Genomic DNA, 54,759 nt, shown 5'->3' with positions numbered 1-54,759 from the left:
CCGCCGCCTGATAGGGCCTTGGATCGGGCTTGCGTACTGGCAGGGTATCGCCGCCGATCAGGCTGGCAAAACGGTCGCGGATGCCCAATTCGCGCAACAGCGCCTCGGCCAGCCGTTCGGGCTTGTTGGTGCAGACGGCAAGGCGATGGTTCTGCCCGGCCAGTGCCTCTAACGCCGCATCGACGCCGGGATAAAGCCGCGTGTGGCGGGCGATATTGGCGGCGTAGTGGTCCAGCAGCAGGGGATAGTCCTGATCCTCGGCGCCGGGCGGCAGAAGTGTATCGGCGGGAATGCGGGCATAGCCGGCCCGCAGCATGGCGCGGCCGCCGTGGAAGGCGATCAGCTGATCGGCAGCCACATCCAGAAGATCGCCCAGGCCACGCGCCTGGAAGCAGGCGTTGGCCGCCGCGATCAGGTCGGCCGAGGTATCGGCCAGCGTGCCATCCAGATCAAAGACCACTGTTCCCGCCATGATCCTGTAACCTTCCGTAAAGATGTTTGAACGCAGAAGGCCTTTCGCCCTTTGCGGCGCTTGGTTAAAACGCTGCGCAAAGAAAGACAAACAGGCAGACCCCTCATGTCGCAAAAACCCGTGGCGCTGATCGTCCTGGCCGCTGGCCAGGGCAGCCGGATGCAATCGGACCTGCCCAAGGTTCTGCACCGCCTGGGCGGTGTTCCCCTGGTCGGCCATGCGCTTGCCGCCGGCCGCAGCCTGGACCCCGCCCGGATCGTCGTCGTCGCCGGGCACGGGGCCGGGGCCGTCGGCAAGGCCGTGAAGAAGCTTGAACCCGAGGCGCAGATCGCGCTTCAGGAACAACAGCTTGGCACTGGCCATGCGGTTCAGCAGGCGATGCCGCTGCTGGAGGGTTTTGCGGGCAAGGTCATCGTGCTTTACGGCGACACGCCCTTTATCAGCCCAGAAACGCTGGAGAAGCTGGCCGGGCATTCGTCGGATGTGGTCGTGCTGGGCTTCGAGGCCGCCGATCCGGGCCGTTATGGCCGACTGGTTGTCACAGGCGAGGGCCTTCAGCGAATCGTCGAGTTCAAGGATGCGGACGAGGCCACGCGGCAGATCGCTCTGGTCAATTCCGGGGTCATGGCGCTGGATGCCGATCTGCTGCACCAGCTGATCGGGCAGCTGTCGAACGAGAATGCCGCCGGCGAATATTACCTGACCGATCTGGTGCAGCTGGCCCGTCAGGCCGGTCGCCGCGCCGATGTGGTGACCTGCGACGAATCCGAGACGCTTGGCATCAACACCCGTGCCGAGCTGGCCGCCGCCGAAGCCGCCTTTCAGGCCCGTGCCCGCGCCGATGCGCTGGAAAACGGCGTCACCCTGTCGGATCCCGCGACCGTCTGGTTCGCGCTGGACACCGCCATTGGCCGCGACGCGGTGATTGGCCAGAATGTCGTCTTTGGTCCCGGTGTCACCATCGAAAGCGGGGCCGAAATCCTGCCCTTCTGCCATCTGGAAGGGTGCCATGTCGCGTCTGGCGCCACGGTCGGCCCCTTTGCCCGCCTGCGCCCCGGCGCCGAGTTGGGCGGCGATGTCCATGTCGGCAATTTCGTCGAAATCAAGAACAGTGTCCTTGATGAAGGCGTCAAGGTTGGCCATCTGACTTATCTGGGCGACGCCCATATCGGCGAGTTCACCAATATCGGCGCGGGCACGATCACCTGCAACTATGACGGTGTCATGAAACATCGAACTGAAATCGGCGCGAATGCCTTTATCGGCAGCGACACCATGCTGGTCGCACCGGTGCGCGTGGGCGCCGGTGCGATGACCGGGTCAGGCAGCGTCATCACCCAGGACGTGCCGGACGAGGCGCTGGCCGTGGCTCGTGCGCGGCAGTCGAACAAACCGGGCCTCGCGACGCGGCTGATGGCCGCGCTGCGCGCCAAGAAGGAGGCACGCTGAGATGTGCGGCATCATCGGGATCCTTGGCCATCACGAAGTCGGCCCGCAGCTGGTCGAAGCGCTGAAGCGGCTGGAATATCGCGGCTATGACAGCGCCGGGATCGCAACGGTCGATGCCTCGGGTCGGCTGGACCGGCGGCGTGCGGTGGGCAAGCTGATCAACCTGTCCGACCGGCTGGTGCACGAACCCCTGCCCGGCCATTCCGGCATTGGTCATACCCGTTGGGCCACCCATGGCGCGGCGACCGAAACCAATGCCCATCCGCATAAATACGGCCCCGTCGCCGTCGTTCATAACGGCATTATCGAAAACTTCCGCGAATTGCGCGAGGAACTGATCGCCGCCGACATCCGCCCCGAATCCGAAACCGATACCGAAACCGTCGCCCTGCTGACCGCGAAATACATGGCCGAGGGCCTGCCCCCGGTCGAGGCCGCCCGCGCGACCCTGGCCCGGCTGCACGGCGCGTTTGCGTTGGCTTTCCTGTTCGAGGGCGAGGGCGATCTGATGGTTGCGGCCCGCAAGGGCAGTCCGCTGGCCATTGGCCATGGCGATGGCGAGATGTTCGTGGGCTCGGACGCGGTGGCACTGTCGCCCTTTACCGACCGCATTACCTATCTTGAGGAAGGCGACCACGCCATCGTCACCCGCGAAGGCGTCGAGATTTTCGACGCCGAAGGCCGCCGTGCCAATCGGGACATGAGCCGCATCGACGTGGGTGCCACGGTCATCGACAAGGGCGGCTATCGTCATTTCATGGCCAAGGAAATCGCCGAACAGCCCGCCGTCTTGGGCGATGTGCTGAACCACTATATCAAGAACGGCCGGATCGTGCTGCCCGAGGCACTGGATTTTCGCGGCGTCGACCGGCTGACGATCAGCGCCTGCGGCACCGCCTATCTGGCGGGCTATGTCGCGAAATACTGGTTTGAACGTCTCGCCGGCCTGCCCTGTGATCTGGATGTGGCATCCGAGTTCCGTTATCGCGAGCCGCCCCTGTCCGAGAAAAGCTGGGGCATCTTCATCAGTCAATCGGGCGAGACCGCCGATACGCTGGCCGCGCTGCATTACGCGCAGGGCCGCGTTGCCAAGACGGTGGGCGTGGTGAACGTCGGCACTTCGGCCATTGCGCGGGACACGGATATTGCCCTGCCGACGCTGGCCGGAATCGAGGTATGCGTGGCGTCAAGCAAGGCCTTTACCTGCCAATTGGCGGTGCTGGCGGTGCTGGCGATCAAGGCCGCGCAGGATCGCGGCCGCATCTCGGACGCCGAGGCGGCCCAGCATATCGAGGATCTGCGCGCAATCCCCGGCCTGCTGAACCAGACGCTTGCCATCAGCGACGATTGCCGGGGCCTGGCCGATTGGCTGGCCGAGGCGCAGGACGTGCTGTATCTGGGCCGCGGGCCGCTGTTCCCCGTGGCATTGGAGGGCGCGCTGAAGCTGAAGGAACTCAGCTATATCCATGCCGAGGGCTATGCCTCGGGCGAGCTGAAGCACGGCCCGATCGCCCTGATAGACCGCAATGTGCCAGTCGTTGTGGTGGCCCCGCGTGACGCGCTGTTCGAAAAGACCGTGTCGAACATGCAAGAGGTCATGGCCCGCCACGGGCAGGTGATTCTGATTTCCGACGACCAGGGCATAGCCGAAGCAGGCGACGGCATCCGCGCCGGGGTGACCATGCCCGTCGGCGGTGGCATGTTCCAGCCCATCCTTTATGCGGTGCCGATGCAGTATCTGGCCTATCACACCGCCGTCGCCAAAGGCACGGATGTGGATCAGCCGCGCAACCTGGCGAAATCTGTGACGGTGGAATAGCGGCCGGCGAACCGGGCGGCGACCACGGCCGAAAAATCTTCTGCCACGGCGCAGAATTCAAAAAAGAAATCCCTGTCTGGCCGCAACCGCAAGGACGAAGTCCGAGTTCTTATTGCCAAAACCGGAATGTTAGGCAATTCTTCCCCGACGTCCTGCCCGGTGGCTTGCACCGCAGGATGCTGTTCGCGCTGCACGTCTCGGGCGCACAGATCTGGGGAGAGAAAAACATGTCACAGGTGCCACCAAAAAGCCTGACCGAAACGCAGGATACGGATACCCCAAGCGCGGGGCGGCGCAGCTTTCTGAAAACGACGGGCCTGACGACATTGGGTGCAATGCTGGGCATGTCGGTGCCGTTCGAACGCAACCTGACCGCAGGTTTCATACCGGCCGCGCTGGCGCAGGATACGGGGCTGGACCTGATGACGGGCAAGCAGGGGCTGGTCGTTCTGGGCGATCGCCCGCTGAATGCCGAGACGCCGCCGCATCTGCTGGATGACGACATCACCCCCTATGACCGGCTGTTCGTCCGCATGAACGGCCTTGTCCCGCAATCGGCGCTGGACCAGAACGCCGAAGGCTGGACGCTGACCGTCGATGGCGAGGTCGACACGCCATTGCAGCTGTCGCTGGACGATTTGCAATCGCGGTTCGAGACCGTCACCCGGCAATTGGTAATCGAATGTGGCGGCAATGGGCGGGCCTTTTTCCAGCCGGGCACCTCGGGCAATCAGTGGACCTTTGGCGCGGTCGGCTGCCCGGAATGGACCGGCGTGCGGCTGGCCGATGTGCTGAATGCGGCGGGCGTCAAAAGCAGCGCGGTCTATACCGGGCATTACGGCAATGACGTCAATCTGGACGGCGACGAGACGAAAGAGGTGATATCTCGCGGGGTGCCGATCGAAAAGGCGCTGCAAGAGGATGCGATCATCGCCTGGCAGATGAACGGCGCGCCGTTAGAGCCCTTGCACGGCTTTCCGCTGCGCCTGATCGTGCCGGGCTTTCCGGCCTCGGCGTCGCAGAAATACCTGAACCGTATCTGGGTTCGCGACAAGGAACATGACGGCGCCAAGATGACCGGCGCTTCTTATCGCATTCCGGCCTATCCGGTCGCCCCCGGAACCGAGGTGCCCGACGAGGACATGGTCGTGCTGATGGACATGCCGGTCAAATCCATCATCACCTTCCCTGAAACCGGCAGCGAGGTGACGGTGGGCGAGGAAACCGAGGTGCGCGGCCATGCCTGGTGCGGCAAGGGCGATGTTGCCTCGGTGCAATATTCGCTGGATTTCGGCCAGACCTGGCAAGACGCGCAACTGGACCCGCCGCCGAACCGTTTTGCCTGGCAACGCTGGCGCGCCAGGCTGACGCTGCCGCAGCACGGCTATTACGAAGTCTGGGCACGGGCGGTCGATCAGGACGGGATCGGCCAGCCTCCTCTTTCTCCGGTGTGGAATCCGCGTGGATATGGAAACAACATCCAGCACCGCATCGCGCTGGTTGCCGTGGGCTAGGCGGTGATCACCATGCGCAACACCGCAATCAGATATGCGACCGTTCTGGCCCTGATCATGGCCGGCACGGGCCCCGCAATCGCCCAGGACCGGCTGGACCCGATGACCGCGCTGGCCGGGCGGCCTGCCGGATCGAACCCGTTGGACCCGATGACAGCAATCCGCGCCAGCAAGGACGCGGCGGATACAGCCGAGGGCAATCCAGAATTCGGCGGCCTGCCCGATGGCGCCGGCGCCGAAGAAACCTTTTACCAGTGCACCGCCTGCCATTCGACCGAGATCATCAAGCAGCAGCGGATAACCGACCTTCGTTGGGACGAGCTTTGGTCATGGATGGTCGAGGAACAGGGCATGTTCGAACCCGATGACGAGACCAGACAGATCATCCTGACCTATCTTAAGACCAATCTCTCGTCCGAAAGATAGGGCCGTGGCACGGGCCACGGTGGCCCGGCGGTCGGGTGGCGCGCTCAGTCTGCGCGTTCCTGCCGCCGGAACGTCACATAATGGGGCACGCGCGCCTCGCGCAGGGCCTTTTGTTCATATCTGGTGCTGATCCAGTCATCCCACGGCTCGGCCGTCTCGCTGAGCAGATCAAAGCCGGCGGGCGGCACCTCTTCCAGCGTTTGCCGGACGTAATCGGGGATGTCGGTGGCGACGCGGAAGATGCCGCCCGGCCGCATCGCGCGGGCCAGCGGGATCAGATGTTCCGGCGTCACGAAACGGCGGCGATGATGGCGCGCCTTGGGCCAGGGATCGGGATACATCAGAAAGGCCCGCTCGATGCTGCGCGCGGGCAGCACATCCAGCAGGTCGCGGGCGTCGCCGGGATGGACGCTGACATTTTCCACACCCGCCGCGCGGATCTTGCCCAGCAGCATGGCGACGCCGTTGATGAAGGGCTCGCAGCCGATAATGCCGATTTCCGGGTAACGTGCGGCCATGTGGACCATATGTTCGCCACCGCCAAAGCCGACCTCCAGCCAGATCGGGCGGTCGTCACCGAAGATCGCCGCCGGGTCGATGGGGCTGCGGTCGGGATTGTCCTGCACGGTAATGCCGCGCGGGCGCAGGTCCCCCAGATCCTCGGACAGATAGCCCTTCTGGCTTTGGCGCAGGGTCTTGCCGTGACGGCGGCCATAGAAATTCCGGCGCGGCGGATTCGGGTCAAAGGCGGATTTGGATGTGTCGCTCATGGCCGGGGGGTTTGCCGTCAAGCGAAGGCGCGGTCAAGCCCGGCGACGCAGCCGCAGAACGATCAGCGCCAGCGCCACAAGATAGCCCATCACCCCATAGCTGGCCGCCGCAAGGCCGATCGGGAAATGCCCCCCGGCCAACGCCATCGGCATCGCGGTCACCGGGATCAGCGTGGACAGCGTCACGGCCTGCGCTGAACCGGGCGGCAGGCGCAGCAACTGCGCGCCGGCAATGGTCATCGCCAGCGCCACCACCAGCATGATCGCCACCGCCAGGATGGTCACCGGCGCGTCCCCGTCCCAGCCCAGCACAAACGTGGCCAGCATCATCGCCCCCGTCACGACCGAGGCAATCGTCGCCGGCATTCGCCCGAACTGCGCGGCCCATTGCCGCAGCATCATGCCGATGCTGAAGGGTAGACCCGCCAGCAACAGAACCAGCAGAACGGCAGCCTCGAATGGCGCCTGCATGACCAGCGGGGCCAGCAGCACCGGCGCGATAATAAGCGAGATCACCGTCCCCACGGCCGCCAGCCGGGCAAACACCGCGGCCGAGCCGCCGGACACCGCAGCAAGCGCCAGTCCCGCCACTGCCGGCGGTGCGGTAAAGGCCATGACCAGGCCACTGCCTGTCAAGGGTGCGATCTCCAGGCCCCGCATCAATGCGCGCCCCAGTATCAACGCCATCGCCGGCAACAGCACGATGCGCAAAGCCAGAAAGAACAGCATGTCGCGCCGGGCACCGGCCCAGTCACCGATGTCACGCGGTTGCAGGGCCATGCCCTGCGCCAGCATCACGATCACCAGGCCAAGGCAGAACAGCGGCTGTATCATCGCGCTGCCCGCCCCCGGCGCGCCACGCTCAGTCGGCCATCAGACGGCTGATGATCACCGTCACTTCGGGTTTCTTGCCGATTTCTTCCATGGCGACCTGACGGGTGATCTTGCGGATCGCCTCGTCCATCTTGCCATCGTCTGACACGGTGCGGTTATCCGCGCCTTCCAGAAACTCGGCCAGTTCGCCTTCGATATGGCTGGACAAATCCTCGCCCGTGCGGGTGCGGTCGGGCAGTCCCATCAGCTCGACCCAGGCATCGGGCAGAACGTTGTCCTCCTCGTCCACGATCACGCTGACCAGCGCATGACCGTTCAGCGCCATGCGGATCCGGTCGCGGACAATGCCATCCATCGCGCCGATCAACACCGTTCCGTCCAGATACAGACGCCCGGTTTCCACCTGATCGACCACTTTCGGCATATCGCCGGTCAGATCCAGCATGGTGCCGTTGACCGCAATGGTCGAGGCGATGCCCTTGGACTGCGCCAGCTTCATATGTTCCCGCAGATGCATATGCTCGCCATGCATCGGGACGACGATCTGCGGCTTCAGCAGGTCATGCACCGCCTCGATATCCGGGCGGTTGGCATGACCCGAGACGTGATAGGTGCCGTCGCTGTCATCATAGACATCAACACCCAGCTCGCTGAGCGCATTCATGATGCGGATGACGCTGCTTTCATTGCCGGGGATGGTCTTGGAACTGAACAGGAAGCTGTCGCCTTCGCTGAGCGACAGGCCCAGATAACGCCCGCGCGACAGTTGCGCCGATGCAGCGCGGCGTTCACCCTGGCTGCCGGTGACGATCAGCATCACCTTGTTCCGCGGCAGGTTAGCAGCCTCTTCCGGGCCGATGGTGTCGGGGAAATCGGTCAGGATACCGGTTTCCATGCCCACACCCACCATGCGCCGCATGGCCCGGCCCAGCAGACAGACCTTGCGGCCCGACGCCACGCCGGCCTCGGCCAACGTCTTGAGCCGGGCGATGTTGCTGGCAAAAGTGGTTGCCACCACCATGCCCTTCTGCGCCATCACCCAATCCAGGATCGGATTGGCCAGCAGCGCCTCGGACCGGCCGGGATGGGTCGAAAAGATATTGGTGGAATCGCAGGTCAGAACCTTGATCCCCTGCGCTTCGCCCGCGATGTTGTGCCACAGCACCGGGTCAAATGCCTCGCCCACCACGGGGGTGCCGTCCAGCTTGAAATCGCCGGTATGCACGACGCGGCCTGCCGGCGTGTCGATGATCAGCGCGGCGCTTTCAGGGATCGAGTGGCTGACCGGCACATATTGCACGGTAAAGGGGCCAAGCCGTGTCACCTCGGGGCGGGCACCGACGATGCGCACGTTTTCAGGTGACTGGCCGTTTTCCTCCAGCTTCAGCCGGGCCAATGCCCCAGTGAATTGCCGCGCATAGATCGGCACGCCCAGCCTTTCCCACAGCAGACCGACGGCGCCCACGTGATCTTCGTGCCCATGGGTGATGAAGATCCCTTCCAGCCGGTCCTTGTTCTGCACCAGCCAGCGCATGTCGGGCATGATCAGGTCGATTCCCGGCGATGTATCCATATCGCCAAAGGTCACACCCATATCGACCAGAATCAGCCGTTCCTTGCCCGGCGCACCATAGCCATAGACATAGGCGTTCATGCCAATTTCGCCCGCGCCGCCGAGCGGCAGATAAATCAGGCGTTCAGACATTCCCCGCCTCCTTGTTGTAATCATAGATAAGTCGCAAGCCGTGGACGGTCAGATCGTCCTCGATCGCATCGAAGAGATCAAACCCCTGATCGAACAGCGGCGCAAGCCCACCGGTTCCGATCACCTTCATCGGCCTGTCGCGCTCGGCGCGAATGCGCCTGATCAGCCCTTCGATCAGACCGATATAGCCCCAATAGATCCCCGACTGAATACACGCCACCGTATTCGTGCCAATCACATGATCGGGCATGGTGACATCGACATGCGGCAGTGCCGCCGCCGCCATGTGCAGCGCCTCCAGCGACAGGTTCACGCCCGGCGCAATCACACCGCCGATATAGGCCCCATCGGCATCGACCACGTCGAAATTCGTGGCCGTGCCGAAATCCACCACGACCGAATTGCCGCCATGGCGGTCAAAGGCGGCCACGGTATTGGCCAACCGGTCGGGGCCGACCTTGGTGCCCGGATCGACACGCGGCGGCGCCGGCAACAGCGTTTCTGGCCGGCCCACGACCAGCGGCCGAGTGTTGAAATAGCGGTTGCACAGAACACGCAGGTTGAACAGCACCCGAGGCGCGGTCGTGCTGATGACGCAGGCGTTGATATCCAGATCGAAATGGCGCAGCCCGATCATCGTCTGCAACCAGACGAAATACTCATCCGCCGTGCGCCGGTGATCGGTGCTGATGCGCCAATGCGACAGAAATTCCTTGCCGTCCCAGATGGAAAAGACGCTGTTCGTATTGCCTGTGTCGATGCATAGCAGCACGGCTCAGCCCTCCTGGAAATAGACATCGGCCGCGGGAATGACCTTGCGCCCCTCGGCCGTTTGCAGGATCAGCGCGCCGGTCTCGTCGATGCCGTCAAAGCGGCCGGTCAGGCTGTCGCTGCCGGTCCGGGCGGTGATCGTCTCGCCCAGCCTTGCGGCGCGGGCCAGCCAGGCGGTGCGGATCGGGTCGAAACCGTAATCGCGCAGCCGCGCCTGCCATTCCGCGAATGCCGGGGCAAGCAGGTCCAGAAATTCATCCTGAGTGACCACATGCCCGGTTTCGGCCAGCAGACTGACCGGCGCCATCGCATCGGGTTCCAGCGAGGCAGGGTCAGGCGCCACCGCCAGGTTCACGCCCATGCCGATGGCCAGCACGTCGACGCCGCCGCCGCTGCCCAGGCTTTCCAGCAGGATGCCCGCCACCTTGCCGCCATTCAGCAAGACGTCATTGGGCCATTTGATCGCTATGCGGGCATAGGGGCCGGCAACTGCCGTCAATGCCTGATCCAGCGCCAGCGCTGCGACAAAGGACAGCCGCGCCGCCTGTGCCGCCCCGCCCTGCGGGCGCAGGACCAGCGTGGCGGCGAAATTTCCCTCGCCACCCGACCAGCCTCGCCCGCGGCGCCCGCGTCCGGCGGTCTGATGGCGCGCCATGATCCAGGCCGGCCCGCTTAGCGAAGGGGCCAGCCGGTGCGCCTCGGCATTGGTGCTGTCGACGCGGTCGAGAACATGCCGCGCGACCCCCTCGGGCCAGGTGTCGGCCGCGGGTCTACTCAACGGGGGCCGGCTGTGCTGCGGTGGCGGTGGCGCCGGTGTCGGCGCTGGCCAGCAGACTGCTGGCCGCATCGGCGGCGGCACTGTCCAAACCGAACATGGTCGCAGCGCCCAGCAGGACGACGCCCGCTGACACGACCAGCGCGGTCATCCCCACCATGCCCATATTGCTTTCGACACCATCGGTCTCGGCGCCGAAATACATGTAATAGACGATACGCAGGTAATAGAACGCCCCGATGACCGAGGCGATCACGCCCGCAACCGCCAGCCAGCCCATACCCGCCTGCACGGCAGCGGCCAGCACGCCCAGCTTGGCAAAGAAGCCCAGCAGCGGCGGCACACCGGCCAGGCTGAACATCAGCACCAGCATGGCCAGCGCCTTCAGCGGTTCGGCACTGGCAAAGCGGTTCAGGCTGGCCAGGTCGGTGACCGGGCGGCCGTCGCGTTCCATCGACAGGATGAAGGCAAAGGTGCCCACGTTCATGACGGCATAGATGGCCATGTATTGCAGCATCGCGGCCACGCCCTGCTCGGTTCCGGCAGCAAGTCCAACCAGCGCGAACCCCATATGCGCGATCGAGGAATAGGCCATTAGCCGCTTGATATTGGTCTGCCCGATACCGGCGATGGACCCGAGGAACATCGACATGATCGCAAGCGCCGCGATGATCTGGCCCCAATCCCCCGGAACGGTGCCGAAGGCGTCAAACATCAGCCGCGCGATCAGTGCCATGGCCGCGACCTTGGGTGCGGTGGCGAAGAAGGCCGTGACCGGCGTGGGCGAGCCCTCATAGACATCGGGCGTCCACATGTGGAAGGGCACGGCACTGACCTTGAAGGCCAGGCCCACCAGCAGAAAGACCAGCCCGAACAGAAGCCCAAGCGACAGGCTGCCCGCCTGCACGGTGGTGATGATACCGGCAAAGCTGGTGGTGCCGGCAAAGCCATAGACCAGCGAGGCGCCGTAAAGCAGCATCCCCGATGACAGCGCGCCGAGGACGAAATATTTCAGCCCCGCCTCGGAGGATTTCACGCTTTCGCGGCGCATCGCGGCGACGACGTAAAGCGACAGCGATTGCAGTTCCAGACCCATATACAGCGTCAGCAGGTCGTTTGCCGAAACCATGATGCACATGCCAGTCACGGCCAGCACGATCAGGATCGGAAATTCGAACCGCATCAGCCCGTGACGGGTCATGTAATCGGCGCTGGTCGCCATGACGGCAGCGGCGGCCAGCAGCAGCGTCACCTTGGCAAAACGGGCAAAGCCATCGTCGATGAACATCGCATGGAAGGCATCCTGCTGCGGCCGGTCGGCAAAGCCGATATACAGCCCTACCAGCAGCAGCACCGCGACGCTGACCCACAGGATCGTGCGGCCGATGGCATCCTTGCCGAACCACACGCCGGCCAGCAGCGCCCCCATGGCATAGATCGCCAGAAGAAACTCGGGCAGGATGGTCGAGAAATCGAGCGCGGTCATCTGGCTCTCCTCAATGGCCGGCCGTCGCGGCGGTGGCATCGGCCACGGCGCCACGCGGGGCAAGGTCGTTCTTGGCGGGCACGCTTTGATGCACGTCATCCAGCAGGGCGGCAACCGACGGGCCGGTGATGTCGATCACCAGGCGCGGATAGACACCCAGGATCAGCGTGGCCGCGATCAGCGGGGCAAAGATCCATTTCTCGCGCGGGGTCATGTCGGTGATGGTCTTCAGACTTTCCTTGATCAGGGCGCCAAAGGTCACCCGGCGATACAGCCACAGCGCATAGCAGGCCGACAGGATCACCCCGGTGGCCGCGATGGTCGCGACCCAGGTATTGGCCCGGAAGGCCCCCAGCAGGGTCAGGAACTCACCCACGAAACCCGACGAACCCGGCATGCCGACATTGGCCAGGGTGAAGAACATGAAGATCAGCGCATAAGCAGGCATCCGGTTCACCAAACCGCCATAGGCGTCGATTTCCCGCGTGTGCATCCGGTCATAGATGACGCCGACGCACAAAAACAGCGCGCCCGAGATGAAGCCATGCGACAGCATCTGGAAGATCGCACCGTTCAGCCCCGCCTGATTGGCGGCGAAGATGCCCATGGTCACATAGCCCATATGCGCGACCGATGAATAGGCGATCAGCTTCTTCATGTCGGTCTGCGCCAGCGCCACCAGAGAGGTATAGACAATGGCGATCGCCGACATCCAGAACACGACCGGCTGGAAGATATCCGAGGCAACCGGGAACATCGGCAGGCTGAAGCGCAGGAAGCCATAGCCGCCCATCTTCAACAGCACCGCCGCCAGCACGACCGAACCTGCGGTCGGGGCCTGAACGTGCGCATCGGGCAACCAGGTATGGACCGGCCACATCGGCATCTTGACCGCGAAGCTGGCAAAGAAGGCCAGGAACAGCAGGGTCTGCGTGCCGCCTATGATGGTCCAGCCCAGGAAGTGCAGCGGGTCGGATGCAAAGTCGAATTGCAGCAGCGCCACGATATCGGTGGTGCCCGCTGCGCGATACATCACGATCATCGCGACCAGCATCAGCACCGAGCCGAGGAAGGTATAAAGGAAGAACTTGAAGGCCGCATAGATGCGGTTCGCGCCCCCCCAGATACCGATGATCAGGAACATCGGGATCAGACCGGCCTCGAAGAAAAGGTAGAACAGGATCAGATCCAGCGCCGTAAACACGCCGATCATCAGCCCTTCCAGGACCAGGAAGGCGATCATGTATTCCTTGACGCGGGTTTTCACATCCCAGGTCGACAGGATCGTCAGCGGCATCAGGAAGGTGGTCAGCATCACGAACAGGATCGAGATCCCGTCGACGCCCATCTTGTAGCGCAGCCCCATGACCCAGGGGTGGTCCTCGACGAACTGAAAGCCGGTATCGGAAGGATCAAACCCGAACAGCACGAACAGGCTGATCAGGAAGGTCGCCGTGGTTGCGATCAGCGCCAGCCATTTGGCGTTCTTCTGCGCAGCCGGATCGTCGCCGCGCAGGAACATCGCAAGGATGGCGGCCGCGACGATCGGCAGGAAGGTGATGATGGAAAGAAGGTTCGTCATATCAGTGCGCGCCCCGCATCATCACCCAGATCAGCAAGCCCACGACGCCCAACACCATCGCAAAGGCATAGTGGAACAGATAGCCCGACTGCACACGCCCGGCAAAACGGGTCAGCCGCGGGATCAGACCCATCGCCACCCCGTTGATGGTGCCGTCGATAATCCTGCCATCCCCGCCGGTCCACAGCACATTGCCCAGCCAGATTGCGGGACGCACGAAGATCACGTCATACAGCTCGTCGAAATACCATTTGTTCAGCAGGAACTGGTACAGCCCACGCTGTTGCGCCGCCAATCGACCCGGCAGATCCGGGCGACGGATATAGAAGATCCAGGCCAGCAACAGACCGCCCAGCATGGCGATGAACGGGCTGACCTTGACCCATTTGGGCGAATGGTGCGCCTCGTCCATCACGTGATTCCACGGCGCCATATAGATCGCACCCCCCATGGCCTCGGGCGTTTGTTCGGCCGTGACGATCAGCGCACCGCCATGGTCGCCCTCGCCCTCGGCCGTTTCGGCCGCGGCGGGCGCGGCCTCTCCCTCGCCTGCCTCGGCACTTGTCTCGCCTTCGGCGCTGGCCTCGCCTTCGGCGCTGGCATCGACCTGATGGACACCAAAGAACTGGTTCACCCGGTCATGACTGCCAAAGAAGGGCTGATACCAGATCATCCCGGCAAAGATCGCGCCGACGGCCAGAACGCCCAAGGGAATGGTCATCACACGAGGCGATTCATGGGCATGTTCATGCGCATGATGATCACCGCGCGGCTTGCCCCAGAAGGTCATGAACATCAGCCGCCAGCTGTAGAAGCTGGTCATGGCCGCAGCAATCACCAGCATCCAGAAGGCATAGGTATTGCCGGCATAGGCGCTTTCAATCACCGCATCCTTGGACAGGAAGCCGGCAAAGCCGATGGTGGTCAGCGGAATGCCGACCCCGGTGATGGCCAGCGTGCCAATCAGCATCGCCCAGAAGGTCAGCGGGATCTTTTTCCGCAGCCCGCCATAATTCCGCATGTCCTGTTCATGGTGCATCGCATGAATCACCGAACCGGCACCAAGGAACAGCATGGCCTTGAAGAAAGCATGCGTGAACAGATGGAACATGGCGACCGAGTAAACCCCGGTGCCCGCCGCCACGAACATATAGCCCAGCTGCGAACAGGTCGAATAGGCGATGACGCGCTTGATGTCGTTCTGCACCAGACCCACGGTTGCGGCGAAGAATGCGGTGGTCGCGCCGATGACGGTGACGAACAGCTTTGCCTCGGGCGCGAATTCGAACAGCGGCGACATGCGGCAGACGAGGAACACCCCGGCGGTCACCATGGTCGCGGCATGGATCAGCGCGGAAACCGGCGTCGGGCCTTCCATCGCGTCGGGCAACCAGGTGTGCAGGAACAACTGCGCCGACTTGCCCATCGCGCCGATGAACAAAAGCACCGCCAGCAGGTTCGCCGCGTTCCAGTCGCGCCACAGGAAATGCATCTGGGTCTGCGCCAGTTCGGGAACGGCGGCAAAGATCTTGTCGAACTGGATCGAGCCGGTCAGCCAGAAGATGCCGAAGATGCCCAGCAGAAAGCCGAAGTCACCCACGCGGTTGACGATAAAGGCCTTCATCGCGGCGGCATTGGCCGAAGGCTTGCGGTAGTAGAAGCCGATCAGCAGATAGGATGCGACGCCCACGCCTTCCCAGCCAAAGAACATCTGCAACAGGTTGTCCGCGGTCACCAGCATCAGCATGGCGAAGGTGAAGAACGACAGATAGGCGAAGAAACGCGCCTTGTAGTGTTCTTCATGCGTCCAGTTGTCGTCATGGGCCATGTAGCCCATCGAATACATATGAACCAGGGCCGAGACCGTGTTGACCACGATCAGCATGATCGCCGTCAGCCGGTCGACGCGGATGGCCCATTGACTGGTGAAATCGCCCGAGACGACCCAATCCAGAACCGGCACGACATAGGTGGTGCCGTCAAAGGTCAGGAAAACGATCCAGCTGAGAAATGCGCAGAGGAACAGAATGCCGGTGGTCAGATATTGCGCCGCCGTCTCGCCGATGACGCGCCAGCCGAAGCCCGCGATGATCGCGCCGATAAGCGGCGCAAAGAGGATGATGCTAACCATGTCCGCTTACCCCTTCATCACGTTGACGTCTTCGACCTCGATGGTGCCGCGGTTGCGGAAGAACACCACCAGGATCGCCAGGCCGATGGCGGCCTCGGCGGCGGCCACGGTCAGGATGAACATGGTAAACACCTGCCCCGCCAGATCCCCCAGATGCGACGAGAACGCGACAAAGTTCACGTTCACCGCCAGCAGCATCAACTCGATCGACATCAGGATGACGATGACGTTCTTTCGGTTCACGAAGATCCCGAAGATGCCGGTGACGAACAAAATCGCCCCCACGACCAGGTAATGTGTCAAACTTATCATCGTCTTTGTCCCTCCGGGCTATTGCCGGTTTCGTCGCTCTGCCCCGGCTTACCCCGCCGGGAGGGGTGTTCAGTTGCCGCCCGTCTGCGGCAGATCACAGCCGCAGGCAAGGTTGAAGCGCCTGCCATCGACGGTGATGAAAGGGGTGCCGACCCGGCCCGATTGCGGCATCCAGCCGACTGATTGCGCCTTGGCCAGCAGCGCATCCGGCGCATAGTCCGGCGCGAAGGCGCCTTCTTCATTGTCGATGAAATAGGCCGCAGGTCCGGGCGTCATCGTGGGCACATAACTGGCCTGATCGGCCGGCGCCGGTGGATGAGGGTCGAACATGCCCATCTGGTTGAATTCACCGCCCATCCAGACGCCCTCCTTACTGGCGCAATCGTAATAGACGACGATCTGCTCGCCGCCGCAGCCGGTGCCGGTGTTGATGGTCTGACGCACGACCTCGGGGCTGATCTTCTTGGCGATACCGGAAAAGACATCGCCCTTGGGGCTGAAATGGCTGACGCTGCACTGTTCGCCGCGCTCAACGCCCGAGCTTTCGCGTGCGATGGCGGAACACGCCTCGGCGCCGGTGCCAGCCAATGCCAGCACCGCCCCCGAGATCCCGCATGTTCCAACCAGTCGCATCATCGCCATCCGTTCCCGACTTACAGCCCCTGCCCCGGTTTCACGTCGCGCAGTTCCATCGTCTTGGCCGGGTCGCGCCACATCTGTTCCAGCACATCCTGGCGCTTGATGTCGCGGCGGTGGCGCAGGGTCAGCACGATGGCGCCGATCATGGCGACCAGCAGGATCAGCCCCGACAGCTGGAATGGCAGCAAATAGCGATCGTAGAGGATGGCACCGATGGAGTTGGTGTTCAGCGCCCCCTCGACGATGGGCGCGGTGCGCAGCGTCTCGGCCTGGTCGGCGGATTGCCAGGCGCCGAAGCCGATGGCCAGCTGCGCCAGCAGCACCAGCGCGATCAGGCCGCCAAGCGGCAGATAGCGGGCAAATTCGCCGCGCAATTCCGCGAAATCCACGTCCAGCATCATCACGACGAACAGGAACAGAACCGCCACCGCGCCGACATAGACGATGATCAGCAGCATGGCGACAAATTCCGCGCCTTGCAGCACGAACAGGCCGGATGCCGACAGGAAGGCCAGGATCAGCCACAGCACCGAATGCACCGGGTTCCGGGCGGTCACGACCATCAGCCCCGCGATGCAGGCGCTGATGGCGAACAGGTAGAATGCGAATGTCATCATAGCGTGTCGTCCTCGCCGCCCTTGTCGCTGTCCTGGAAAACGCTCTGGGCCAGTTCCAGCGCCTTCTGCATGGCCGGGATGCCGCCGAACATCCCCATCTGATAGATCACCTCGGCGATCTCGCGCCGGGTGGCGCCCGCTTCCAGCGCGTGACGGATGGTCATGCGCAGTTGCGGCTCGGCATGGGCGCCCTGCACGGTCATCGCCGCGATGGTGACCAGAAGCCGCGTGCGCGCATCCAGCCCGTCGCGGTTGAAGGTCTTGCCGAACCACATTTCCAGCATGTCCTGCGGCATCGTCGGGATCAGCTTTTCAAAGGCCTTGGTATCGACCTTTTCCAGCGCCGGATTAAAGGCGCGCGCCATTTCCTGCCCTTGTTCGAGCATCTGCTGAAACAGTTTCTGGAACGCGTCGTTCATTCAATCCCCCCGTCATATGCCGGCATGCGCGTCACCGATACGGCGCGTCGATGGCAAGGTTGCGGGCAATCTCGGCTTCCCAACGGGCGCCGTTATCCAGAAGCTTGGCCTTGTCGTAAAACAGTTCCTCGCGCGTTTCGGTGGCGAACTCGAAATTCGGCCCCTCGACAATGGCATCGACCGGGCAGGCCTCTTGGCAGAAGCCGCAATAGATGCACTTGGTCATGTCGATGTCATACCGCGTGGTCCGGCGCGAGCCATCGTCGCGCGGCTCGGCGTCGATGGTGATGGCCTGGGCCGGGCAGATCGCCTCGCACAGCTTGCAGGCGATGCAGCGTTCTTCGCCATTCGGATAGCGGCGCAGCGCGTGTTCGCCACGGAAACGCGGCGACAGCGGGCCCTTTTCATGGGGATAGTTCAGCGTGGCCTTGGGCGCGAAGAAATATTTCATCCCCAGTCCAAAGCCTTTGATGAAATCCCACATCAGGAAGTATTTGGTCGCGCGGGCGACGTCAAAAGCCATCAGAAGCGCTCCTTTCCTTTGGGGGCGGCGAAGCGGTCGAAGGCGGCGACGATCTGGCGCACAAAGGCGCTGTCCTTGGCGTGTTCGCCCTGATCCAGATTATTGGCCAGGAAATGCGCCAGTTCGACCTTGTCGACCTCGGCTGCGGTGGCCAGCATTTCAGCGATCTTGTTGGAATAAGCCATGTTTTATACTCCCGCCCAGCGGGCCCAGGCCCCGCCCAGAACTTCAAATTTCGCAAGGAAAGCCACGATCACCACCCAGGCCAGCGACAATGGCAGGAACACTTTCCAGCCAATCCGCATCAGCTGGTCATAGCGATAGCGCGGCACGATCGCCTTCACCATGGCGAACATGAAGAAGAAGAACCACATCTTCAGCACCATCCAGATCGCCCCGTCGGGCAGGCCCGGAATGGGCGACAGCCAGCCACCGAAGAACAGAATGCTGGTCAGCGCGCACATCAGGAACATGGCGATATATTCGCCGGCCATGAACAGCAGATAGGGCGTCGACGAATATTCGACCATGAAGCCCGCAACCAGTTCGGATTCCGCTTCCGGCAGATCAAAGGGCGGGCGGTTGGTTTCGGCCAGCGCCGAGACGAAGAACAACACCACCATCGGCAGATGCGGCAGCCAGTACCAGTTCAGCAGGCCCCAATCGCCGCGCTGTGCCTCGACAATGGCCGACATGTTCATCGAACCGGTCGAGATGATCACCCCGATGATGATCAGCCCCATGCTGACCTCGTAGGAAATCATCTGCGCGGCCGAGCGCAGCGAGCCGAGGAACGGATATTTCGAGTTAGAGGCCCAGCCGCCCATGATCACGCCGTAAACTTCCAGCGACGAGACGGCAAAGATGAACAGAATGCCGACATTGATGTTCGACACCACCCAGCCATCCGCGAAGGGGATGGCGACAAAGGCAGTCAGCGCCAGCGTCATCGACAGGAAGGGCGCCAGGAAATAGACGAATTTGTCGGCGCCCGCCGGCACGACGATTTCCTTCAGCACATATTTCAGCGCGTCGGCAAAGGTCTGCAACAGACCCCAGGGGCCAACCACGTTCGGCCCGCGCCGCATCTGCACCGCGGCCCAGATCTTGCGGTCGCCATAGACCATGAAGATCAGCGACAGCATCACGAAGGCGATGACCGCCAGCCCCTGCGCCAGCATGATCAGCGCGAAGCCGAGGGAGGATGCCCAGAACTCTGCCATGATCGCCTGTCCCTTTCCTTATGCCGCGGGAATGCCGCGGTCCCTGCATTCGCGCAGGGTATCATTGGTTTCCATCACCCGCAGCCCCAGTGGCCGTTGGTCCGACAGCATATATGCGGCCCCGATCAACAGCTTGCCGCCACGACGGTCCTGAACGGTGCGGATGTGACGCGCGTAAGGCGTGCCCTTGTCTTTGGCCCAAGCGGCCAGTGCGCAGGTCGCATACGAAAAGGCGATATCCGCGTCCACCCCCTCGCGCAGATTGGCCGAAACTTCAACCAGATCGCTGTGCCGATCAGCCGAGATCGCCGCGACCGTGACGCCCAGAAAATCACCGGGGTCGATTGTCACCGCAGCCTGCTGTTCGGGCAGGGCAGGCCCGGTCTGGGCCGCGAATTCCTGCATCGCCAGTTCCTGTGCGGTCGGTCCCTTGCGTCGCACGCCCTTGGCCACGACCCCGTTCCAGATCGGATCCCTGCCATTGCGCAGCGCCGCCATCTGCGCCTCGGTCGCGCGGAACACGTCACGCCCGGCGGCCGAATCCAGCTGCATCGTGCTGACACTGCCATCGGGTTCCAGAATCAGGATCTCGCCCGATTTGGTCGAGATCCGCGCCAGAGTCATCGGCGATTCGCCCTGCTTGCGCGAGGGATCGGCGACCACGACGCTCATTTGATCGGGCTTCGGCCGGGGCCGTTCGGCCAGCCCTTCGCCATTGCCGCCGCAACCCGCCAGCAGCGCGATCAGCGCGGCGGGGATCAGGACAGGCTGGCGAAGGGCTGGCGTCATGGGTTTACTCTGCTGCCATCGGTTGCGCGCGGCGGGCTGCCGCCATGGCCGACAATTCGCCCATCAGGGGCGAACTGCGGGCGATCGGGTTGGTCAGGTAGAAATCGGTCACTGCCGGGCTGAAGTCGCCCTTGCCCATGGCCTTGACCGCAAGCGACTGCCAGTCATTCGCCGGCACGGTATCCAGCGCGGCCAGATGCGGCACCGCCTCGATCAGCGCGCGGCGCAGCGCCGCAAGACTGTCCCAAGGCAGCTTTGCGCCCAGTTCCGCCGACAAGGCCCGCAGGATCGCCCAGTTTTCCTTGGCCTCGCCCGGCGCGAAATTCGCGCGCAGGGCCAGCTGAGGCCGGCCCTCGGTATTCACGAACAGCCCGGTTTCCTCGGTATAGCAGGCGCCCGGCAGGATGATGTCGGCGCGATGCGCGCCCCGGTCGCCATGGCTGCCCTGATAGATGACAAAGGGACCAGCGGCCACGTCCACCTCGTCAGCACCGAGGTTATAGACCACATCTGCGCCTTCCAGCGCGGCATCCATGCCGCCATGGGTCGCCGCCCCCACATCCATCGCACCGACGCGACCGGCGGCCGTGTGCAGGATCAGCAGCTTGGAATTGCTGTTCTCTGCCAGCTTCATCGCATGGGCCAGAACGGCCTCGCCGTCGGCACCGCGAATGGCGCCCTGCCCGACGATGACCAGCGTGGGCTTGTCCTTGGTTTCCTGGCTGATGTCGCGGCTGGACAGGCTTTCCAGCGCGGCGCGATCGGTGCCCGCATGGGCATAGTCATAGGTCAGGTCCGCGGCCTCGCCCACCAGCCCGATCTGCGCGCCCCGCGCCCAGGCGGCGCGGATGCGGCTGTTCAGAACCGGCGCTTCGTCGCGCGGGTTGGTGCCGATCAGCTGGATCATCTGGGCGCTGTCGATATCGGCGATGCTGGCCGTTCCGACATAGCCCGAGCGGTTGCCGATCGGCAGCTTCGCCCCATCCGTGCGGCATTCGACACGGCCTTCCAGCCCGTCGACGATCAGCGATTTCAGGCTGAAGGCGGCCTCGACCGGGACCAGATCACCGATCAGACCGGCGACACGCTTGCCCTTCATCGCGGCGGCGGCGGCGGCAAGGGCCTCGGGCCAGGTTGCGGCGCGCAGCTTGCCGTTTTCGCGGATATAGGGCTTGTCCAGCCGCTGTCGACGCAAACCGTCCCAGACAAAACGGGTCTTGTCCGAAATCCATTCCTCGTTCACGCCGTCATTGTTGCGCGGCAGGATGCGCATGACCTCGCGGCCCTTGGTATCGACGCGGATATTGCTGCCAAGCGCGTCCATCACGTCGATGGTCTCGGTCTTGGACAACTCCCACGGGCGGGCGGTAAAGGCATAGGGTTTGCTGACCAGCGCACCGACCGGGCAGAGGTCGATGATATTGCCCTGCATATTGGTGTGCAGCGTCTCGTTCAGATAGCTGGTGATCTCGCTGTCTTCGCCCCGGCCGGTCTGGCCCATCTGGGTGATGCCCGCCACCTCGGTGGTGAAACGCACGCAGCGGGTGCAGGAAATGCAGCGCGTCATATGGGTTTCGACCAGCGGCCCGAGATTCAGATCGTCGCTGGCGCGCTTGGGTTCGCGATAGCGGCTGAAATCGACGCCGTAAGCCATCGCCTGATCCTGCAAATCGCATTCCCCGCCCTGATCGCAGATCGGGCAATCAAGCGGGTGGTTGATCAGCAGGAACTCCATCACCCCTTCGCGGGCCTTCTTGACCATGGGGCTGTTGGTGCGCACTTCCGAGGGCTGACCCTCGGGTCCGGGGCGCAGATCCTTGACCTGCATTGCGCAAGAGGCGGCAGGCTTGGGCGGGCCGCCCACCACTTCGACCAGACACATGCGGCAATTGCCGGCGATGGACAGCCGTTCGTGATAGCAGAACCGCGGAATTTCGATGCCCGCCTGTTCGCAGGCCTGAATCAGGGTCAGATTGGGATCGACCTCGATTTCCTTGCCGTCGATGATGATTTTCCGCAGTTCGGCCATCATTTCACCTTTATTTTGCGCTCAGCAGCGATCCGCTGACCGTGTTTTTTGCTATTTCGTCCCGCCCGACTCGGCAGAAGCTTTCGGCGTCACCCGCCTTTGCGCCCTGCTGTGCCAGATAAGTTTCGGCGATGCCATAGACACGCTTCTTCACCGCGTCATTGTCCAGATACGCATCGACCGCCGCGTCGCTGTTTCCCTGGTCGCGGGCATAGCGCTGCAAGGCGCGGGCCTGCGAATAGGCGGCGACGATGCGCAGGTCGATGCTGGGGCATTCGCGCCGGATGCGGTCGGCCACGCGGGCGGCAACCAGCCGGTCGTTCAGATACCGGTCCTGTTCCATCGGCGCCTGCGCGGCGGCCGGCATGGCAGTTGCAAGCGAGGCCGCGATCAGGGCGGCGCTGAATATTCTGGTCGGTTTCATTGGCGTCTGCTCCGTTCTGTTATGGGCCATGCCCATAACACAAGCGAACCCCGATCGCCCCACACCAAGGGGTGAACCTGCCGTGAGCGCCCGTTTCGCCACAGCGGCGATATGCCCGATGCGCCCGGTCATGCGCCGCAATTCCCGAATTTCCACGAGGGCGTGCCACCAAACTGCGTGAAATACCCCTCGCCCTCGGCACCCATTCCACCCTTGTCGCCGCAATAGGCGGCATAGGCCGCCCGCGCGCTGGCCTCGTCCTTGGCAGTGGTCTGCTTACCGTCAGCGCGGGTGATCACCAGCAAGGTCAGCGGCCCGCCCGCAATGCCCTGAATCGTTTCGCCCTGAGTGATCCGCATTTCGGCATCGCCCGCGTCAATCACCGTGCCGCCGGTCGGGCCGCCCCCCGTTGTCGGCTCACAAGCGGCAAGCGCCGAAAGGGCCAGCACAGCACCAGCTTTCAGGTGACCGTTTCTCATGCCACGGCCCCGCTGCATCCGCGCGTGCGATAAAGCCGCGCCTGTTCCAGCCAGGACCAGCCAAAGGCATGATCGCTGTCGCCATGTTCGCGCAGATGGTCCAACCGGGCCAGCGCCTCGTCCAGCGACGGTTGATGCCCGGCGGGCACCCACCACATCACGAAATGCATCTGGCCCAACAACTCGAACCAGTCGGCCCGGCGTTCATAGAATTGCCGGTGAACCGTCTGCCAGACGAATGTTTCCAGGCTTTCCACGTCCTCCCAGACGGTCAGATTCGAGACATATTGCGGATCGCCGCCGATCTTGGCCTCGGTATTGCCGGTTCCCGGCTCGCCCGAGCCCTCCATCATCCAGACAAAGCCCGGCATGCGCTTGCCCATGCCGTTGATGCGGTCCAGCGCGGCCATGAACTCGGCCACGCGCGGATCGTCTGTCGGGGCCAGCAGGCGCCCGACGTTCAGTTCCGCGAGGTGGTGGCCCGGTTTCATCTTTGCCCTGAATAAACACGCAGCAAGTCAGATACGAGAACACCCCGGATCGTCATGCCTTCGACATTTGCATTCTCAATCTGAACGCCGCTCAGATTCACATTGTTGAACCGCGCATTCGACATATCGACATCATCAAGGACAGTATCGGACAGCCGGACATCGACGAATGAGGAACCCGAAAGGTCCGCATTCATGGCCTCGATCCTGTCTTTCTGATCCCGGAAAATGGTCATTCCGCCGCCATCGCCCCCATGCGCCCGGTTTTCCTGGCCTTCAGCCGATCCTCGATCTCGCCCCGGAAGTTGCGGATCAACCCCTGAATGGGCCATGCCGCCGCATCGCCCAAGGCGCAGATCGTGTGGCCCTCGACCTGCTTGGTCACGTCCAGCAGCATGTCGATTTCCTCGACCTCGGCCTCGCCGCGCACAAGGCGATCCATGACCCGCATCATCCAGCCGGTGCCCTCGCGGCAGGGCGTGCACTGGCCGCAGCTTTCATGCTTGAAGAAGGCCGACAGCCGCCAGATCGCCTTGATGATGTCGGTCTGCTGATCCATCACGATCATGCAGGCGGTGCCGAAGCTGGATTTCAGCTCTCGCATGCCGTCGTAATCCATGATGGCGTTTTCGCATTGCTCGGCGGTCAGCACCGGGCAGGATGCACCGCCGGGGATCACCGCCTTGAGGTTCTTCCAGCCGCCGCGCACGCCGCCGCCATGCTTCTCGATCAACTCTTTCATCGGGATCGACATCGCCTCTTCGACGACGCAGGGGGCGTTGATATGGCCGGTCAGGCCGAACAGCTTGACGCCCGCATTGTTCGGGCGGCCAAAGCTGGCGAACCATTCCGGGCCACGGCGCAGGATCGTGGGCACGACGGCAATGGATTCGACGTTGTTCACCGTCGTCGGGCAGCCGTAAAGGCCCGCCCCCGCCGGGAAAGGCGGCTTCATCCGGGGCATGCCCTTCTTGCCTTCCAGGCTTTCCAGCAGCGCCGTTTCCTCGCCGCAGATATAGGCGCCGGCACCGTGATGCAGATACAGATCGAAATCCCAGCCCGAGCCCGCCGCGTTCCGGCCCAGCAGCCCCGCGTCATAGCATTCGTCGATGGCCGATTGCAGGGCCTCTTTCTCGCGGATGAACTCGCCCCGGATATAGATATAGCAGGCATGCGCCCCCATCGCGAACGAGGCGATCAGCGCGCCCTCGATCAGCGTATGCGGATCGTGACGCATGATCTCGCGGTCCTTGCAGGTCGCGGGTTCGGATTCATCGGCATTGATGACCAGATAGGACGGGCGGCCATCGCTTTCCTTGGGCATGAAGGACCACTTCAACCCGGTCGGGAAGCCGGCGCCACCGCGCCCCCGCAGCCCCGAGGCCTTGACCTGCTCGACAATCTTGTCGCGGCCGCGTCCGATGATCTCGGATGTGCCGTCCCAGCAGCCGCGCTTTTTCGCGCCGGCAAGGCTGCGATCGCCCATGCCGTAAAGGTTGGTAAAGATCCGGTCCTGGTCTTTCAACATGCTTTTCTTGTCCTTGTCATGGCGCCGTGCCTGATCTCGTCAGCCATTCCTGCGCCGCCAGATACGCCAGGTCACAAGCAGCGACCAGACGAAAGCGCCGATCGCCGCAAGATCGACCAGAAACACCCAGCGGGGCGCCCAGCCATACGTCTTTCCAAGCCATTGCAGAACGATCCAGCCGACCATGGCCGCGGCGATCACCACGGCTGCCAGCCGCATCTGGGCAGCGTCGCCTTGTTCATCCCTCTGGGCCATCAATACACGTCACCCTTCTCGACGCGCTGCGAAAATTCGGTTTCCCCGCCCGAGGCCAGCGTCCGCGCCTGCCCGATCCAATCGTCACTGCGGATCCGCCCGCCCATGCTGCCGATCAGATCGGCGAAGCGGTCCACCTCGGCATCGGTCCAGGCGGCAATCTGGGCAAACCGGGTGACGCCATTGTCATGCAGCAGCGCCTCTAGCTTGGGGCCGACGCCCTTGATCTGCTTCAGATCGTCGGCCTCGATTGTCGCTGGCGTTTCGGCGGCCCCAGCCTTTTTCGCGGCCTTCTTTTCCACCTTTTTCGCGGCTTTCCCGTCACCCGCGTCAGCCTCTGCCTTGGCTTTCTCCGTGGCCTTCTTGCCCGAAACCTCGCTTGCGGTAGAGGCCAGGCTTAGCGTGGAATGCCGCTTGCCGCGCTTGGTCTTGACCACCTCTTCGCTGGCCTGAGCTGCATCCAATGCTGCCTTTTCGGCCTTTTCCGTCCGCTTGCGGCTGTCGCGGGCCGCCTTGGCGGCGTTGCGAGCGGTGTCAGAGGCGGCCGCAGGCTGCGCGACCGGCGCGGGTTCGGGCATCTGTGCCGGCGCCGGTTCAGCGGCGGCAACCGGATCGGCTGACGCCATCAGCGGCGCGGCAGCGGCTGGCACGGCGGCCGGCATGGCGCCTGGCTGCTGCGAAGGGGTCGCACGGGGCAGCGCGTGGTCGCGTTCATCCTCGGCCGAGCCGGTGCCGCTGCACAGGGCCCAGGTCAGAAACAGCCCCATCAGCACGGCTGCGATCAAACCCAGGAACAATCCGCCCATGAACGAGGTCTGCCCGATGCCCGAAGCGAAAATCCACACCAGCAGGCCGATCGCACCACCGGCGATCCAGCAATTCCTTGCGCAGTTTGTTCTGGGCATTGTCACACTCCTCCTGCCGGGCGGGTTTTGGCCACCGAAACATCACCTTCAGTCGTAAATACCATCCTTTTCCGCGCGACGCGAAAACTCGGTCTCGCCACCCGCGGCCAGAAGCCGGGCCTGCGACACCCATTCGTCGCGGCTGGCGCGACCGTGGAAGCCTTCAAGATTGCTGTCGACCCAGGCCAGTTCATCCGCCGTCCAGGCGGCGATCTGGTCGAAATGCCAGAAGCCGAGGCTGTTCAGCAGCGCCTCCAGCTTGGGGCCAACGCCCTTGATCAGCTTCAGGTCGTCGGCCTTGCCGTCACGCGCGGCGTCCAGACCCTGCGGGCGGGTGCCCTCGGTCTGCTGCGCGGGGGCGGCGGGCTGCGGCTCGGCTTTGGGCGCTTCGGCCTTGGTGGCGGGCTTTTCCGCCTTGGACGCGGTCGGCGCGCTTTGCTGATTGGCGCCTTTCCACTTGGTCAGGATCGGAACCTCGGTGCCGTCGATGCGCTTGATCGTGTCACCGATGCGCAACGCCGCCGCGACCGATGCATTGTGATCGGATTCGCCCTTGCGATCCGCCAGGCTGGTCAGTGCCACGACAGGCTCGGACGAGAAACGCCCGGTCTGCGAACCAGGCGCCGGCACCGCGCCGCCGGAAAAGCCGTCGATCAGCGCCGACAGTTTCTCGGCCGTCAGATCCTCGTAAAAATCCTTGCCGATCTGGACCATTGGCGCATTGGCACAGGCGCCCAGGCATTCGACCTCTTCCCAACTGAAGCGGCCGTCAGCCGACAGGCCATGTGCCTCGGGCGAGATTTTCTCGCGGCAGACGCGGATCAGATCCTCGGCCCCGCAGATCATGCAGGTGGTGGTGCCGCAAATCTGGATATGCGCAACGCTGCCAACGGGTTGCAACTGGAACATGAAGTAGAATGTCGCGACTTCCAGTGCCCGGATATAGGGCATGCCCAGCAGGTTGGCACAATATTCGATGGCCGGGCGCGACAGCCAGCCTTCCTGTTCCTGCGCGCGCCACAAGACCGGGATGATCGCCGATTGCTGGCGACCTTCGGGATATTTCGTCATCTGCCCCTGCGCCCATTCCAGATTGGCCGGGGTAAATTCGAAGCTGGCGGGTTGGTCTTTTGAAAGGCGGCGAAGCATGAAAACCTCAGTTCATCGCAATGAGCGACAGAAGCGCGCAGAGCAGGGCTGCGCCTCCAACGATCAGGTGAAGCCAGAACGGATGGCCCGCCCGGCGGTAAATGAAGGCGTCGCCAAAGCCGATGACGGACACGGCCAGCAGAACGCCGAACAGCACGCGCGGCGCGCCAATCCAGGCGGTGATCAGTGCCAGAATGGTCATCCCGGCATAGCGCACCAGCATGGCCTGCGGCAGCATCTCGGGGCGGTGTTGGATCAGCGCCAGCCCGCTCTGCTTGTTCAGTGCCAGAAGCAGGGTGATCCCGGCCATGATCACGACCAGGCCCCAGGCGACGTAATGCAGAAAAGCGTCGATCATGTGCGCCCCTCCCCGTCAGGCAGCCAGCAACAGAAAGGATGAGACCAATGGCGCCAGTGCCGTGATCAGCAGTCCGGAAATCATCGCCAGCGGATAGGCGATCAACACATTCGGCACACGACGCCCGATGAAAACAGCCAGATTAAGGGCCAGCATCGCGATCAGCAGAGAGACCAGTGCGGGCGCAATGCCAGCCTGGCCTGTCTGATTGATCAGGGCGTCGAGTTCGGTCACCGGTCGACCTCGCCGAACACGATGTCCATGGTGCCGATCAGGGCGCAGACATCCGCCAGCATATGCCCCTTGGACATGTAATCCATCGCCTGCAAATGCAGGAATCCCGGCGCGCGAATCTTGCTGCGATAGGGTTTGTTCGTCCCGTCGCTGACCAGATAGACGCCGAATTCGCCCTTGGGGGCCTCGACCGCGGCATAAACCTCGCCCGCGGGGACCTTGAAGCCCTCGGTATACAGTTTGAAGTGGTGGATCAGGCTTTCCATGCTGGTTTTCATCTCGGTCCGCTTGGGCGGGGCCAGCTTGCCGCGCGCCAGCACGTCGCCCTGCCCTGCCGGTTCGCGCAGCTTGGCTACGGCCTGCTTCATGATGCTGACCGACTGACGCATTTCCTCCATGCGGATCAGATAGCGGTCATAGCAGTCGCCCGCCTTGCCGACCGGCACCTGGAACGCAAATTCGTCATAGCATTCATAGGGCTGACTGCGCCGCAGATCCCAGGCCAGGCCTGACCCGCGCGCCATGACGCCCGAAAAGCCCCAGTCCAGCACGTCCTGTTCGCTGACGATCCCGATATCGACCATGCGCTGCTTGAAGATCCGGTTTTCCGTCAGCAGCACGTCCAGATCGTCCACGACCTTCAGAAAGGGGTCGCACCAGGCCTCGATATCGTCGATCAGTTCGGGCGGCAGATCCTGATGCACGCCACCGGGTCGGAAGTAGGCCGAGTGCAGACGCGCCCCGCAGGCGCGTTCATAGAACACCATCAGCTTTTCCCGTTCCTCGAACGCCCAAAGCGGCGGGGTCAGCGCACCCACATCCAGCGCGCCGGTGGTGATGTTCAGCAGGTGGTTCAGAATCCGGCCGATTTCGGAATACAGCACCCGGATCAGACTGGCGCGGCGCGGGATTTCGGTGCCGGTCAGCCGTTCAATCGCCAGACACCAGGCATGTTCCTGGTTCATCGGCGCCACATAATCGAGGCGGTCGAAATAGGGCAGGTTTTGCAGGTAAGTCCGCGATTCCATCAGCTTTTCGGTGCCGCGATGCAGCAGTCCGATATGCGGGTCGGCGCGCTCGACGATCTCGCCGTCCAGTTCCAGCACCATGCGCAGCACGCCGTGGGCGGCGGGGTGCTGGGGGCCGAAATTGATGTTGAAGTTGCGGATGCGCTGTTCGCCGGTCAGCTTGTCCTGGCTGCCATCGTCATAGCTGTTTCTGCGGATATCGCCGTCCATCATTTCGCGGCCCCCTTCTCGTCGCCGGGCAGCACATATTTCGCACCCTCCCAGGGCGACAGGAAATCATACTGCCGGTATTCCTGAACCAGCTTCACGGGTTCATAGACCACGCGCTTCTCGACCTCGTCGTAACGCACCTCGACATAGCCGGTGGTCGGGAAATCCTTGCGCAGCGGGTGTCCGCGAAACCCGTAATCGGTCAGCAGGCGGCGAAGGTCGGGATGGCCCGTGAACATGATGCCGAGCATGTCAAAGACTTCGCGTTCGAACCAGTTCGCCGCCGGGAAGATGCCGATCAGCGACGGCACCAGATCATCCTCGCGGATGGCGGCCTTCAGGCGGATGCGCTGGTTGCGATACATCGAAAGGAAATGCCAGACCATATCGAACCGCGCGGGCCGCGCAGGGTGGTCCACCGCAGTGATGTCAACCAGCGTGGAAAAGCGGCAATTGGCATCGCTGCGCAGAAAATCCACCAGATCGACCAAACCCGACAGCGAGATGGTCACAGTCAACTCGCCAAAGGCGAGTTCGGTATCGACCACGTCATTGGGGCGACGCAGGGTCAGATGCTCGGCCAGTTCGCTGAGGGTATCGAGATCGGGATAGGCCATAGGACTCACCTCACCAGCGTGCCGGTGCGCCGGATGCGGCGCTGAAGTTGCAGGATGCCGTAAAGCAGCGCCTCGGCCGTGGGCGGGCAGCCGGGAACATAGATGTCCACCGGCACGACGCGGTCACAACCGCGCACCACGGAATAGCTGTAATGGTAATAGCCGCCGCCATTGGCGCAGCTGCCCATGCTGATCACATAGCGCGGCTCGGGCATCTGGTCATAGACCTTGCGCAGCGCCGGGGCCATCTTGTTGGTCAGAGTGCCGGCGACGATCATCAGGTCCGACTGGCGCGGGGATGCACGCGGCGCGGTGCCGAAACGCTCGACATCATAGCGCGGCATGGACATCTGGATCATCTCGACCGCGCAGCAGGCCAGGCCAAAGGTCATCCAGTGCAAGCTGCCGTTGCGCGCCCAGTTGATGATGTCCTCGGTCGAGGTCAGCAGAAAGCCCTTGTCCTGCAATTCGCGGTTCAGTTCCGCCGTGGCGACCTCGCGGTCGGGGCCTGCGGTATTGGTTCCGACCATCACGCCCATTCCAGCGCCCCCTTCTTCCATTCATAGGCAAAGCCCACTGTCAGCACGCCCAGGAACACCATCATCGACCAGAAGGCCACATCCGACAGCCCGCCAAAGGCCACGGCCCAGGGGAACAGGAAGGCGACTTCCAGATCGAAGATGATGAACAGGATCGACACCAGATAGAATCGCACGTCGAATTTCATCCGGGCGTCATCAAAGGCGTTGAACCCGCACTCATAAGCGCTGACCTTTTCGGGGTCGGGGTTACGCACGGCGATCACGGCGGCGGCGAGGATCAGGATGATGGCAAGCGCCCCCGCCATACCCAGAAAGACGAGGATCGGCAGATATTCCTGCAACAGATAGTCCACGGATTTGTCCCCTTGTCGGTCGCGGGGACGGTGGCTGCCCGCGACGGGTTGGCTTAGCCCGGTTTAGCCCCGGTGGCAGGCAGGGTCAACGGCCCGGAAAAGCCGAAACGGGCCAATCAGGGACGCAATCCCGGCCAAATTTCCACTATGGGGGAATGGGATGGGGCATTCATCGTGCTGGCATCCTGCTGATGCCCGCACCTTACCGCGCCGCCGGGCTGCTTGCGGACCGTGGCATGCCCTGACGCCCGGCCGCTGCGATGGCCAGCCCGACCAGCAGCAGGCTTGCCGCGCTGGCCAGGGTGCGGAACTGATTCCACAGTTGCCAACGGGACGAATAGTCCCGCCAGATCATCCGCGCCTGTTCGGTATCGTCGGGGATCTGAACCACGGCCAAAGCCTCGTTCATCGGGACGTTCACCAGGAATGTCGGCGCAAACGCCCCGCCCAGATAGACCAGCGAAGCCAGCAGAAACAGCACAGCCGCCCGCTGCGCCCCCGCCATCCGTGCCACGGCAGCCGTGGCCAGCAGGATCAGGGGCGTGCCAAAGAACGCCGGCGCAAAGACCAGGTTGCGCACCGAGGCGTTCATCGCCTGCATCGCCTCGATCGCCATTTGCGGACGCCCCGCATCCAGACCCCACATGGTCGAGCAGACCCAGGCATAGAAAAACCCGAAGATCGCACCCGCCGCCAGCAGCGACGCCCCGGTCAGGAATCGAAACAACATCGCCCCCTCCAAATACGTAATGACGATTACTGTTTTATAATCGGTAATTATCGTTACAGTTTTGGTCAAGCGAGGAGGGGCAGCATGCGCGAAGAACGACGCCTGATCCGGCAGGAACAGATCGAGCAGGCGGCCTATGCGCTGCTTGAGGAAAAGGGCTTTGCCGGCACCACGATGCAAGGGATTGCGCTGCGGGCGCGGGCCTCGAACCAGACGCTTTATGCGTGGTATGGCGACAAGCCGGGGCTGTTTCGCACCCTTGTCGCCCGCAATGCCGATCAGTTGCGCGACCTGCTGCAGGCGCGGATCGCCGCGAACGGGGATCCGGTCGAGACGCTGGAACAATTCGGCCCGCTGCTGATCGAGGTGCTGACCCACCCGCGCGCGGTGGCGCTGAACCGGGCAGCGGCGGCCGATCCCAGTGGCGCATTGGGCCGCCTTATCGGAGAGGCGGGGCGCGGCAGCATCGGCCCACTGATCCAGCAGGTGCTGCTGGCGGCGCGTGACAATGGCGATTTGCATTTCTGCGACCCGCAAGCGGCGCTGGTTCTGTATGTGGACCTGTTGATCGGCGATCTTCAGATCCGGCGGGTGATCGGCCTGATAGCCGCACCCGACGCCAGCGCCCGCCATACCCGCGCGGCGCGGGCCCTGACATTGCTTCGCCAGTTGCTGGGCGGGTCAGCCCCGGCAGCCTGACCGGATCATTCCGCGGTGATGTCCGTGCGCTGGCCGGCGGCAACCGTCGGCCGCGTGGCTTTCCTGGGGCGACGGCAGCGGGGGCTTTGCCCCGTCCGGCGCGGGCGCCGGACTCCCCAGGATATTTGGATGAAGAAGAAAGGGCGGGGTGCGCCCTATTCCAGTTCGATCAGCAGATCCTTGGCGTCGATCTGCTGGCCCGGCGCGACATGCAGGGCCTTGATCGTGCCGTCACGCTCGGCGGAAAGGCCGGTTTCCATCTTCATCGCCTCGATCGTCAGAAGCAGATCGCCCTGTTTGACCGTCTGGCCCGCCGTCACTGCGACCGAGGCCACGACCCCAGGCATCGGCGCGCCGATATGGGCGGGATTGGCGCTGTCGGCCTTGGGTCGGGCGATGGTCTCGGCCTTGACCAGGCGGTTCGGCACCCGGATGTTGCGCGGCTGGCCATTGAGTTCGAAAAAGACCTTCACCTCGCCCTTTTCATCCGTCTCGCCAATGGCTTGCAGGCGGATCTCAAGGATCTTGCCGGGGTCGATCTCGGCGGTGATTTCCTCGCCCGGCTCCATCCCATAGAAGAAGGTGCGCGTGGGCAGGGTGCGGACCGGGCCATACATGCGGTGGCGGCCCATGTAATCCATGAAGACCTTGGGATACATCAGATAGCCGTTCAGGTCCTCGTCATCGACGGGCTTGCCCTCAAGCTCGTCCTGGACGCGGGCGCGGGTCTGTTCCAGATCGACGGGGGGCAGATGCGCGCCGGGGCGGTCGGTGAACCCGGCCTCGCCCTTCAAGACCTTGCGCTGCAACGCCTCGGGCCAGCCGCCGGGGGGTTGGCCCAGATTGCCGCGCATCATGTCGACGACGCTGTCGGGGAAGGCCACGTCCTTGGCCGGGTCCAGCACATCGGCCTGCGTCAGGTTCTGCGCCACCATCATCAGCGCCATGTCGCCCACGACCTTGGAGGACGGCGTGACCTTCACGATGTCGCCGAACATCTGGTTCACATCGGCATAGGTCTGGGCGACCTCGTGCCAGCGTTCTTCCAGCCCCATCGAGCGCGCCTGCGCCTTGAGATTGGTGAACTGGCCGCCGGGCATTTCGTGCAGATAGACCTCGGAGGCGGGCGCTTGCAGGCCGCTTTCAAAGGCGGTGTAGTTTTCGCGGACACGTTCCCAGTAATTGCTGATCTCGCGGATCGCGCCGATATCGAGGCCGGTATCGCGTTCGGTCCGCGCCAGCGCCTCGACCACGGAACCCAAAGTCGGCTGGCTGGTATTGCCCGACAGCGCATCCATCGCGCAATCAACCGCATCGACGCCCGCATCGGCGGCGGCAAGGATGGTCGCGCCGCCCATGCCGCTGGTGTCATGGGTGTGGAAATGGATCGGCAGCCCGACCTCTTCCTTCAGGGTGCGGATCAGTTTCGCGGCGGCGGTGGGTTTCAAGAGGCCCGCCATGTCCTTCAGGCCCAGCACATGCGCGCCGGCGTCACGCAGCGCCGTGGCGGTGTCTACATAGTATTTCAGGTCGTATTTCGCCCGGTTCGGGTCAAGGATATCGCCGGTATAGCAAACCGTGCCTTCGCAGATCTTGCCGCTTTCGACCACGGCATCCATGGCCACGCGCATGTTCTCGACCCAGTTCAGGCTGTCGAAGACGCGGAACACGTCGATGCCGGTCGCGGCGGCCTGATGCACGAAGGATTGCACCACATTGTCGGGGTAGTTGGTATATCCCACCCCGTTCGAGGCGCGCAGCAGCATCTGCGTCATCAGGTTCGGCATGGCCTTGCGAATGTCGCGCAGCCGCTGCCAGGGGCATTCCTGCAAAAAGCGGTAAGCCACGTCGAACGTCGCCCCGCCCCAGCATTCGACGCTGAACAGCTGCGGCAGGTTCGCGGCATAGCTGGGCGCCACCCGGATCATGTCGATGGACCGCATCCGCGTCGCCAGCAGAGACTGGTGCCCATCGCGCATGGCGGTATCGGTGATCAGCAGGCGCTTTTCAGCGGCCATCCAGTCGGCCACGGCCTGCGCGCCCTTTTCTTCCAGCAACTGCCGTGTGCCCGGCGCGGGGTCGGCCTTGGGCTTGGGCGGCACCGGCACGCGCACCTGCGCGGGGGGCGCGGCGCGGCCAGCCGTCTCGGGGTGACCGTTGACGGTGATATCGGCGATATAGATCAGGATCTTGGTCGCCCGGTCGCGGCGCTTGCGGAAGGTGAACAGGTCCGGCGTCGTGTCGATGAACTTGGTCGTATAGGTGTCATCAAGGAAAGTCGGGTGCTTCAGCAGGTTGATGACAAACTCGATATTCGTGGCCACCCCGCGCACGCGAAACTCGCGCAGCGCCCGGTCCATCCGTGCAATCGCCTTTTCCGGCGTCTGCGCATGCGCCGTCACCTTGACCAGCAGCGAATCGTAATAGCGCGTGATCACGCCGCCCGCATAGGCCGTGCCGCCATCCAGACGGATGCCGTTGCCGGTGGCGCTGCGATAGGCGGTGATGCGGCCGTAATCGGGGATGAAATTGTTCAGCGGGTCCTCTGTCGTGACCCGGCATTGCAGCGCATGGCCCATCAGCCGCACATCGGACTGGCTGGCAACGCCGGTGGCCTCGGCCAGGGTTGCACCCTCGGCGATCATGATCTGGGATTGCACGATGTCGATGCCGGTGACTTCTTCGGTCACGGTATGCTCGACCTGGACGCGGGGGTTCACCTCGATGAAATAGAACTGCTGGCTGTCCATATCCATCAGGAATTCGACCGTGCCCGCGTTCTGATAGCCGACCGCGCGGCCGATCTTCAGCGCCAGCTCGCAGACCTCGGCGCGCTGTTCATCGGTCAGATAGGGCGCGGGGGCGCGTTCCACGACCTTCTGGTTGCGCCGCTGCACCGTACAGTCACGTTCGTAAAGATGATAAAGACCGCCATGCGTGTCGCCCAGAAGCTGCACCTCGACATGGCGGGCGCGCAGGATCATCTTTTCCAGATAGCCCTCGCCATTGCCGAATGCCGCCTCGGCCTCGCGCCGGCCCTCGCGGACTTTTTCGATCAGCTCGTCGGGGCCGTTGATCGGGCGCATGCCGCGACCGCCACCGCCCCAACTGGCTTTCAGCATCAGCGGATAGCCGATTTCGGCGGCCTCGGCCTTGATGGCGTCGAAATCATCGCCCAGCACCTCGGTCGCAGGGATGACCGGGACGCCTGCGGCAATGGCCACCCGGCGGGCGCTGGCCTTGTCGCCAAGGGCCCGCATGGTCTCGGCCTTGGGGCCGATGAAGGTGATCCCCGCCTTCGCGCAGGCATCAACGAAATCGGGGTTTTCCGACAGCAGCCCATAGCCCGGATGGATCGCATCGGCGCCGCTTTCGCGGGCCACGCGGATGATCTCGGGGATGGACAGATAGGCGGCGACCGGGCCCAGGCCCTCGCCAATGCGGTAAGCCTCATCCGCCTTGAAGCGGTGCAGGCCCAGCTTGTCTTCCTCGGCAAAGACGGCGACGGTTTTTTTGCCCAGCTCGTTGGCGGCGCGCATGACGCGGATTGCGATTTCACCACGATTGGCGACGAGAATCTTGTTGAACATCGGCCGGATCCCCCATCAGACGCGCGCATCCTAGCGATGCTGCAACGCAGCGCAAGCTTCTGTCTGGAAAAATGTCATCGCCGACATATCCGCGAAACAGCGCCTGTGCGATTGGCAAGATTGCGTCGCAGCCTGCGCAAGGCAGGCCGCCATCGCGCCTGCGCAGCCATTGGCGCGGCGAAAACGACGAGAAGATGCTATGCTCGGCGCATCACCTTCAAAAAGGACCAGCGGAAATGCATGCCTGCTGTATCGGGCTGTACCTGTCCTTTCTGGGAACGGCAGCGGCCGGGCAGGACTGGATCGAAAAATCGCCAAACCAATCGGACCGCGCATTCCATCAGGCACAAGATGGCGAAAAGACCTTGATGCTGGGCTGCTTTACCGGCGGGCGCGATCTCAGCTTTACGCTGATCGGCGGCAAGACGCCCTTGCATGCCAGTCTGCACGGTCAGCCTGCGCTGCTGGTCTGGATCACCCTCGCCGACGGCCGCACGGGCCGCTATCCGGTCGACACGGAATATTTGGGCGGCGGGCTGCTGCTGGGCGAGGAAGGCAAGCAGTTCTTTGCGCAGGGGGTCAGCCTGACGGTCAGGTCCACCGATGCGGGTGCCTTTTTCCAGACTGGCTTGCGAGGCTCGGCAAGGGCGATGCAGGATTTTCTGACCACCAGTGCGATCTGAAAGCTGCGCCCGGACGACGGTCCGAGCAGCAACAGACAAAGATCAGGCCCAGATCCGTCGCTGCCGAAAAGGCGGCGGCGTGGTATCGGCAACTGCCGCAGCAGTGGCGCGCAGCCACGGCCTGTCCCCGATGCGGCCCGATGCGGCCAGACGTTAATCGCCACGCCTGCCAGTCAATCCGTCAGCGGATGTCCAGCTTGACCACATCCTTGACATAACGCGCCCCGCGCATGTCTCCGGGCGAAACCATCTGCAATCCACCCGCAATCGGGGCACCGTCGATTTCCAGCCCGATCAGGATCTGACGATTGCCGAAATCGGGTGCGATCTCGCCAATGGAATAGGCGACCTCGTGATCGTCGCTGGCCGTGACCAGCACCACATGCCGCAACGCCGATTTCACATCATCATCCAGCGCCGTTTCGGCCGCGATCACATCCCACAGCAGCACCCCCCGATAGGTGGCCGATTGCTGACCCTTGCTGCTGGTATATGTCGCCTCGACCTGTTGCATCGGCATGGTTGCCAGCGCCTCGGGCGTCAGCGCCACAGACAACCCGTCCGGGCCGGTCAGAACGGCTTCGGCCTGGGCGACAAATGGCACCGACAGCAAGGCGAACAATGCAAGGTTGCGCTGAATGGTCATCGGAATACCTCGAATCGTTATATTCAAACAAACATAACGAACCGCCCAATTCGCACAACCGCAATTTTGTTCCTTGTTCGTTCTTGCATTCGAGTTGCTTTTCCGGCAGTGCTGACTATCTGATGCACTTGGTCGACCGGGGCATGTTCATGGAACAGAAGTTCATCGAGGTTCGCGGCGCGCGCGAGCACAATCTGAAAAGTGTGGATATGGATATTCCGCGCGACTCTCTGGTGGTGATCACCGGGCTGTCGGGCAGCGGCAAGTCCAGCCTTGCCTTCGATACCATCTATGCCGAGGGGCAGCGGCGCTATGTCGAAAGCCTTTCGGCCTATGCGCGGCAGTTTCTGGACATGATGGGCAAGCCGGATGTGGACCATATCAGCGGTCTTTCCCCGGCGATTTCCATCGAGCAGAAGACGACCAGCAAGAACCCCCGCTCGACCGTCGGAACGGTCACGGAAATCTATGATTATCTGCGGCTTCTCTTTGCCCGCGCCGGCACGCCCTACAGCCCTGTAACCGGCTTGCCGATCGAGGCGCAGCAGGTGCAGGACATGGTCGACCGGATCATGGCGATGGAGGAAGGCACCCGCGCCTATCTGCTGGCCCCCATCGTTCGCGACCGCAAGGGCGAGTACAAGAAAGAGTTTCTGGAACTGCGCAAGCAGGGCTTCCAGCGGGTCAAGGTGAACGGCGCCTTTTACGAGTTGGACGAGCCGCCGGTTCTGGACAAGAAGTTCCGCCACAATATCGACGTGGTCGTGGACCGCATCGTCGTGCGCGAGGGGCTGGAAACCCGCCTTGCCGATTCGCTGCGCACCGCGCTGGACCTGGCCGATGGCATTGCGGTCCTTGAAACGGCTGCTGACGAGCCCGAGCGCATCACCTTCAGCGAAAACTTCGCCTGCCCGGTTTCCGGCTTCACCATCCCCGAGATCGAGCCACGCCTGTTCAGCTTCAACGCCCCTTTCGGCGCCTGCCCGGTCTGTGACGGGCTGGGGGTCGAGCTGTTCTTTGACGAACGGCTGGTGGTGCCCGACAGCGCGCTGTCCGTGGACAAGGGCGCCATCCTTCCCTGGGCCAAGTCGAAATCGGCCTATCTGACGCAGACCATCAACGCGCTGGCCAAACATTACGGTTTTGACAAGAAAACCCCATGGAAAGACCTGCCGGAAGCCGCGCAGAAGCTGTTCCTCTATGGTTCGGGCGAGGATCAGATCAAGTTTCGCTTTGACGATGCCGGCCGTGTCTACGAGATCACCCGCGTCTTTGAAGGCGTGATCCCGAACATGGAACGCCGCCTGCGCGAAAGCGACAGCCAATGGGTCCGCGATGAATTCGAGCGTTACCAGAACAACCGCCCTTGCGGCGCCTGCCACGGCTATCGCCTGAAGCCCGAGGCCCTGGCGGTCAAGATCGCCGGCAACCATATCGGCGAGGTGGTGCAACTGTCGATCCGAGAGGCACTGGCCTGGATCGAGGAAGCCCCCGCCGCCCTGTCGAAACAGAAGAACGAAATCGCCGTCGCTATCCTGAAAGAGATCCGCGAACGCCTTGGTTTCCTTGTGAATGTCGGCCTCGATTACCTGACGCTGTCGCGCGCGGCGGGCACGCTGTCGGGCGGCGAAAGCCAGCGGATCCGGCTGGCCAGCCAGATCGGCTCGGGCCTGACCGGCGTGCTCTATGTGCTGGACGAACCCAGCATCGGGCTGCACCAGCGCGACAATGACCGGCTGCTGAAAACGCTGATGAACCTGCGCGATCAGGGGAACTCGGTTCTGGTCGTGGAACATGACGAGGATGCGATCCGCCATGCCGATTACGTCTTTGACATGGGGCCGGGCGCGGGCGTCCATGGTGGCACGGTCGTGGCCAAGGGCACACCTGCGGAAATCGCCGCCGATCCGGCCAGCCTGACCGGGCAGTATCTGTCGGGCGCGCGGGAAATCGCCGTGCCGGGCGAACGCCGCAAGGGCAATGGCAAGAAGATCACCGTGGTCGGCGCGACCGGGAACAACCTGAAAGACGTGACCGCCGATTTCCCGCTTGGGAAATTCGTCTGCGTCACGGGCGTCTCGGGCGGCGGCAAATCCACGCTGACCATCGAAACGCTGTTCAAGACCGCCTCGATGCGCCTGAACGGCGCCCGCCAGACCCCCGCGCCTTGCGAGACCATCAAGGGGCTGGAACATCTGGACAAGGTCATCGACATCGACCAGCGCCCCATCGGCCGCACCCCGCGTTCGAACCCCGCCACCTATACTGGCGCCTTCGGCCCGATTCGCGACTGGTTCTCGGGCCTGCCCGAATCCAAGGCCCGCGGCTATAAGCCCGGCCGGTTCAGCTTCAACGTCAAGGGCGGCCGCTGCGAGGCCTGTCAGGGCGATGGCGTCATCAAGATCGAGATGCATTTCCTGCCGGACGTCTACGTCACCTGCGAGACCTGCAAGGGCAAGCGTTACAACCGCGAGACGCTGGAAATTCACTTCAAGGGCAAAAGCATCGCCGATGTTCTGGACATGACGGTCGAAGATGCGCAGGCCTTCTTTGCCGCCGTGCCCTCGATCCGCGAAAAGATGGATGCGCTGATGCAGGTCGGGCTTGGTTATATCAAGGTCGGCCAGCAGGCCACGACCCTGTCAGGGGGCGAGGCGCAGCGGGTAAAGCTGTCCAAGGAACTGTCGCGCCGGTCCACGGGCAAGACGCTGTATATCCTCGACGAGCCGACGACCGGCCTGCATTTCGAGGATGTGCGCAAGCTGCTGGAGGTGCTGCACGAATTGGTCGATCAGGGCAATACCGTGGTGGTGATCGAGCATAATCTGGATGTCATCAAGACCGCCGACTGGATCATCGACATCGGCCCCGAGGGCGGCGATGGCGGCGGGCGGATCGTCGCCACCGGCACCCCCGAGGATGTGGCGCAAAGCGAGGAAAGCCATACCGGCCGCTACCTCGGCCCGCTGCTGAAGCCCGCGCGGGTGCGGGCCGCCGAATGATCGCCCCAGTGATCGCCCCGGTGATCGCCGGCGGCTGGCAAAGGGCCGAGGGCCTGCTGGTCGCGCTGGCCGGGTTTGCCATCGCCATCGCCGTCCAGCCGGGCTGGCCCTGGTGGGCATGGCCGCTGCTTCTGTTGACCCCGGACCTGTCGATGCTGGGCTATCTGGCTGGGCCGCGTGTGGGTGCCGTCACCTATAACGCCGCACATCTTTATGGCGCCGGGCTGGTGCTGGCTGTGCTGGGCGTGATCACGGGCCAGACCCTGCTGATCGCGCTTGGCGGGCTGTGGCTGGCGCATGTCGGCGCGGACCGGGCCATCGGATACGGGCTGAAATCGCCCGACGGCTTCCGGCTGACCCATCTGGGCCGGATCGGGCGCAACGGCGGCTAGCCGCCCGGCTGATAGCTGCTTTTGGGCAGGTTCATCACCATGCAGCCCGTGTCATCGAAACCGCCCTGCCCGTCGTAACGCGGCCGGTTGTCGGGCTGCGGCACCTCGAATATCGCGCAAAGCCGCAGGTTTTCGTCGTCGATCACCTCGATCCGATAGGGCTCGCCGGTCACCGGATCAGTCAGGTTCGGCGCATCGGGGCAGGCGGCTGTCGTCTCGACGACCGCGTCCAGCCGCCCTTTTTCGCTGGCCAGGCAGATCAACTGTGTCTGCAATGCCCACAGGTCGCTGCGCCTCATGTCGTCGCGCCGCTCGGCCCTGCCCTGCCCCGGCCCGCCGGCGATCAGGATGCCCCCGGCGATGGCCATGACGCCCAAAGCCGTGATTGCCATCGTGGCCCAGCCCTTTGCCCGCCTAGCCATCCATCTCGTCCCTGTAATAGGCCAGAACCAGCACCCCCATGACCGCCACCAGCCCGGCCTTGGCGACAAAGCGCAATGACAGGTCGCCGTTCAGGAACACATAGACCACCGTTACCAGATCGCCCAGCAAGGTCAGCATCGCGATCAGCATGGTTACCGAGGCGACCCAACGCCGGACCAGAGACCGCTTGCGCAGCGCATCATCACCGCCGCCCCGATTGACCTGCCGGTTGACGTAAAGAAACAATGGCAGAAAGGCGATCAGCGCGGCAATCGGCCACCGCAGGCCCGTGCCGCTGCTGGTATAATATTCGAACGGATCCGGCAGCAGGTAGTTGATGATGCCGAAGCCCAGGATCACGATATGCGAGGCGACGACGCCCAGAGCGATGAACAGCAGCCCATAAAGAAGGGCTTCGCGCGCCGAGACATAGGCGGTCGGCCGCGGCACCGGCGGCAGGCCGGGCATGTCGGCCCATTGGCCCAGCGCCGCCTGAACCTCGGCCTCGGCCCAGCCGGCGTTGCGCAGGGCCTCGGCCAGCGCAGGCCGGTCGGCCCCGCCTGACAGGCCGTCACGCACAAATTCCGTCAGGATGTCAGCTGCCTTCATCACGCCTCCTTTCGGCCTGTGCACGATGGCCCACGGCGCCCGCATGTCAATGACAGAAAAATTCCGCCAAAGACCATTTTTTCCCCTTGCACCCCCCGGCCTGCCCTTATAAATCACCCTCCACCAGCGGCGGAAATGCCAACGGTACGGAGTGCGGGCGTAGCTCAGGGGTAGAGCATAACCTTGCCAAGGTTAGGGTCGTGAGTTCGAATCTCATCGCCCGCTCCAATTCGAAAAGGCCGGCCCTCGGGTCGGCCTTTTGATTTTCGTATCAGGACGAACAGGCGGATGACGTGGCAGACGACCGGCAAAATGCCGCTTGTCCCTTTCGTGGGTTGCGGCATTAATATCCGGGATCAACGAAAGCGGTTAGTTTGGCCGACGCGCCTGATCATCCAACGCTGAGACGAAAAATGACAGGCGCGCCGTGGCAAGCAATAAAGGAAAACTTCGACCGCCAGCCTGCCAATAGCGACCGCACTCGTGACCAAAACGCACAAATGTTAAATCGCATGTCAACTTGACAGCGTCACGTAAATCCAGTGCCTCGCACCAAGCATCAACACGACGATTTGCGTCATGCGCTGATTCTGGCGGGAATCCTCATGCTGGAGGACGGCAAGGTGCTGATCCTGCGCGGGGCGTCGCAGCAGGCTCGCGTGTCCCATGCCGCGCCCGCCTATCATTTCGATGGGCTGAACGTCCTCAAGACGGCAATGGCGGCCGAGGGCATGCGGCGCTTTGCGGCGCTTCACGCCTCGCTAGAGGCCTATGGCCAGTTGCACCGGATCTGTGCCCCTTTCGTCACCGACCCGGCAGAGTCCTGGCTGATCGAGAACGCCATCTGGTCCATGACCCATGGCTATGCGCTGTTGCAGATGCAGAACCCGATCCGAAATGACCTGGCACCGTTTCGCGCGCCGCCACTGGCCCAGCAGTTCAGCATGTTGCTGAACCGGGAGGGCGCGCCTGGCGGGTCACCGGCCTAGCCGTCCTGGCGGATGCGGGCGTTGGTGGGATCGAAGGGGCTATCCTCGGTCACCTCGGCGTCATACAGCTCGCGGAACATGCGGACCTTCAGCTTGGTGCCCGGCTCGGTCAGGTCGGGGCGGACATAGCCCATGCCGATCTGCTTGCCGAAGGCCACCGAATAGCCGCCCGAGGTCAGGCGCCCGACGCGCTGCCCGTCCAGGAACAGCCCTTCGCGGCCCCAGGGGTCGGCGTCGGCGGGGCCGTCGATCAGCAGCGTGACGCATTTCGAACGAATGCCCTTGGCCAGCATCTTGGCCTTGCCGTTGAAGTCCTTGTCCAGATCGACAAAGCGGTCCAGCCCGGCCTCTAGCGGGGTGGCGTCGCGGCCAAGCTCGGTCCCGAAGGCGCGATAGGATTTTTCCTGACGCAGCCAGTTCTGCGCCCGCGCGCCGACCAGTTTCAGCCCGTGCTTCTCGCCCGCCACGACCAGCTTGTCCCAGAGATAGCGCCCCATCTCGACCGGGTGGTGCAATTCCCAGCCCAATTCGCCGGTATAGGCCACGCGGATCGCAAGGGTCGGGCACATGGCCAGCTCGATTTCCTTGGCCGAAAGCCAGGGGAAACGCTTGTTCGACAGGGCCGTGGCCGGGTCGGCATCGCGGATAAGCTGGGCCAGGATGGCGCGGCTGTTCGGGCCGGCCAGCGCAAAGACGCCCCATTGCGTCGTGACATCCTGAATGTTCACCGGGCCGAACTCGCCGGCCATTTCCTCGGCCATCTTGCGCAGGTTGTCGGCGTCGTAATCGGCCCATGCGCCCGCCGAGACGAGGTAATAGTCATCCTCACCACGCCGGACGATGGTGTATTCGGTGCGGGTCGTGCCGGCCTCGGTCAGGGCATAGGTCAGGTTGATGCGGCCGACCTTGGGCAGTTTGTTGGTGGTGAACCAGTCAAGAAAAGCCGTCGCGCCGGGGCCATAGACGCGGTGCTTGGCAAAGGCCGAGGCGTCGATCAGACCGGCGGTTTCGCGGATCGCCTGCGCCTCGTCGCGGGCATATTCCCACCAGCCGCCGCGACGGAAGCTGCGGGCGGCGTGATCGTCAAAGCCTTGGGGCGCATAGTAATTCGGGCGTTCCCAGCCGTTCACCTGCCCCATCTGCGCCCCTGCGGCGATCTGGCGGTCATAGGCGGGGGCGGTGCGCAGCGGGCGCGCGGCCTGACGTTCCTCGTCGGGATGGTGCAGGATAAAGACGTGGGAATAGCATTCCTCGTTCTTCGCGACCGCATATTCGGTGGTCATCCAGCGGCCATAGCGGCGCGGGTCGAGGCTGGCCATGTCGATCTCGGCCTCGCCCTGCGTCATCATCTGCGCCAGATAGTGACCCACACCACCTGCGGCGGTAATGCCAAAGCTGAAGCCCTCGGCCAGCCACATGTTGCGCAGGCCCGGCGCCGGGCCGACCAGCGGGTTGCCGTCGGGGGTATAGCAGATCGGGCCGTTGAAATCGTCCTTAAGCCCCACCGTTTCCGAGGTCGGAATCCGGTGGATCATCGACATGTATTCCTGCTCGATCCGTTCCAGATCCAGCGGGAACAGATCGGCGCGGAAGCTTTGCGGCACGTCATAGGGGAAACGCGCGGGCGCGCCCTCCTCATAGGGGCCAAGGATCCAGCCGCCGCGTTCTTCGCGCACATACCATTTCGCATCGGCGTCACGCAGCACCGGATGTTCGGGATTGCCCGCCTGACGCCATTTGACCAGCGCCGGATCGGGTTCGGTGACGATATACTGGTGTTCAACCGGGACGGCGGGGATCTTGATGCCCAGAAGCCGCGCGGTGCGCTGCGCATGGTTGCCGGTGGCGGTCACCACATGCTCGGCCCGGATCTCGAAAACCTCGCCCGAGGGCACAAGGTTCCCGCCCTTTTCCACCATCTTCTCGCAGGTGACGACCCATTCATCGCCATTCCACAGATAGCCATTAACCTGCACCCGGCGCTCGATGGTCGCGCCAGCCATGCGCGCGCCCTTGGCCATCGCCTGCGTCACATCGGCGGGGTTGATATAGCCATCGGTCGGATGGAACAGCGCGCCTTTCAGGTCGTCGGTACGGACCAGCGGCCACCGCTCCTTGATCTGCGCGGGCGTCAGGAACTGATGCTCGACCCCCACGGTTTCAGCGGTGGCGGAATACAGCATGTATTCATCCATCCGCGCATCCGTCTGCGCCATGCGCAGGTTGCCACAGCGGGTGAAGCCGGCGTTCAGGCCCGTCTCGGCTTCCAGCGCGGCATAAAGCTTGACCGAATAATCGTGGATATGGCTGGTCGCATAGCCCATGTTGAACAGGGGCAGCAGACCGGCCGCGTGCCAGGTGGACCCCGCCGTCAGCTCGTCGCGTTCGACCAGCATCGTGTCCCAACCGGCCTTGGCCAGATGATAGGCAATGCCGCAACCGACAGCGCCGCCGCCCACGACCAGAGCTTTCACATGGGTCTTCATCGCGCGAATCCTTCCTCATCAGCCTCGGTGACCGTAGTGCCAGACCGTACCCGCCAAGCATAGCGCGGCCCGACACTTCCCATCGCGAAAACGACATGCGGCCAGATGCCGGGCTGACACAGCGTCATGCTGCAATGCAGCGCTTGCGCGAATCCGGCTATTTCCCTTATCTTTCGCGGAATTGCGTGTGAGGAACGCGCCGGGGGGAACGGTCATGGAAATCTGTCGCGACACCGCCTCGATGATGGCCCTGTCGGATCGCTGGCACGCCGAGGGCCAGCGCGTCGTGCTGGTGGCCACCATGGGCGCGCTGCACGAGGGGCATCTGACGCTGGTAAGCCACGCGCAGGACTGGGCGCAGCGGAATGGCGGCGGTCGGGTCGTGACCTCGATCTTCGTGAACCCGACGCAATTTGGCGAGGCCGAGGATCTGGCCAAATACCCCCGCACGGAAGAGGCCGATCTGGCGCTGCTGGGCCAAGCCGGGGCGGATGCGGTCTTTCTGCCCGGCGTTCAGGATATCTATCTGCCGGGCGCGCAAACCGTCGTCGATGTCTCGCGCCTGTCGATGGTGCTGATGGGCAAGCTGCGGCCCGGCCATTTCCGCGGCGTGGCGACGGTGGTGACGAAGCTGTTCAACATCACCGATTGCGACGCCGCGACCTTTGGCGAGAAGGATTACCAGCAGCTGACGCTGATCCGGCAGATGGTGCGCGACCTGAATGCGCGGGTGCAGATCATCCCGGTGCCCACCGTGCGCGAAGCCGACGGTCTGGCCATGTCATCGCGCAATCAGCGCCTGGCGCCCGAGGATCGCGCCGCCGCGCCGGTGCTTAACCGCGCCCTTGACCGGGCCGAGGCGCTGGCCGCCGAGGGCGCCACCATCGCCGCCATCCGCCGGGGCGTGGCCGAGATTCTGGCGACCGAGCCGCGCGGCGTGGTCCAGTCCATCGACATTCGCAATGCCGCCGATCTGTCGGCCGTGGCGGGCAAGCCCGATCAGCCGGTCGTGGTTCTTTTGGCCGTGCGCTTTGGCGGGGTCTTGTTGATCGACCAGCGCGTCGCGTCGCCCTCGATCTGATCGGGCGGGCGGCGGCCCTGACGGATCACCGCCGCGATAAAGGCTTTGGCATCGAATGTCTCGGTCGCGGGTCCGGGCGCATAGATCGCGCCCTTTAACGGCGCCAGTACCGCCGCCTGTCGCGCATCATGTCCACGCAGCGCCAGATGCGCCGAAGCGGCTGCCAGCAATTCCAGCATCCGTCCCTGCGCCGCGGCCGCCCGCATCCCGCGAATATGCGGGCTGGGCCGCCAGCGCATCACCGCCCGCCGGATCGCCTTGGGCGGGCGCAAGCCCTGCCCCGGCAGCAACAGCGCCAGCCCCGCAACAAGCCCCAGCCCCAGCAGCCCGACAGCCGCAAGCCGGGTTCGCGACCGCACCTGACCATCCGCTGCGATATTCGCCGCAAAGCTGGCAAAGCCGAAGGGGATCGGCTTCATCGGCGCCACCTCGATCTGGCGGGTGCGGGTGTCGAGCCAGGGAAAGGCAAAGGCCTTCAGCACCGCCGCCTCGCCGGTCTTGGGTTGCAGGCTCCATTCCCAGACCACGGTTGACACCGGGCCATCCGGCGTGGGCCGCACACTGCGCTGTTCGGGCTGGGTAAAGCTGATCAGCCAGGGCTCGCGGATATCGGGACGCGGGGGCAGCTGATGGGGCAGCGCCCCCTCGGCTACCAGCGTCACGCGGCGGATCAGCAATTCGCCCTCGCGCAGCTTGCCGGGATCGGCCGAGAGTTCGTCAGTGAGGCTGAGGTGATGCGCCGAAAGCGGTGCAAAACCGCCGGGAAAGGGTTTGATGTCGATGGTGACGGCGGGGGCAGTGACCTCGACCCGGCGCTGGCGGCCATCCTCGCCGGTGATGGTCAGGTCATGGGTCAGCGGGCCGATGGTCAGCGGCCCGGCCTCGCGCGCAAAGACGGCGATCCTGCGTTGAAAGATCTGCCATTGCCGGCCCTTGATCCGCTCGCGATACCAGTCATCCTTTGTCAGTTGCAGCCAGTCATAATCGGGCGAGCCGGGAAAGATCAGTTCCGACAGGTTCACGCGGGCATCATATTCGGCGCGGATGGTCAGCGGGATCATCTCGCCCACCACCGGATTGCCGTGGGGGTGCAGGATTTGCAGCCGCATCTCTTGCGCGGGGGCGCGATTGGCCAGGACCAGCAGTGCCAGGACGGCGGCCAGCGGGATCAGCACATATTTCAGCAGCGACCAGTTCACCATGGCTGCCCCTCATCCGGGCGGATCAGGCCAAGCGCCTCGCGGCGCTTGTATTCGGCCTGAAGGCGCAGGGTCAGGAACTCGCCCGGATCGTCCGAGATGGTGGCCAGCCAGTCATCGCTGGCCGTGATCCCGCGCGCCGACAGCGCCCGCTGCCAATCGGGATCGCTGGCGCCCGGCGTGGACAGGCCCGGCTGCGGCGCGGCGTCGTTACTTTCCTTGCCACCCACCCCCAGCAGCCGCCCCGGCGCCGAACTTTCACCAGGCGGGGGCGGGAACATGGCCACGACCAGATCGCGATTGCGCCGCGCATCGGCATCGGCGGGGTTGGAGAAAAGCACCGCATCGAAATAGGCGACCGACAAAGGGTAATCCCCCGTCGCCGCCAGCGACAGCCCGCGATTATAGGTCTCGGACCGTCCCGCGCGTGCAAAGGCCGCATCGGCATCGGCCCAGTGCCCGGCACGAAACAGCGCAACACCCCGCGCCGCCGGATCATCAAGCAGCGGCACCGCCATCCCCCCCGCCCCGGCGCGCAAGACCAGCCGGCCAAGCGCCTCGGGACCAGCGGCGATCAGGCAGGCAAGACCTGCCAGTGCGACGAATGCGACGCGCTTCATCGTGCCCTCCGCAGCAGGGACAGCAAGGGCAACAGCGCCAGTGCTGCCAGGAAGGGGCCGAGGTCGCGATACTGCGTGGCGGTCAGGGCCGGGTCACGGGCGGTCAGGCCGGGGCGGATCAGCAGGCGCTCGACGGCGGCGGGGTCGCGGGCGGTCGCAGCCGCGCCCCCGCCAAGCCGCGCCAGTTCGGCCATTCCGGCGATGTCAGGTGGCGGGGCCTCGGGCGCCGTGGCCTGAACCAGCAGCGTCGACACGCGGATGCCACGCTCGGCCAGCCGCGCGGCCGCACCCGACGCGGTGGCATCAATCCCCCCGCCATCGGAGATCAGGACCAGATCGGCACGCTTCATCCCGGTCAGCATCTCGCCTGCCAGGCCAAGCGCCGCTGCGGGTCGGCTGCCATCGCCGGGCATGACCCCCGGACCCATGGCGGCGATCTGGGTTTCCAGCACGCGGCCGTCGGCGGTGGGGGCCGAAACGGCAAAGGACTCGCCGGCATAAAGGATCAGCCCGACGGGACGCCCGGCCAATTGCTGCACCAGCCCCGCAGTTGCCACCTGCGCCTGCACCAGCCCCGGCCCATTGGCCACCGAAGGCGACAGGTCCACCGCCAGCATCACCGCATCGACCTGCGCCAGCACCGGCGCATCGCGGCGTGGCAGGGCCGGCCCCGCAAGGCCCAGCATCAGCGCCGCCAGCGCGATCAGCGGCAGAAACCGGCGCCAGCCTGTCGCGCCCGTGGTCAGGTGGCCAAGGCTGCGCATCCCCGCCAGCATCACGGGCGGCATCACATCCTGCCAGCCCCCCGCATCCGGCCCGCGCCGCATCTGCCATAGCGCCAGCGCCGCCAGCGGCAGCGCCAAAGCCAGCCACATGGGCCGCAGCAACAGCATCGACCCGATCATCGCGGCCTCCGCGCGGCAAGGATCAGCAGGCACAGGGCGGCCAGCCCGGCGGGCCAGACCCAAAGGTCGCGCCAGAACCGCAGGGGTGGGCGCTGCGAGGAACCGGGTTCCAGCCGGTCCAGCGTGTGGGCCATCGCCAGCAGATCGGCCATGTTGCGGACACGAAAACTGGCCCCTTGGCTGGCCTCGGCGACCTCGCGCAGGGTCTGGGCATCGACGGCATCGCGGGCGCGGGGCTGACTTTCCAGATCGTCCGGGCCAAGCGCGATGGTATGAACGCGCACGCCTTTTTCTGCCGCCAGCCTGGCGACCGAAATCGTCGGCACATCGCCCGAGGTATTCACCCCATCCGACAACAGCACCACCACCCGACTTGGCGCGTCGCTGCCGGCCAGCCGCTTCAGCGCCAGCCCCAGCCCGTCCGAAATCGCCGTCGAGCGACCCGAGATGCCGATCTGCGCCTCGTCAATGGCGCGGGAAACGGCATCGACATCAAAGGTCAGCGGGGCCGCGAAATAGGCGCGGTCGCCAAAGATCACCAACCCGATCCGGTCACCGCGCCTGGCCTGGACAAAGGCCGTCGCCGTCCGTTTGACCGCATCCAACCGCGAGATCGGCTGGCCATCCAGGCGAAAATCCTCTTTCACCATGCTGCCCGACAAATCCAGCGCCAGCACGATTTCCCGCCCCGAGGCCGGCAACATGTCCGAGACCTGACTGACCCGAGGCCCCGCCAGCGCCATGACCAGCGCCACCCAGGCGATGGCGGCCAGCGCCAGCCCGGCAACGTCACCCTGACGGCCGCGGCCCGCCTGGGTTCGGGCAAAGATCGGCGCGGGGACGCGCAGCGCGGGGCGGGGTCGTTCCGGCACCGGCCACCAGCGCCACAGGATCAGGGGCAACGGCAAAAGCAGCAGCACAAGGGGCGCAGCAAGGTTCATCTGCGGGGCCTGCGGGCAGCGCGTTCGATCTGCCTGTCGGTCAGGTCGGGCGCGGGCCGATAAGCCATCTCGCGCAGCGCAGGCGGCAGGCGGCCGGTGATGCGGGCGATGGCCAGCAGCCGGTCCGCCGGGGCAAGCCCGCGCGTGGCGCGGATGCGCTGGCCGACCCGGATGCGGCGACGAAGCAGCGGCGTCAGAATCAGCCCGATCAGCGCCGCCAGCAGCAGTCCCAGACCCAGCAGCGCCAGCATCTCGGGCCAGCCCAGGTCGCGCATTGCGGAGGGCAGGCGAATGGGCGCAAGGGCGGCCAGCAGCTGATCATGGCTCATGACGGCACCTGTTCGACCTGTGCGCCGATGGCGGTCAGCCGGGCGAGTTCTGCGCCAAGGTCCAGCGCTTGCAGCCGTCCCATCAGAAAGGCCGCGCCATCAGTCACGGCCAGCGCACGCGGCACGGGCGCCACCTCGGCCGGATCGAGGATCAGCGAGACGATCAGCCGCCGCCTGCGCGCCAGACGAGCCAGCGCCGACAGGTCGTCAGGCGCGATCCCCTGCGGCGCGGTCGCCAGATGGATGCGGCTACCCGGCGGCACCAGCCGCGCCGCGCGCCCTGCAAGCGCGGCCAGACCACCGCCCTCGGATCGGTGCCGGGTCAGCGCCAGATCATGCTCGCCCGCCAGCATCTGCGCCACGGCCGCCATCTGCCGGTCGCCCTGCCCCGCCGACAGGGATGCCAGACCGGCCTCGGTCAACACCAGCGCCGCGACATTGCCGCCGCGCATCGTGGCCTGCCAGCCGATCGCCGCCAGATGCCGGGCTGCCCGGACGGATCGCAGCGTATCGCCCGTGCCCCACAGCATCGGACCGCGGAAATCGGCGATCAGCAGCGTGGTGTCGTCGCGATCCTCGTGGAAGCTGCGGATATGGGGAATGCCGGTGCGCGCAGTGGCCGAAGGGTCGATGCGGCGGGGATCGTCGCCCTCGACCCAGGCCCGCAATTCCCGCAGGTCCATGCCCGCGCCGGGAAAACGCGCGGGCAGCGCGCCGGGCCGCCGCGTTGCCGGGCGGTGCCGCCCCGCAGCCGGGGCCAATGGGCGCAGCGCCAGCAATTCGCCCGCGGTCAAACGCAGCCCCGGCTGGTTCAGCGCGCCCGCGATGCTGACTACCATGGCTTGACCTCGGCCTGCGCCGCAGCAATCAGGTCGCGCCCTCCGCGCCCCTCGCTGGCCGCCGCCCAGGATGGCACGAGGCGGTGCGACAGCGCATCGGCGGCCAGGTCCTCGGCATCCTCGGGCAATCCGTGATCACGACCGTTCAGCCAGGCCCGCGCCCTGACCGCCGCCGCCAAGGCCAGCGTTCCACGCGGCGAAACCGCATGTTCGACCTCGCCCGCAACCGCCCCGCCGGGCCGCGTCGCGGTAACCAGCCGGATGATATAGTCCTTCAGCACCGGTGCCAGATGAACCCGTGCCACCCCCGCCCGCGCCGCCCTGATCTGCGCGCCGGTCAGGGGCGCGACGGTCGGTGGCGCGGGGGCCAGCGCCTCGGCCTCGACCAGATCCAGGATCTCGCGTTCGGTCGCAGCGTCGGGAAGAGACAACGACAGATGCAAAAGAAAGCGGTCAAGCTGAGCCTCGGGCAGCGGAAAGGTGCCCTCGTGTTCGATCGGGTTCTGCGTCGCCACGACCATGAATGGATCGGGCAGCGCACGGGTTACGCCGCCGGTCGTCACCTGCCGTTCGGCCATGGCCTCCAGCAGCGCGGATTGCACCTTTGGGGGGGCGCGGTTGATTTCGTCGACCAGCACCAGCGAATGAAAGACCGGGCCGGGAATAAAGTCGAAGCTGCCGGTTTCAGGGCGAAACACCTGGGTGCCGGTCAGGTCCGAGGGCAGCAGGTCCGGCGTGCACTGGATACGCGCATGATCGCCGGGCAGATGCGCGGCCAGCAGGGTAACCGCGCGGGTCTTGGCCACGCCCGGCGGGCCCTCGATCAGCACATGCCCGCCGGCCAGCAGCGCGATCAGCAGCCGCTCGACCAGGCGGGCATGGCCCACCAGCCCTGCGCCGATCTGATCACGCAAGCCCGCGATCGCCTCTCGTTCCCCGCGCATGTCATTCATGGTGCTCCCCCTGCCCTGCCTTTTGACCAGCATAAGAGCCAGACCACTGCCTCCGCCAACACCCAGCCCCGGTTCCTACACCCTTGGGACTAGGCGAAACACGATCGCGGGCGATTGCAATTCCCTGCGGAACGTCGAACCATGTCACCACCGCCGTCGAGGAAGAGGAGACCACGATGAACATGCAGCCCGCCCACCTGACCCTGCCGCAGCCGCTGAACCTGATCGGCAACCACTGGGTTCCGGCGCGGGCTGGCCGGTCGATGCCCGTCATCTCGCCCATCGACGGAGAGGTTTTTGCCAGTATCGCCGAAAGCGATGCCAGCGATGTGGATGCCGCCATCACCGCCGCGCGCCAAGCCTTCGAGACCGGCGACTGGTCGCGCCTGACCGCGGCCGAGCGCGGCCGGCTGCTGATGCGATATGGCCGCCTGATCGAGGCCCATGCCGAGGCGCTGGCCCAGCTGGAAAGCCGCGACAACGGCAAGCCCATCAGGCAGGCCCGCGCCGACATGATCGCGACGGCGCGCTATTTCGAATATTACGGCGGCGCGGCGGACAAGGTGCATGGCGAGGTGCTGCCCTTTCTCAACGGCTATGACGTGACGGTGCACCGCGAACCTTACGGCGTGGTTGGCGCGATCATTCCCTGGAACTACCCGGCGCAGATCTATGGCCGGACAGTGGCCGCCGCGCTGGCCATGGGCAACACGATGGTGCTGAAACCGGCCGAAGATGCCTGCCTGTCGGTGCTGCGGCTGGCAGAGCTGGCGGTCGAGGCGGGTTTTCCGGCTGGCGCGCTGAACATCGTGACGGGGCGCGGCGATGTGGCGGGCAAGGCGCTGTCGGAACATCGCGGCATCGACTTCATCACCTTCACCGGCTCGCCCGAGGTCGGCGTCATGATCCAGGTGGCGGCGGCGCGGAACTTCATCCCCTGCACGCTGGAGCTGGGCGGCAAGTCCCCGCAGATCGTCTTTGACGATGCCGATCTGGATGCGGCCATGCCCTATCTGGTCAATGCCATCGTCCAGAATGGCGGGCAGACCTGTTCCGCCGGCAGCCGGGTGCTGGTGCAGCGCGGCATCTTCGATGCGGTGGCCGCACGGCTGGCGGAACGGTTCGCGGCAGTTACGGCCTCGGCCTCGGACGAGGATGCGGTGCTTGGGCCGCTGATCTCGGCCCGGCAGAAGAAGCGGGTCGAAACCTATATCGCCGAGGCCGACGCTCCGGTCATTGGCAGGGGCCAGATCGCGGCCGACACGCCGGGGGGCGGCTTCTATGTCGCGCCGGTGGTCTTTGGCCCGGTCGATCCGGCCTCGAAACTGGCCCAGGAAGAGGTGTTCGGCCCGGTTCTGGCGGTCATCCCCTTCGATGACGAGGCGCAGGCGATCCGCATCGCCAACGGCACCGAATACGGGCTGGTCGCCGCCGTCTGGACCCGCGATGGCGGACGACAGGCGCGGGTGGCCAAGGCAATGCGCTGCGGGCAGGTCTTTATCAACGGCTATGGCGCGGGCGGCGGGGTGGAACTGCCCTTTGGCGGGGTGCGCAAATCCGGCCATGGCCGCGAAAAGGGCTTTGCCGCGCTGTATGAATTTTCGCAGATCAAGACTGTCGTGAACAATCACGGCTAAGGGAGGCATATTGATGAGACTACAGGGAAAAACCGCGCTGGTGACGGGTGCGGCATCGGGCTTTGGCAAGGGCATCGCGGAAACCTATGCGCGCGAGGGCGCGCGTGTGGCCGTGGTTGACCTGAACGAGGCAGGCGCGCAGGCGGTCGCCGCCGAACTGGGGGGCGGCGCGATTGCGGTGGGTTGCGACGTGTCAAAAGGCGATCAGGTCGCAGCCGCCGTGCAGGCCACGCGCGATGCCTTCGGCCGGCTGGATATCGTCGTCAACAATGCCGGCTGGACCAATCCCAACCGTCCGCTGATGGAAACGGACGAAGAGACCTTTCGCAAGATCTATGACATCAACGTCTTGTCGATCTTTCACATGACCAAGACCTGCGTGCCGGTCTGGCGTGAACAGGGCGCGGGGGTGATGATCAATATCGGCTCGACCGCCGGGATCCGGCCGCGCCCGGGGCTGACCTGGTATAATTCGTCCAAGGGGGCAGTGAACCTGATGACCCGGTCCCTGGCGGTCGAGCTGGCGCCTGACAATATCCGCGTGAACTGCATCGCGCCGGTCATGGGTGTCACCGGCCTGCTGGAACAGTTCATGGGCGTGCCGGACACGCCTGAAAACCGGGCGAAATTCGTCTCGACCATCCCGATGGGTCGCCTGTCCCAGCCCCGCGACATTGCCAATGCGGCGCTGTATCTGGCGTCGGACGAGGCCGATTTCATCACCGGCGTCGTGCTGGAGGTCGATGGCGGCCGGACGATCTGAGACCGGACCAGCGCAAAATACCTGCGTTGAAAGCGATCATGCGGGCCGGCGGCGCAGCCGGCCCCTGCCCCTTCAGAATGCCTTGAAGGTCATCGTCGTCAGCGTCCGGCTGATCCCGTCGATATCGAACAGGTTTTCGGCCAGATAGCGACCGACATCCTCGTCCTCGGGAATATAAACCTTGGCGATCAGGTCATAATCGCCGCTGGTCGAGTAAAGCTCGCTGACGACTTCGCGGTCATAGATGGCATCGGCGACCTCATAGGTCTTGCCGGGGGCACAGCGGAACTGGACGAAGACGGGGCGCATCGGAAACCTCTGCCTGACGGTGGTGGTGGCAGGTTAGCCCGCAGCGACCTGCCGGGTCCAGCCCCCGCGCGCCAGA

The 54,759-nt window shown here is 64.3% G+C and carries 59 protein-coding genes and 1 tRNA gene (2 of these 60 only partly in view); 13 read left to right on the top strand and 47 right to left on the bottom strand.

Translation table 11 applies throughout. The features are described 5' to 3' along the window. Positions 1-472, bottom strand: partial view of an HAD-IA family hydrolase gene (locus FNJ84_RS07520; RefSeq protein WP_143792436.1) — the 5' portion only. 203 nt of this gene lie to the left of the window's left edge; the window shows 472 of its 675 coding nt (coding positions 1-472); the start codon lies at positions 470-472; its stop codon lies beyond the left edge, outside the window. A gap of 105 nt (positions 473-577) precedes the next feature. On the opposite strand from FNJ84_RS07520, the gene glmU reads away from it, so the two are divergent. From glmU to FNJ84_RS07500, 4 genes are all read left to right on the top strand, one after another. After that, positions 578-1,921: a bifunctional UDP-N-acetylglucosamine diphosphorylase/glucosamine-1-phosphate N-acetyltransferase GlmU gene (gene glmU, locus FNJ84_RS07515; protein ID WP_143792434.1), complete on the top strand. Its 1,344-nt coding sequence runs from the start codon at positions 578-580 to the stop codon at positions 1,919-1,921. A 1-nt stretch (position 1,922) separates the two neighbouring features. Then, a complete protein-coding gene (gene glmS, locus FNJ84_RS07510; protein WP_143792432.1) occupies positions 1,923-3,740 on the top strand; it encodes a glutamine--fructose-6-phosphate transaminase (isomerizing) in 1,818 nt (605 codons plus the stop codon). A gap of 176 nt (positions 3,741-3,916) precedes the next feature. After that, entirely contained in the window at positions 3,917-5,254 is a 1,338-nt protein-coding gene (locus FNJ84_RS07505) for a sulfite oxidase (RefSeq protein ID WP_255471095.1), read from the top strand. A 12-nt stretch (positions 5,255-5,266) separates the two neighbouring features. Beyond that, on the top strand, positions 5,267-5,680 hold the full coding sequence (locus FNJ84_RS07500) for a cytochrome C-552 (RefSeq protein WP_143792430.1): 414 nt from the start codon (positions 5,267-5,269) through the stop codon (positions 5,678-5,680). 44 nt (positions 5,681-5,724) lie between these two features. Here FNJ84_RS07500 and trmB read toward each other — a convergent pair whose 3' ends face one another. From trmB to FNJ84_RS07340, 32 genes are all read right to left on the bottom strand, one after another. Then, positions 5,725-6,450 (bottom strand): tRNA (guanosine(46)-N7)-methyltransferase TrmB, encoded by a 726-nt coding sequence (gene trmB, locus FNJ84_RS07495; protein ID WP_143792428.1) that lies wholly within the window; start codon positions 6,448-6,450, stop codon positions 5,725-5,727. A gap of 33 nt (positions 6,451-6,483) precedes the next feature. Further along, entirely contained in the window at positions 6,484-7,284 is an 801-nt protein-coding gene (locus tag FNJ84_RS07490) for a hypothetical protein (protein WP_143792426.1), read from the bottom strand. A 28-nt stretch (positions 7,285-7,312) separates the two neighbouring features. After that, on the bottom strand, positions 7,313-8,989 hold the full coding sequence (locus FNJ84_RS07485; RefSeq protein WP_143792424.1) for a ribonuclease J: 1,677 nt from the start codon (positions 8,987-8,989) through the stop codon (positions 7,313-7,315). Beyond that, a complete protein-coding gene (locus FNJ84_RS07480) occupies positions 8,982-9,761 on the bottom strand; it encodes a type III pantothenate kinase (protein WP_143792422.1) in 780 nt (259 codons plus the stop codon). The genes FNJ84_RS07485 and FNJ84_RS07480 overlap by 8 nt, the downstream gene beginning before the upstream one ends. 3 nt (positions 9,762-9,764) lie before the next feature. Further along, positions 9,765-10,538: a biotin--[acetyl-CoA-carboxylase] ligase gene (locus tag FNJ84_RS07475; RefSeq protein ID WP_255471094.1), complete on the bottom strand. Its 774-nt coding sequence runs from the start codon at positions 10,536-10,538 to the stop codon at positions 9,765-9,767. Then, entirely contained in the window at positions 10,531-12,021 is a 1,491-nt protein-coding gene (gene nuoN, locus FNJ84_RS07470; protein ID WP_143792418.1) for an NADH-quinone oxidoreductase subunit NuoN, read from the bottom strand. Before nuoN ends, FNJ84_RS07475 begins: the two co-directional genes overlap by 8 nt. 10 nt (positions 12,022-12,031) lie before the next feature. Further along, complete coding sequence (locus tag FNJ84_RS07465; protein WP_143792416.1) at positions 12,032-13,603, bottom strand: NADH-quinone oxidoreductase subunit M; 1,572 nt, start codon at positions 13,601-13,603, stop codon at positions 12,032-12,034. Position 13,604: 1 nt separating this feature from the next. Further along, positions 13,605-15,734 (bottom strand): NADH-quinone oxidoreductase subunit L, encoded by a 2,130-nt coding sequence (gene nuoL / locus FNJ84_RS07460; RefSeq protein WP_143792414.1) that lies wholly within the window; start codon positions 15,732-15,734, stop codon positions 13,605-13,607. A 6-nt stretch (positions 15,735-15,740) separates the two neighbouring features. After that, a complete protein-coding gene (gene nuoK, locus FNJ84_RS07455) occupies positions 15,741-16,046 on the bottom strand; it encodes an NADH-quinone oxidoreductase subunit NuoK (protein WP_143792412.1) in 306 nt (101 codons plus the stop codon). Positions 16,047-16,115: 69 nt separating this feature from the next. After that, positions 16,116-16,679 (bottom strand): hypothetical protein, encoded by a 564-nt coding sequence (locus tag FNJ84_RS07450; protein WP_185968452.1) that lies wholly within the window; start codon positions 16,677-16,679, stop codon positions 16,116-16,118. Positions 16,680-16,699: 20 nt separating this feature from the next. Further along, the gene (locus FNJ84_RS07445; RefSeq protein ID WP_143792408.1) at positions 16,700-17,302 is read right to left on the bottom strand and encodes an NADH-quinone oxidoreductase subunit J; all 603 of its coding nucleotides are present in this window, start codon (positions 17,300-17,302) and stop codon (positions 16,700-16,702) included. Next, positions 17,299-17,721 (bottom strand): carboxymuconolactone decarboxylase family protein, encoded by a 423-nt coding sequence (locus tag FNJ84_RS07440; RefSeq protein WP_143792407.1) that lies wholly within the window; start codon positions 17,719-17,721, stop codon positions 17,299-17,301. Before FNJ84_RS07440 ends, FNJ84_RS07445 begins: the two co-directional genes overlap by 4 nt. A gap of 31 nt (positions 17,722-17,752) precedes the next feature. After that, positions 17,753-18,244, bottom strand: a complete 492-nt coding sequence (nuoI, locus tag FNJ84_RS07435; protein WP_143792405.1) for an NADH-quinone oxidoreductase subunit NuoI — start codon at positions 18,242-18,244, stop codon at positions 17,753-17,755. Then, positions 18,244-18,429: a hypothetical protein gene (locus FNJ84_RS07430; RefSeq protein ID WP_143792403.1), complete on the bottom strand. Its 186-nt coding sequence runs from the start codon at positions 18,427-18,429 to the stop codon at positions 18,244-18,246. Before FNJ84_RS07430 ends, nuoI begins: the two co-directional genes overlap by 1 nt. A 3-nt stretch (positions 18,430-18,432) precedes the next feature. After that, on the bottom strand, positions 18,433-19,467 hold the full coding sequence (gene nuoH, locus FNJ84_RS07425; RefSeq protein WP_143792401.1) for an NADH-quinone oxidoreductase subunit NuoH: 1,035 nt from the start codon (positions 19,465-19,467) through the stop codon (positions 18,433-18,435). 18 nt (positions 19,468-19,485) lie between these two features. Beyond that, positions 19,486-20,256: a hypothetical protein gene (locus tag FNJ84_RS07420; protein WP_143792400.1), complete on the bottom strand. Its 771-nt coding sequence runs from the start codon at positions 20,254-20,256 to the stop codon at positions 19,486-19,488. 4 nt (positions 20,257-20,260) lie between these two features. Beyond that, a complete protein-coding gene (nuoG, locus tag FNJ84_RS07415) occupies positions 20,261-22,285 on the bottom strand; it encodes an NADH-quinone oxidoreductase subunit NuoG (RefSeq protein WP_143792398.1) in 2,025 nt (674 codons plus the stop codon). A 10-nt stretch (positions 22,286-22,295) separates the two neighbouring features. After that, entirely contained in the window at positions 22,296-22,709 is a 414-nt protein-coding gene (locus FNJ84_RS07410; RefSeq protein WP_143792397.1) for a DUF5333 domain-containing protein, read from the bottom strand. A gap of 128 nt (positions 22,710-22,837) precedes the next feature. Then, complete coding sequence (locus FNJ84_RS07405) at positions 22,838-23,188, bottom strand: hypothetical protein (RefSeq protein WP_143792396.1); 351 nt, start codon at positions 23,186-23,188, stop codon at positions 22,838-22,840. Continuing rightward, positions 23,185-23,679 (bottom strand): DUF3291 domain-containing protein, encoded by a 495-nt coding sequence (locus FNJ84_RS07400; RefSeq protein ID WP_143792394.1) that lies wholly within the window; start codon positions 23,677-23,679, stop codon positions 23,185-23,187. The genes FNJ84_RS07405 and FNJ84_RS07400 overlap by 4 nt, the downstream gene beginning before the upstream one ends. Further along, on the bottom strand, positions 23,676-23,915 hold the full coding sequence (locus tag FNJ84_RS07395) for a pentapeptide repeat-containing protein (protein WP_143792392.1): 240 nt from the start codon (positions 23,913-23,915) through the stop codon (positions 23,676-23,678). Before FNJ84_RS07395 ends, FNJ84_RS07400 begins: the two co-directional genes overlap by 4 nt. Further along, complete coding sequence (nuoF, locus tag FNJ84_RS07390) at positions 23,912-25,207, bottom strand: NADH-quinone oxidoreductase subunit NuoF (protein ID WP_143792391.1); 1,296 nt, start codon at positions 25,205-25,207, stop codon at positions 23,912-23,914. The genes FNJ84_RS07395 and nuoF overlap by 4 nt, the downstream gene beginning before the upstream one ends. Positions 25,208-25,246: 39 nt before the next feature. Then, complete coding sequence (locus FNJ84_RS07385) at positions 25,247-25,462, bottom strand: DUF5337 domain-containing protein (RefSeq protein ID WP_143792389.1); 216 nt, start codon at positions 25,460-25,462, stop codon at positions 25,247-25,249. Further along, positions 25,462-26,367 (bottom strand): hypothetical protein, encoded by a 906-nt coding sequence (locus FNJ84_RS07380; RefSeq protein ID WP_143792387.1) that lies wholly within the window; start codon positions 26,365-26,367, stop codon positions 25,462-25,464. The genes FNJ84_RS07385 and FNJ84_RS07380 overlap by 1 nt, the downstream gene beginning before the upstream one ends. A gap of 48 nt (positions 26,368-26,415) precedes the next feature. Further along, entirely contained in the window at positions 26,416-27,516 is a 1,101-nt protein-coding gene (gene nuoE, locus FNJ84_RS07375; RefSeq protein WP_143792385.1) for an NADH-quinone oxidoreductase subunit NuoE, read from the bottom strand. 7 nt (positions 27,517-27,523) lie between these two features. After that, positions 27,524-27,874, bottom strand: coding sequence for a hypothetical protein (locus FNJ84_RS07370; RefSeq protein ID WP_143792383.1), 351 nt, complete (start codon positions 27,872-27,874; stop codon positions 27,524-27,526). A 15-nt stretch (positions 27,875-27,889) separates the two neighbouring features. Continuing rightward, the gene (locus FNJ84_RS07365) at positions 27,890-28,108 is read right to left on the bottom strand and encodes a hypothetical protein (RefSeq protein WP_143792381.1); all 219 of its coding nucleotides are present in this window, start codon (positions 28,106-28,108) and stop codon (positions 27,890-27,892) included. Further along, positions 28,105-29,349: an NADH-quinone oxidoreductase subunit D gene (locus FNJ84_RS07360; protein ID WP_143792379.1), complete on the bottom strand. Its 1,245-nt coding sequence runs from the start codon at positions 29,347-29,349 to the stop codon at positions 28,105-28,107. Before FNJ84_RS07360 ends, FNJ84_RS07365 begins: the two co-directional genes overlap by 4 nt. Beyond that, positions 29,346-29,963 carry an NADH-quinone oxidoreductase subunit C gene (locus FNJ84_RS07355; RefSeq protein ID WP_143792378.1) on the bottom strand — a complete coding sequence of 206 codons (618 nt, stop codon included), beginning with the start codon at positions 29,961-29,963 and terminating at the stop codon, positions 29,346-29,348. Before FNJ84_RS07355 ends, FNJ84_RS07360 begins: the two co-directional genes overlap by 4 nt. A 5-nt stretch (positions 29,964-29,968) precedes the next feature. Further along, positions 29,969-30,502, bottom strand: a complete 534-nt coding sequence (locus FNJ84_RS07350; RefSeq protein WP_185968451.1) for an NADH-quinone oxidoreductase subunit B family protein — start codon at positions 30,500-30,502, stop codon at positions 29,969-29,971. Next, complete coding sequence (locus FNJ84_RS07345) at positions 30,493-30,858, bottom strand: NADH-quinone oxidoreductase subunit A (RefSeq protein WP_143792376.1); 366 nt, start codon at positions 30,856-30,858, stop codon at positions 30,493-30,495. Before FNJ84_RS07345 ends, FNJ84_RS07350 begins: the two co-directional genes overlap by 10 nt. Before the next feature lie 202 nt (positions 30,859-31,060). After that, positions 31,061-31,588 carry a DUF1772 domain-containing protein gene (locus FNJ84_RS07340; RefSeq protein WP_143792374.1) on the bottom strand — a complete coding sequence of 176 codons (528 nt, stop codon included), beginning with the start codon at positions 31,586-31,588 and terminating at the stop codon, positions 31,061-31,063. Between the two features lie 84 nt (positions 31,589-31,672). Between FNJ84_RS07340 and FNJ84_RS07335 the strand changes: the two genes are divergently transcribed. Then, entirely contained in the window at positions 31,673-32,287 is a 615-nt protein-coding gene (locus tag FNJ84_RS07335; protein ID WP_143792373.1) for a TetR/AcrR family transcriptional regulator, read from the top strand. 155 nt (positions 32,288-32,442) lie between these two features. On the opposite strand, the gene FNJ84_RS07330 is transcribed toward FNJ84_RS07335, so the two are convergent. Further along, positions 32,443-35,877: a pyruvate carboxylase gene (locus FNJ84_RS07330; RefSeq protein ID WP_143792371.1), complete on the bottom strand. Its 3,435-nt coding sequence runs from the start codon at positions 35,875-35,877 to the stop codon at positions 32,443-32,445. A 236-nt stretch (positions 35,878-36,113) separates the two neighbouring features. On the opposite strand from FNJ84_RS07330, the gene FNJ84_RS07325 reads away from it, so the two are divergent. Continuing rightward, complete coding sequence (locus FNJ84_RS07325) at positions 36,114-36,560, top strand: hypothetical protein (RefSeq protein WP_143792370.1); 447 nt, start codon at positions 36,114-36,116, stop codon at positions 36,558-36,560. A 181-nt stretch (positions 36,561-36,741) separates the two neighbouring features. On the opposite strand, the gene FNJ84_RS07320 is transcribed toward FNJ84_RS07325, so the two are convergent. Next, on the bottom strand, positions 36,742-37,206 hold the full coding sequence (locus tag FNJ84_RS07320; protein ID WP_143792368.1) for a hypothetical protein: 465 nt from the start codon (positions 37,204-37,206) through the stop codon (positions 36,742-36,744). A gap of 149 nt (positions 37,207-37,355) precedes the next feature. Here FNJ84_RS07320 and uvrA point away from each other — a divergent pair, with 149 nt between their 5' ends. Next, positions 37,356-40,208, top strand: coding sequence for an excinuclease ABC subunit UvrA (gene uvrA / locus FNJ84_RS07315; RefSeq protein WP_143793012.1), 2,853 nt, complete (start codon positions 37,356-37,358; stop codon positions 40,206-40,208). Continuing rightward, positions 40,205-40,600, top strand: a complete 396-nt coding sequence (locus tag FNJ84_RS07310) for a DUF4260 domain-containing protein (protein WP_143792367.1) — start codon at positions 40,205-40,207, stop codon at positions 40,598-40,600. Before uvrA ends, FNJ84_RS07310 begins: the two co-directional genes overlap by 4 nt. On the opposite strand, the gene FNJ84_RS07305 is transcribed toward FNJ84_RS07310, so the two are convergent. Both FNJ84_RS07305 and FNJ84_RS07300 read right to left on the bottom strand, forming a co-directional pair. Further along, positions 40,597-41,022, bottom strand: coding sequence for a hypothetical protein (locus FNJ84_RS07305; protein WP_143792365.1), 426 nt, complete (start codon positions 41,020-41,022; stop codon positions 40,597-40,599). The two genes, FNJ84_RS07310 and FNJ84_RS07305, sit on opposite strands and share 4 nt — an antisense overlap. Then, entirely contained in the window at positions 41,015-41,632 is a 618-nt protein-coding gene (locus FNJ84_RS07300) for a DUF5671 domain-containing protein (RefSeq protein WP_143792364.1), read from the bottom strand. Before FNJ84_RS07300 ends, FNJ84_RS07305 begins: the two co-directional genes overlap by 8 nt. 153 nt (positions 41,633-41,785) lie before the next feature. Here FNJ84_RS07300 and FNJ84_RS07295 point away from each other — a divergent pair. Both FNJ84_RS07295 and FNJ84_RS07290 read left to right on the top strand, forming a co-directional pair. Further along, a tRNA-Gly gene (locus FNJ84_RS07295) sits at positions 41,786-41,860 on the top strand. A gap of 344 nt (positions 41,861-42,204) precedes the next feature. Then, positions 42,205-42,621, top strand: a complete 417-nt coding sequence (locus FNJ84_RS07290) for a hypothetical protein (RefSeq protein WP_143792362.1) — start codon at positions 42,205-42,207, stop codon at positions 42,619-42,621. On the opposite strand, the gene FNJ84_RS07285 is transcribed toward FNJ84_RS07290, so the two are convergent. Then, complete coding sequence (locus FNJ84_RS07285; RefSeq protein ID WP_143792361.1) at positions 42,618-45,107, bottom strand: FAD-dependent oxidoreductase; 2,490 nt, start codon at positions 45,105-45,107, stop codon at positions 42,618-42,620. The genes FNJ84_RS07290 and FNJ84_RS07285 overlap by 4 nt on opposite strands. 214 nt (positions 45,108-45,321) lie before the next feature. On the opposite strand from FNJ84_RS07285, the gene panC reads away from it, so the two are divergent. Beyond that, positions 45,322-46,188, top strand: a complete 867-nt coding sequence (panC, locus tag FNJ84_RS07280) for a pantoate--beta-alanine ligase (protein WP_143792359.1) — start codon at positions 45,322-45,324, stop codon at positions 46,186-46,188. Here panC and FNJ84_RS07275 read toward each other — a convergent pair. Genes FNJ84_RS07275 through FNJ84_RS07245 form a run of 7 tightly spaced genes read right to left on the bottom strand, consistent with a single transcriptional unit; the run spans position 46,107 to position 51,974 of the window. Continuing rightward, positions 46,107-47,390 carry a BatD family protein gene (locus FNJ84_RS07275; protein ID WP_143792357.1) on the bottom strand — a complete coding sequence of 428 codons (1,284 nt, stop codon included), beginning with the start codon at positions 47,388-47,390 and terminating at the stop codon, positions 46,107-46,109. The genes panC and FNJ84_RS07275 overlap by 82 nt on opposite strands. Continuing rightward, positions 47,384-48,007: a hypothetical protein gene (locus tag FNJ84_RS07270; protein WP_143792356.1), complete on the bottom strand. Its 624-nt coding sequence runs from the start codon at positions 48,005-48,007 to the stop codon at positions 47,384-47,386. Before FNJ84_RS07270 ends, FNJ84_RS07275 begins: the two co-directional genes overlap by 7 nt. Continuing rightward, positions 48,004-48,912: a VWA domain-containing protein gene (locus FNJ84_RS07265; protein ID WP_255471092.1), complete on the bottom strand. Its 909-nt coding sequence runs from the start codon at positions 48,910-48,912 to the stop codon at positions 48,004-48,006. Before FNJ84_RS07265 ends, FNJ84_RS07270 begins: the two co-directional genes overlap by 4 nt. Next, complete coding sequence (locus FNJ84_RS07260; protein WP_143792355.1) at positions 48,909-49,853, bottom strand: VWA domain-containing protein; 945 nt, start codon at positions 49,851-49,853, stop codon at positions 48,909-48,911. The genes FNJ84_RS07265 and FNJ84_RS07260 overlap by 4 nt, the downstream gene beginning before the upstream one ends. Then, positions 49,850-50,182 (bottom strand): hypothetical protein, encoded by a 333-nt coding sequence (locus tag FNJ84_RS07255; protein WP_143792354.1) that lies wholly within the window; start codon positions 50,180-50,182, stop codon positions 49,850-49,852. Before FNJ84_RS07255 ends, FNJ84_RS07260 begins: the two co-directional genes overlap by 4 nt. Further along, entirely contained in the window at positions 50,179-51,021 is an 843-nt protein-coding gene (locus FNJ84_RS07250; RefSeq protein WP_143792353.1) for a DUF58 domain-containing protein, read from the bottom strand. Before FNJ84_RS07250 ends, FNJ84_RS07255 begins: the two co-directional genes overlap by 4 nt. Then, positions 51,015-51,974 (bottom strand): MoxR family ATPase, encoded by a 960-nt coding sequence (locus tag FNJ84_RS07245; protein ID WP_143792352.1) that lies wholly within the window; start codon positions 51,972-51,974, stop codon positions 51,015-51,017. The genes FNJ84_RS07250 and FNJ84_RS07245 overlap by 7 nt, the downstream gene beginning before the upstream one ends. Positions 51,975-52,156: 182 nt before the next feature. Here FNJ84_RS07245 and FNJ84_RS07240 point away from each other — a divergent pair, with 182 nt between their 5' ends. Then, on the top strand, positions 52,157-53,611 hold the full coding sequence (locus tag FNJ84_RS07240; protein WP_143793010.1) for an aldehyde dehydrogenase family protein: 1,455 nt from the start codon (positions 52,157-52,159) through the stop codon (positions 53,609-53,611). Positions 53,612-53,624: 13 nt separating this feature from the next. After that, on the top strand, positions 53,625-54,374 hold the full coding sequence (locus FNJ84_RS07235) for an SDR family oxidoreductase (protein ID WP_143792351.1): 750 nt from the start codon (positions 53,625-53,627) through the stop codon (positions 54,372-54,374). A 72-nt stretch (positions 54,375-54,446) separates the two neighbouring features. Here FNJ84_RS07235 and FNJ84_RS07230 read toward each other — a convergent pair whose 3' ends face one another. Next, positions 54,447-54,683, bottom strand: coding sequence for an Lrp/AsnC ligand binding domain-containing protein (locus FNJ84_RS07230; RefSeq protein WP_143792350.1), 237 nt, complete (start codon positions 54,681-54,683; stop codon positions 54,447-54,449). Between the two features lie 33 nt (positions 54,684-54,716). Next, positions 54,717-54,759, bottom strand: the 3' end of a protein-coding gene (locus FNJ84_RS07225) for an MATE family efflux transporter (protein WP_143792349.1). 1,334 nt of this gene lie beyond the right edge of the window; only the last 43 of its 1,377 coding nucleotides appear in the window; its start codon lies off the right edge, out of view — the gene reads right to left on this strand; the stop codon is at positions 54,717-54,719.

The organism is Paracoccus sp. M683 (assembly GCF_007096355.1).
GTDB lineage: Bacteria > Pseudomonadota > Alphaproteobacteria > Rhodobacterales > Rhodobacteraceae > Paracoccus.
The sequence above is the reverse complement of the archived record's forward strand: the minus strand, read 5'-3'. Positions and strand labels throughout refer to the sequence as shown.

Bases quoted from the DNA above. Each gene is read 5' to 3' on its own strand.
- FNJ84_RS07350 (WP_185968451.1), bottom strand. From the start codon at position 30,502: ATGGGCGTGATGGTCGGAACCAATACCGCAGGCCCCGACCGCGAGGTC.
- glmU (WP_143792434.1), top strand. From the start codon at position 578: ATGTCGCAAAAACCCGTGGCGCTGATCGTCCTGGCCGCTGGCCAGGGC.
- nuoI (WP_143792405.1), bottom strand. From the start codon at position 18,244: ATGGCTTTTGACGTCGCCCGCGCGACCAAATACTTCCTGATGTGGGAT.
- FNJ84_RS07420 (WP_143792400.1), bottom strand. From the start codon at position 20,256: ATGACGCCAGCCCTTCGCCAGCCTGTCCTGATCCCCGCCGCGCTGATC.
- FNJ84_RS07255 (WP_143792354.1), bottom strand. From the start codon at position 50,182: ATGAGCCATGATCAGCTGCTGGCCGCCCTTGCGCCCATTCGCCTGCCC.
- FNJ84_RS07485 (WP_143792424.1), bottom strand. From the start codon at position 8,989: ATGTCTGAACGCCTGATTTATCTGCCGCTCGGCGGCGCGGGCGAAATT.
- FNJ84_RS07380 (WP_143792387.1), bottom strand. From the start codon at position 26,367: ATGCCCAGAACAAACTGCGCAAGGAATTGCTGGATCGCCGGTGGTGCG.
- FNJ84_RS07330 (WP_143792371.1), bottom strand. From the start codon at position 35,877: ATGTTCAACAAGATTCTCGTCGCCAATCGTGGTGAAATCGCAATCCGC.
- FNJ84_RS07340 (WP_143792374.1), bottom strand. From the start codon at position 31,588: ATGTTGTTTCGATTCCTGACCGGGGCGTCGCTGCTGGCGGCGGGTGCG.
- FNJ84_RS07450 (WP_185968452.1), bottom strand. From the start codon at position 16,679: ATGCGACTGGTTGGAACATGCGGGATCTCGGGGGCGGTGCTGGCATTG.
- uvrA (WP_143793012.1), top strand. From the start codon at position 37,356: ATGGAACAGAAGTTCATCGAGGTTCGCGGCGCGCGCGAGCACAATCTG.
- FNJ84_RS07285 (WP_143792361.1), bottom strand. From the start codon at position 45,107: ATGAAGACCCATGTGAAAGCTCTGGTCGTGGGCGGCGGCGCTGTCGGT.
- FNJ84_RS07275 (WP_143792357.1), bottom strand. From the start codon at position 47,390: ATGGTGAACTGGTCGCTGCTGAAATATGTGCTGATCCCGCTGGCCGCC.
- FNJ84_RS07250 (WP_143792353.1), bottom strand. From the start codon at position 51,021: ATGGTAGTCAGCATCGCGGGCGCGCTGAACCAGCCGGGGCTGCGTTTG.
- FNJ84_RS07265 (WP_255471092.1), bottom strand. From the start codon at position 48,912: ATGATCGGGTCGATGCTGTTGCTGCGGCCCATGTGGCTGGCTTTGGCG.
- FNJ84_RS07300 (WP_143792364.1), bottom strand. From the start codon at position 41,632: ATGAAGGCAGCTGACATCCTGACGGAATTTGTGCGTGACGGCCTGTCA.
- FNJ84_RS07235 (WP_143792351.1), top strand. From the start codon at position 53,625: ATGAGACTACAGGGAAAAACCGCGCTGGTGACGGGTGCGGCATCGGGC.
- FNJ84_RS07445 (WP_143792408.1), bottom strand. From the start codon at position 17,302: ATGATGACATTCGCATTCTACCTGTTCGCCATCAGCGCCTGCATCGCG.
- FNJ84_RS07370 (WP_143792383.1), bottom strand. From the start codon at position 27,874: ATGATCGACGCTTTTCTGCATTACGTCGCCTGGGGCCTGGTCGTGATC.
- FNJ84_RS07410 (WP_143792397.1), bottom strand. From the start codon at position 22,709: ATGAAACCGACCAGAATATTCAGCGCCGCCCTGATCGCGGCCTCGCTT.
- FNJ84_RS07305 (WP_143792365.1), bottom strand. From the start codon at position 41,022: ATGGCTAGGCGGGCAAAGGGCTGGGCCACGATGGCAATCACGGCTTTG.
- FNJ84_RS07505 (WP_255471095.1), top strand. From the start codon at position 3,917: ATGCTGTTCGCGCTGCACGTCTCGGGCGCACAGATCTGGGGAGAGAAA.
- trmB (WP_143792428.1), bottom strand. From the start codon at position 6,450: ATGAGCGACACATCCAAATCCGCCTTTGACCCGAATCCGCCGCGCCGG.
- FNJ84_RS07310 (WP_143792367.1), top strand. From the start codon at position 40,205: ATGATCGCCCCAGTGATCGCCCCGGTGATCGCCGGCGGCTGGCAAAGG.
- glmS (WP_143792432.1), top strand. From the start codon at position 1,923: ATGTGCGGCATCATCGGGATCCTTGGCCATCACGAAGTCGGCCCGCAG.
- FNJ84_RS07325 (WP_143792370.1), top strand. From the start codon at position 36,114: ATGCATGCCTGCTGTATCGGGCTGTACCTGTCCTTTCTGGGAACGGCA.
- FNJ84_RS07360 (WP_143792379.1), bottom strand. From the start codon at position 29,349: ATGATGGACGGCGATATCCGCAGAAACAGCTATGACGATGGCAGCCAG.
- FNJ84_RS07355 (WP_143792378.1), bottom strand. From the start codon at position 29,963: ATGGCCTATCCCGATCTCGATACCCTCAGCGAACTGGCCGAGCATCTG.
- FNJ84_RS07490 (WP_143792426.1), bottom strand. From the start codon at position 7,284: ATGATACAGCCGCTGTTCTGCCTTGGCCTGGTGATCGTGATGCTGGCG.
- nuoG (WP_143792398.1), bottom strand. From the start codon at position 22,285: ATGGCCGAACTGCGGAAAATCATCATCGACGGCAAGGAAATCGAGGTC.
- FNJ84_RS07245 (WP_143792352.1), bottom strand. From the start codon at position 51,974: ATGAATGACATGCGCGGGGAACGAGAGGCGATCGCGGGCTTGCGTGAT.
- FNJ84_RS07405 (WP_143792396.1), bottom strand. From the start codon at position 23,188: ATGAGAAACGGTCACCTGAAAGCTGGTGCTGTGCTGGCCCTTTCGGCG.
- FNJ84_RS07335 (WP_143792373.1), top strand. From the start codon at position 31,673: ATGCGCGAAGAACGACGCCTGATCCGGCAGGAACAGATCGAGCAGGCG.
- nuoN (WP_143792418.1), bottom strand. From the start codon at position 12,021: ATGACCGCGCTCGATTTCTCGACCATCCTGCCCGAGTTTCTTCTGGCG.
- nuoE (WP_143792385.1), bottom strand. From the start codon at position 27,516: ATGCTTCGCCGCCTTTCAAAAGACCAACCCGCCAGCTTCGAATTTACC.
- FNJ84_RS07320 (WP_143792368.1), bottom strand. From the start codon at position 37,206: ATGACCATTCAGCGCAACCTTGCATTGTTCGCCTTGCTGTCGGTGCCA.
- FNJ84_RS07400 (WP_143792394.1), bottom strand. From the start codon at position 23,679: ATGAAACCGGGCCACCACCTCGCGGAACTGAACGTCGGGCGCCTGCTG.
- FNJ84_RS07500 (WP_143792430.1), top strand. From the start codon at position 5,267: ATGCGCAACACCGCAATCAGATATGCGACCGTTCTGGCCCTGATCATG.
- FNJ84_RS07465 (WP_143792416.1), bottom strand. From the start codon at position 13,603: ATGACGAACCTTCTTTCCATCATCACCTTCCTGCCGATCGTCGCGGCC.
- FNJ84_RS07440 (WP_143792407.1), bottom strand. From the start codon at position 17,721: ATGAACGACGCGTTCCAGAAACTGTTTCAGCAGATGCTCGAACAAGGG.
- FNJ84_RS07230 (WP_143792350.1), bottom strand. From the start codon at position 54,683: ATGCGCCCCGTCTTCGTCCAGTTCCGCTGTGCCCCCGGCAAGACCTAT.
- FNJ84_RS07260 (WP_143792355.1), bottom strand. From the start codon at position 49,853: ATGAACCTTGCTGCGCCCCTTGTGCTGCTGCTTTTGCCGTTGCCCCTG.
- nuoF (WP_143792391.1), bottom strand. From the start codon at position 25,207: ATGTTGAAAGACCAGGACCGGATCTTTACCAACCTTTACGGCATGGGC.
- FNJ84_RS07240 (WP_143793010.1), top strand. From the start codon at position 52,157: ATGCAGCCCGCCCACCTGACCCTGCCGCAGCCGCTGAACCTGATCGGC.
- nuoK (WP_143792412.1), bottom strand. From the start codon at position 16,046: ATGATAAGTTTGACACATTACCTGGTCGTGGGGGCGATTTTGTTCGTC.
- panC (WP_143792359.1), top strand. From the start codon at position 45,322: ATGGAAATCTGTCGCGACACCGCCTCGATGATGGCCCTGTCGGATCGC.
- nuoL (WP_143792414.1), bottom strand. From the start codon at position 15,734: ATGGTTAGCATCATCCTCTTTGCGCCGCTTATCGGCGCGATCATCGCG.
- FNJ84_RS07270 (WP_143792356.1), bottom strand. From the start codon at position 48,007: ATGAAGCGCGTCGCATTCGTCGCACTGGCAGGTCTTGCCTGCCTGATC.
- FNJ84_RS07395 (WP_143792392.1), bottom strand. From the start codon at position 23,915: ATGACCATTTTCCGGGATCAGAAAGACAGGATCGAGGCCATGAATGCG.
- nuoH (WP_143792401.1), bottom strand. From the start codon at position 19,467: ATGGCAGAGTTCTGGGCATCCTCCCTCGGCTTCGCGCTGATCATGCTG.
- FNJ84_RS07385 (WP_143792389.1), bottom strand. From the start codon at position 25,462: ATGGCCCAGAGGGATGAACAAGGCGACGCTGCCCAGATGCGGCTGGCA.
- FNJ84_RS07430 (WP_143792403.1), bottom strand. From the start codon at position 18,429: ATGGCTTATTCCAACAAGATCGCTGAAATGCTGGCCACCGCAGCCGAG.